55 protein-coding genes (1 of these 55 running past the window's edge) are annotated in these 57,671 nt (G+C 42.5%); 32 read left to right on the plus strand and 23 right to left on the minus strand.

Features of this window, described 5'->3' with window-relative positions; genetic code table 11:
• The first annotated feature begins 152 nt into the window (after positions 1–152).
• The 3 genes from BDE36_RS00005 to BDE36_RS00015 all read left to right on the plus strand — a co-directional run bounded on the left by BDE36_RS00005 (position 153) and on the right by BDE36_RS00015 (position 2,346).
• Positions 153–1,031 (plus strand): IS3 family transposase, encoded by an 879-nt coding sequence (locus BDE36_RS00005; protein ID WP_141813263.1) that lies wholly within the window; start codon positions 153–155, stop codon positions 1,029–1,031.
• 304 nt (positions 1,032–1,335) lie between these two features.
• The gene (locus BDE36_RS00010; RefSeq protein ID WP_141813264.1) at positions 1,336–1,977 is read left to right on the plus strand and encodes a DUF6266 family protein; all 642 of its coding nucleotides are present in this window, start codon (positions 1,336–1,338) and stop codon (positions 1,975–1,977) included.
• Positions 1,978–2,013: 36 nt separating this feature from the next.
• On the plus strand, positions 2,014–2,346 hold the full coding sequence (locus tag BDE36_RS00015; protein ID WP_141813265.1) for a phage holin family protein: 333 nt from the start codon (positions 2,014–2,016) through the stop codon (positions 2,344–2,346).
• 36 nt (positions 2,347–2,382) lie between these two features.
• On the opposite strand, the gene BDE36_RS00020 is transcribed toward BDE36_RS00015, so the two are convergent.
• The 6 genes from BDE36_RS00020 to panC all read right to left on the minus strand — a co-directional run bounded on the left by BDE36_RS00020 (position 2,383) and on the right by panC (position 7,847).
• Positions 2,383–3,798, minus strand: a complete 1,416-nt coding sequence (locus tag BDE36_RS00020) for a M1 family aminopeptidase (RefSeq protein ID WP_244939599.1) — start codon at positions 3,796–3,798, stop codon at positions 2,383–2,385.
• The gene (locus tag BDE36_RS24055; protein WP_244939600.1) at positions 3,762–4,499 is read right to left on the minus strand and encodes a M1 aminopeptidase family protein; all 738 of its coding nucleotides are present in this window, start codon (positions 4,497–4,499) and stop codon (positions 3,762–3,764) included. Before BDE36_RS24055 ends, BDE36_RS00020 begins: the two co-directional genes overlap by 37 nt.
• Before the next feature lie 28 nt (positions 4,500–4,527).
• Positions 4,528–5,796 carry a peroxiredoxin family protein gene (locus BDE36_RS00025; protein WP_141813266.1) on the minus strand — a complete coding sequence of 423 codons (1,269 nt, stop codon included), beginning with the start codon at positions 5,794–5,796 and terminating at the stop codon, positions 4,528–4,530.
• Between the two features lie 70 nt (positions 5,797–5,866).
• Positions 5,867–6,361 (minus strand): D-glycero-beta-D-manno-heptose 1-phosphate adenylyltransferase, encoded by a 495-nt coding sequence (rfaE2, locus tag BDE36_RS00030; RefSeq protein ID WP_141813267.1) that lies wholly within the window; start codon positions 6,359–6,361, stop codon positions 5,867–5,869.
• Positions 6,362–6,442: 81 nt separating this feature from the next.
• Complete coding sequence (panD, locus tag BDE36_RS00035; protein ID WP_128769875.1) at positions 6,443–6,793, minus strand: aspartate 1-decarboxylase; 351 nt, start codon at positions 6,791–6,793, stop codon at positions 6,443–6,445.
• Between the two features lie 214 nt (positions 6,794–7,007).
• Positions 7,008–7,847 (minus strand): pantoate--beta-alanine ligase, encoded by an 840-nt coding sequence (gene panC / locus BDE36_RS00040; RefSeq protein WP_141813268.1) that lies wholly within the window; start codon positions 7,845–7,847, stop codon positions 7,008–7,010.
• 289 nt (positions 7,848–8,136) lie between these two features.
• Here panC and BDE36_RS00045 point away from each other — a divergent pair, with 289 nt between their 5' ends.
• Positions 8,137–8,961, plus strand: a complete 825-nt coding sequence (locus BDE36_RS00045; protein ID WP_128769873.1) for a glycogen/starch synthase — start codon at positions 8,137–8,139, stop codon at positions 8,959–8,961.
• A 170-nt stretch (positions 8,962–9,131) separates the two neighbouring features.
• On the opposite strand, the gene BDE36_RS00050 is transcribed toward BDE36_RS00045, so the two are convergent.
• The 3 genes from BDE36_RS00050 to BDE36_RS00060 form a co-directional block, all read right to left on the minus strand.
• Complete coding sequence (locus tag BDE36_RS00050) at positions 9,132–10,667, minus strand: IS1182 family transposase (RefSeq protein WP_141813269.1); 1,536 nt, start codon at positions 10,665–10,667, stop codon at positions 9,132–9,134.
• Positions 10,668–10,842: 175 nt separating this feature from the next.
• A complete protein-coding gene (locus BDE36_RS00055) occupies positions 10,843–11,898 on the minus strand; it encodes a Kelch repeat-containing protein (RefSeq protein ID WP_141813270.1) in 1,056 nt (351 codons plus the stop codon).
• 4 nt (positions 11,899–11,902) lie between these two features.
• Positions 11,903–13,273: a DUF4270 family protein gene (locus BDE36_RS00060; protein WP_128769871.1), complete on the minus strand. Its 1,371-nt coding sequence runs from the start codon at positions 13,271–13,273 to the stop codon at positions 11,903–11,905.
• Positions 13,274–13,739: 466 nt separating this feature from the next.
• On the opposite strand from BDE36_RS00060, the gene BDE36_RS00065 reads away from it, so the two are divergent.
• The 5 genes from BDE36_RS00065 (at position 13,740) to BDE36_RS00085 (ending at position 20,568) form a co-directional block, all read left to right on the plus strand.
• Positions 13,740–14,873 (plus strand): sensor histidine kinase, encoded by a 1,134-nt coding sequence (locus BDE36_RS00065; RefSeq protein WP_141813271.1) that lies wholly within the window; start codon positions 13,740–13,742, stop codon positions 14,871–14,873.
• Positions 14,873–15,577 carry a LytR/AlgR family response regulator transcription factor gene (locus BDE36_RS00070; RefSeq protein ID WP_141813272.1) on the plus strand — a complete coding sequence of 235 codons (705 nt, stop codon included), beginning with the start codon at positions 14,873–14,875 and terminating at the stop codon, positions 15,575–15,577. Before BDE36_RS00065 ends, BDE36_RS00070 begins: the two co-directional genes overlap by 1 nt.
• Before the next feature lie 294 nt (positions 15,578–15,871).
• Entirely contained in the window at positions 15,872–17,236 is a 1,365-nt protein-coding gene (locus BDE36_RS00075; protein WP_141813273.1) for a DUF4270 domain-containing protein, read from the plus strand.
• Between the two features lie 184 nt (positions 17,237–17,420).
• Entirely contained in the window at positions 17,421–19,256 is a 1,836-nt protein-coding gene (glmS, locus tag BDE36_RS00080; RefSeq protein WP_141813274.1) for a glutamine--fructose-6-phosphate transaminase (isomerizing), read from the plus strand.
• Positions 19,257–19,623: 367 nt separating this feature from the next.
• Positions 19,624–20,568 (plus strand): hydrogen peroxide-inducible genes activator, encoded by a 945-nt coding sequence (locus tag BDE36_RS00085; RefSeq protein ID WP_128769866.1) that lies wholly within the window; start codon positions 19,624–19,626, stop codon positions 20,566–20,568.
• Between the two features lie 265 nt (positions 20,569–20,833).
• Here the strand turns inward: BDE36_RS00085 and BDE36_RS00090 are convergent, their stop codons facing one another.
• The 3 genes from BDE36_RS00090 to BDE36_RS00100 form a co-directional block, all read right to left on the minus strand.
• Positions 20,834–21,436: a superoxide dismutase gene (locus BDE36_RS00090; RefSeq protein ID WP_128769865.1), complete on the minus strand. Its 603-nt coding sequence runs from the start codon at positions 21,434–21,436 to the stop codon at positions 20,834–20,836.
• Between the two features lie 78 nt (positions 21,437–21,514).
• Positions 21,515–21,991 (minus strand): nucleoside deaminase, encoded by a 477-nt coding sequence (locus BDE36_RS00095; RefSeq protein WP_128769864.1) that lies wholly within the window; start codon positions 21,989–21,991, stop codon positions 21,515–21,517.
• Between the two features lie 4 nt (positions 21,992–21,995).
• Positions 21,996–22,331: a tRNA-binding protein gene (locus BDE36_RS00100; RefSeq protein WP_128769863.1), complete on the minus strand. Its 336-nt coding sequence runs from the start codon at positions 22,329–22,331 to the stop codon at positions 21,996–21,998.
• 72 nt (positions 22,332–22,403) lie between these two features.
• Here BDE36_RS00100 and BDE36_RS00105 point away from each other — a divergent pair, with 72 nt between their 5' ends.
• Positions 22,404–23,591, plus strand: a complete 1,188-nt coding sequence (locus BDE36_RS00105; RefSeq protein ID WP_141813275.1) for a class I SAM-dependent rRNA methyltransferase — start codon at positions 22,404–22,406, stop codon at positions 23,589–23,591.
• A 6-nt stretch (positions 23,592–23,597) separates the two neighbouring features.
• Here BDE36_RS00105 and BDE36_RS00110 read toward each other — a convergent pair whose 3' ends face one another.
• From BDE36_RS00110 to pnuC, 3 genes are all read right to left on the minus strand, one after another.
• Positions 23,598–24,401, minus strand: a complete 804-nt coding sequence (locus BDE36_RS00110) for a TerC family protein (protein ID WP_128769861.1) — start codon at positions 24,399–24,401, stop codon at positions 23,598–23,600.
• Positions 24,402–24,734: 333 nt separating this feature from the next.
• Entirely contained in the window at positions 24,735–25,268 is a 534-nt protein-coding gene (locus BDE36_RS00115) for an AAA family ATPase (protein WP_128769860.1), read from the minus strand.
• Positions 25,247–25,864 (minus strand): nicotinamide riboside transporter PnuC, encoded by a 618-nt coding sequence (gene pnuC / locus BDE36_RS00120; RefSeq protein WP_128769859.1) that lies wholly within the window; start codon positions 25,862–25,864, stop codon positions 25,247–25,249. Before pnuC ends, BDE36_RS00115 begins: the two co-directional genes overlap by 22 nt.
• A gap of 86 nt (positions 25,865–25,950) precedes the next feature.
• On the opposite strand from pnuC, the gene BDE36_RS24060 reads away from it, so the two are divergent.
• Together BDE36_RS24060 and carB are read left to right on the plus strand one after the other, a co-directional pair.
• Positions 25,951–26,928, plus strand: a complete 978-nt coding sequence (locus tag BDE36_RS24060; protein WP_235833118.1) for an energy transducer TonB — start codon at positions 25,951–25,953, stop codon at positions 26,926–26,928.
• Between the two features lie 207 nt (positions 26,929–27,135).
• A complete protein-coding gene (gene carB, locus BDE36_RS00130; protein ID WP_141813276.1) occupies positions 27,136–29,952 on the plus strand; it encodes a carbamoyl-phosphate synthase large subunit in 2,817 nt (938 codons plus the stop codon).
• Positions 29,953–30,033: 81 nt separating this feature from the next.
• Here the strand turns inward: carB and radA are convergent, their stop codons facing one another.
• The 4 genes from radA to BDE36_RS00150 form a co-directional block, all read right to left on the minus strand.
• Positions 30,034–31,413: a DNA repair protein RadA gene (radA, locus tag BDE36_RS00135; RefSeq protein WP_128769857.1), complete on the minus strand. Its 1,380-nt coding sequence runs from the start codon at positions 31,411–31,413 to the stop codon at positions 30,034–30,036.
• Positions 31,414–31,561: 148 nt separating this feature from the next.
• Complete coding sequence (locus tag BDE36_RS00140; protein ID WP_128769856.1) at positions 31,562–33,112, minus strand: Rne/Rng family ribonuclease; 1,551 nt, start codon at positions 33,110–33,112, stop codon at positions 31,562–31,564.
• A gap of 313 nt (positions 33,113–33,425) precedes the next feature.
• Complete coding sequence (locus BDE36_RS00145) at positions 33,426–34,271, minus strand: tetratricopeptide repeat protein (RefSeq protein ID WP_235904473.1); 846 nt, start codon at positions 34,269–34,271, stop codon at positions 33,426–33,428.
• 6 nt (positions 34,272–34,277) lie between these two features.
• Entirely contained in the window at positions 34,278–34,610 is a 333-nt protein-coding gene (locus BDE36_RS00150) for an HU family DNA-binding protein (protein ID WP_109415489.1), read from the minus strand.
• A 272-nt stretch (positions 34,611–34,882) separates the two neighbouring features.
• Here BDE36_RS00150 and mutY point away from each other — a divergent pair, with 272 nt between their 5' ends.
• From mutY to BDE36_RS00220, 14 genes are all read left to right on the plus strand, one after another.
• Positions 34,883–35,956 (plus strand): A/G-specific adenine glycosylase, encoded by a 1,074-nt coding sequence (mutY, locus tag BDE36_RS00155; RefSeq protein ID WP_141813277.1) that lies wholly within the window; start codon positions 34,883–34,885, stop codon positions 35,954–35,956.
• Between the two features lie 4 nt (positions 35,957–35,960).
• Positions 35,961–36,398, plus strand: a complete 438-nt coding sequence (locus BDE36_RS00160; RefSeq protein WP_141813278.1) for a single-stranded DNA-binding protein — start codon at positions 35,961–35,963, stop codon at positions 36,396–36,398.
• Between the two features lie 479 nt (positions 36,399–36,877).
• Positions 36,878–37,579, plus strand: coding sequence for a GNAT family N-acetyltransferase (locus BDE36_RS00165; RefSeq protein ID WP_141813279.1), 702 nt, complete (start codon positions 36,878–36,880; stop codon positions 37,577–37,579).
• A gap of 1 nt (position 37,580) precedes the next feature.
• Entirely contained in the window at positions 37,581–38,795 is a 1,215-nt protein-coding gene (gene argG / locus BDE36_RS00170; RefSeq protein WP_141813280.1) for an argininosuccinate synthase, read from the plus strand.
• 2 nt (positions 38,796–38,797) lie between these two features.
• Complete coding sequence (argC, locus tag BDE36_RS00175; RefSeq protein ID WP_141813281.1) at positions 38,798–39,832, plus strand: N-acetyl-gamma-glutamyl-phosphate reductase; 1,035 nt, start codon at positions 38,798–38,800, stop codon at positions 39,830–39,832.
• Between the two features lie 37 nt (positions 39,833–39,869).
• A complete protein-coding gene (locus BDE36_RS00180) occupies positions 39,870–40,223 on the plus strand; it encodes a four helix bundle protein (protein ID WP_141813282.1) in 354 nt (117 codons plus the stop codon).
• 27 nt (positions 40,224–40,250) lie between these two features.
• The gene (locus BDE36_RS00185) at positions 40,251–41,384 is read left to right on the plus strand and encodes an aspartate aminotransferase family protein (RefSeq protein ID WP_128769849.1); all 1,134 of its coding nucleotides are present in this window, start codon (positions 40,251–40,253) and stop codon (positions 41,382–41,384) included.
• A gap of 82 nt (positions 41,385–41,466) precedes the next feature.
• Complete coding sequence (locus BDE36_RS00190) at positions 41,467–42,426, plus strand: Rossmann-fold NAD(P)-binding domain-containing protein (RefSeq protein ID WP_128769848.1); 960 nt, start codon at positions 41,467–41,469, stop codon at positions 42,424–42,426.
• Positions 42,427–42,507: 81 nt separating this feature from the next.
• Positions 42,508–43,296: an acetylglutamate kinase gene (gene argB, locus BDE36_RS00195; RefSeq protein WP_141813283.1), complete on the plus strand. Its 789-nt coding sequence runs from the start codon at positions 42,508–42,510 to the stop codon at positions 43,294–43,296.
• Position 43,297: 1 nt separating this feature from the next.
• Entirely contained in the window at positions 43,298–44,119 is an 822-nt protein-coding gene (proC, locus tag BDE36_RS00200) for a pyrroline-5-carboxylate reductase (RefSeq protein ID WP_141813284.1), read from the plus strand.
• Between the two features lie 7 nt (positions 44,120–44,126).
• Positions 44,127–45,188, plus strand: a complete 1,062-nt coding sequence (locus BDE36_RS00205) for a M20 family metallo-hydrolase (protein WP_141813285.1) — start codon at positions 44,127–44,129, stop codon at positions 45,186–45,188.
• Positions 45,185–45,772, plus strand: coding sequence for a GNAT family N-acetyltransferase (locus BDE36_RS00210; protein WP_141813286.1), 588 nt, complete (start codon positions 45,185–45,187; stop codon positions 45,770–45,772). Before BDE36_RS00205 ends, BDE36_RS00210 begins: the two co-directional genes overlap by 4 nt.
• A 72-nt stretch (positions 45,773–45,844) precedes the next feature.
• Positions 45,845–47,179 (plus strand): argininosuccinate lyase, encoded by a 1,335-nt coding sequence (gene argH / locus BDE36_RS00215; RefSeq protein WP_141813287.1) that lies wholly within the window; start codon positions 45,845–45,847, stop codon positions 47,177–47,179.
• 53 nt (positions 47,180–47,232) lie between these two features.
• A complete protein-coding gene (locus BDE36_RS00220) occupies positions 47,233–48,489 on the plus strand; it encodes a pyridoxal phosphate-dependent aminotransferase (protein WP_141813288.1) in 1,257 nt (418 codons plus the stop codon).
• Between the two features lie 94 nt (positions 48,490–48,583).
• Here BDE36_RS00220 and BDE36_RS00225 read toward each other — a convergent pair whose 3' ends face one another.
• From BDE36_RS00225 to rsfS, 3 genes are all read right to left on the minus strand, one after another.
• On the minus strand, positions 48,584–49,219 hold the full coding sequence (locus tag BDE36_RS00225) for a LutC/YkgG family protein (RefSeq protein WP_128769841.1): 636 nt from the start codon (positions 49,217–49,219) through the stop codon (positions 48,584–48,586).
• 96 nt (positions 49,220–49,315) lie between these two features.
• Entirely contained in the window at positions 49,316–51,406 is a 2,091-nt protein-coding gene (ftsH, locus tag BDE36_RS00230; protein WP_128769840.1) for an ATP-dependent zinc metalloprotease FtsH, read from the minus strand.
• 28 nt (positions 51,407–51,434) lie between these two features.
• Positions 51,435–51,809 (minus strand): ribosome silencing factor, encoded by a 375-nt coding sequence (rsfS, locus tag BDE36_RS00235; protein ID WP_128769839.1) that lies wholly within the window; start codon positions 51,807–51,809, stop codon positions 51,435–51,437.
• 45 nt (positions 51,810–51,854) lie between these two features.
• Between rsfS and BDE36_RS00240 the strand changes: the two genes are divergently transcribed.
• From BDE36_RS00240 to lpcA, 3 genes are all read left to right on the plus strand, one after another.
• Positions 51,855–52,628, plus strand: a complete 774-nt coding sequence (locus BDE36_RS00240) for a biotin--[acetyl-CoA-carboxylase] ligase (RefSeq protein ID WP_141813289.1) — start codon at positions 51,855–51,857, stop codon at positions 52,626–52,628.
• 98 nt (positions 52,629–52,726) lie between these two features.
• Entirely contained in the window at positions 52,727–53,701 is a 975-nt protein-coding gene (gene pfkA / locus BDE36_RS00245) for a 6-phosphofructokinase (protein WP_141813290.1), read from the plus strand.
• A 257-nt stretch (positions 53,702–53,958) separates the two neighbouring features.
• A complete protein-coding gene (lpcA, locus tag BDE36_RS00250) occupies positions 53,959–54,525 on the plus strand; it encodes a D-sedoheptulose 7-phosphate isomerase (protein ID WP_141813291.1) in 567 nt (188 codons plus the stop codon).
• On the opposite strand, the gene BDE36_RS00255 is transcribed toward lpcA, so the two are convergent.
• On the minus strand, positions 54,485–55,870 hold the full coding sequence (locus BDE36_RS00255) for a PAS domain-containing protein (RefSeq protein WP_141813292.1): 1,386 nt from the start codon (positions 55,868–55,870) through the stop codon (positions 54,485–54,487). The two genes, lpcA and BDE36_RS00255, sit on opposite strands and share 41 nt — an antisense overlap.
• Before the next feature lie 370 nt (positions 55,871–56,240).
• Between BDE36_RS00255 and BDE36_RS00260 the strand changes: the two genes are divergently transcribed.
• From BDE36_RS00260 to trmD, 3 genes are all read left to right on the plus strand, one after another.
• Positions 56,241–56,780 (plus strand): 30S ribosomal protein S16, encoded by a 540-nt coding sequence (locus BDE36_RS00260; RefSeq protein WP_128769834.1) that lies wholly within the window; start codon positions 56,241–56,243, stop codon positions 56,778–56,780.
• Between the two features lie 103 nt (positions 56,781–56,883).
• A complete protein-coding gene (gene rimM, locus BDE36_RS00265; protein ID WP_128769833.1) occupies positions 56,884–57,414 on the plus strand; it encodes a ribosome maturation factor RimM in 531 nt (176 codons plus the stop codon).
• 121 nt (positions 57,415–57,535) lie between these two features.
• Positions 57,536–57,671, plus strand: the beginning of a protein-coding gene (trmD, locus tag BDE36_RS00270; RefSeq protein ID WP_128769832.1) for a tRNA (guanosine(37)-N1)-methyltransferase TrmD. 539 nt of this gene lie beyond the right edge of the window; 136 of the gene's 675 nt are visible here — the first part of the coding sequence; the start codon lies at positions 57,536–57,538; its stop codon lies off the right edge, out of view.

The following is a 57,671-nucleotide window of genomic DNA, read 5'->3' on the forward strand; positions in this document are numbered from 1 at the left end:
CACAGGAAGCTTCGTTTACTTCAAAGGAACTGGCTGCGCTTGAAAAGAAGCTATCCCTTGCAGAGATGAAGATCGCAGCCCTTGAAAAAAGTCATTGCTATGGCCAACGAAGAATACCGGACAGATCTTAAAAAAAAAGCTGTTACCAGGTGATGGCCGAACTGCGGGGAACACGCAAACATTATAGCTTAGCCAATCTTTGCGCGGCATTTGGTTATACCAGGCAGGCCTGGTATAACTATTTAAAAAGATCAGAACTTCAGATTTTTCAGGAGCATATTGTATTGCAGAAAATTAAAGAGATTAGAAAGGAACTGCCTAAAACCGGCTGTATCAAACTTTACAAAGAGCTCAATAATGGTTTTTTGCAGGACTTAGGGATAGCAATGGGCAGAGATGCTGTATTTGACCTGGTTAGAGAGAATGGGATGCTTGTCAAATCCAGCAAAAGGCATGTGTGTACTACCAATTCCTATCACAGGTATAGAATTCATCCTGATCTGGTGCAACGAAGGCATCCACAGCACGCTGAAGAAATATGGGTGAGTGACATTACTTACATTACCACCATGTCCGGATTCAACTACCTGTCTTTAGTAACAGATGCGTACTCAAGAAAAATAACAGGGTACTTTCTGTCAGTAAACCTCAAAGCTGAAGGATGTATAAAAGCACTCGATCAGGCACTAGCTGCAAGGATATATCCTGAAAACACATTAATACATCACTCGGACAGGGGCACGCAGTATTGTTGTGATGATTATGTGTCCAAACTCAGGCAAAGGGATATCCAGATCAGCATGACACAAACCGGCAGCCCCTATGACAATGCCATCGCAGAGCGTATTAACGGAATACTTAAAACAGAATTTGATCTTTATAAAACCTTCAAATCTCATAGCCAGGCAAACGCAGCAGTGGATAAGGCCATCTTTAATTATAACAACCTGAGGTTACATGCAAGTTGCAGCTACCAGACTCCGGAACATACCCATAATCAAGAAAAAACAAATCAAATCACCTTAAATTAAAGTTATGTAAACAAATAACAGAAAGAAAACTTAACATTGTAAACCCAACACAGTTATAATAACTTTTGCTGTAAACACAGAGTAGTAACAACATTTCTTATTGTAAACTTATTCCAGTATAGGACAGACAAGGCCCGCGTTTAAAATAGCGCGCACCTCTATCGCACCTTTCGCGCACTTTATTCGCACATCGTTCGCTCGGTAAGCGAATAAAGCGCGATTAAGAACCTTTCTAAATACGAAAAATGAGCTGTCTATTTCAGAAACGGTCCTTAACTTTATTATACTAAAACTTAATTCGCCAATGGCTCGTTTAGACAGAAAGGGCTCTTTCAGATTACATGGAAAGCTCGACACCTCCGTTTTCTGCACCTGGAGGGATATTGATTATATGAGACGCCTTCCCAACAAAACAAAAAGTGAACCGTCTCAGGCACAGATTGCCAACAGGGCTAAATTTGCGTTCGTTCATGACTGGCTCGAAAGCATCAATGACCTCATTAAAGTAACTTTTGACACCTATTCGCCCAAAATGACAGGAAGAATGGCAGCCCAATCTTACACCATGAGAAATGCCGTTAAAGGGGAGTATCCTGATTTTGAAATTGATTACCCTGCGGCCCTTATCAGCTGCGGACGTTTAGCCGGGGTAACCAATCCAAAGGTGTCGTTACCTGAGCCGGGTATTCTTCAAATCAATTGGGATAAAATTGTTGCCGACCGGGGCAAAAGCCATTGTAATGACATTTTGGTATTCGCGTTGGCTCCTGAATCAGAAAATGTTACGTTTACAGTTGGACAGGCAACCAGGGATAAGGGTACGTACTTATATAAAATCCCCAGGGAGTTTATCGGCAAGACTGCTTATGTTTATATTGCGTTTAAATCTTTTTCAAATAATGACGTTTCTACCAGTCAGTACCTTGGATCGATAATCCTTGAATAACAGCGAAGGGAGGAATAATATTTTTAACTTTGTGTTATGCGAATTATTATAGAAATACTTTTAACGGGCATAGCCGTGTCGGTTGCTGCTTTTCTTGTACCAGGTGTTTATGTTGACGGTTTTCTGAATGCTATTATTGCAGGCCTTCTTATCGCTTTGGTCAATGCGACTATCGGAACCCTGTTACGGCTTTTCACCCTGCCAATAAATATCCTTTCTTTAGGCCTAATGTCTTTCATTATTTCTGTGTTGATGGTGCTTCTGGTCGACAGCTTTATGAAAGGGTTTAATACATCGGGATTTCTTTCAGCCCTGATATTTGCTGCTGTCCTGTCTTTAATAAAAATGGTGTTTGGCGCGTTGAAGTAACAATTATTTCGATCGCTGTCTATACAGATAAGTACTTTATTTTTCCGCCAATGCATTCTGCACGCTTGGAGCTTTATCGCTTTGTACTTTTTCTAACACTGCCCTGTTGTCTCTGCTCTGAAAAACTTTCTTTAATATAGCTACAGCTCCCGCCCGAACATATGAACGCCCGTCATTCACTGCCATACTTTTTACTTTATCGTAAAGTCCGGCCTTTTCTTCGTCGTTTAATTTCGGGATAAAGTTAACAGCCCGTAACCGCAGTTCCCAGTTTTTATCGTCCAGTGCTTTTATCATAGTTTCTCTGGCTGCTTTTTCGGCAGGCATTTTTTCAAGCGCCTGCAAAGCTTCCAACCTGTCCATAAAAAGGGGAGCATGGGTATACTGGAAAATATTCTGCGATAAAGTCTTTGCTTCCTTCTTAGTGGCAAGCAGATATTTTTCGGCATCTACATTCACCAGCTCTGGTTCGGCTGGTACGTCAAAGCTAAAATTCTGAGATTGTTTGTCTGCCACAACTTCCTTACGCTCAGTATTACCGGATACATAAATATCTATGGCCATAGGCAAGCGATATAATGGAACTTTACTAAGGTCCTGCTGCTGAACTACGCTTACGATTACCTTCTTTGCTGCTGCATCGTACCGGGTATCGATCTTCAACACTGGATGCCCGGACGCCAGGAACCATTGGTTGAAAAACCAGTTAAGATCCTCGCCTGTCACTTCCTCAAAGGCCATCCTCAAATCATCTATTTCGGCAGTCTTATAGGCGTTCCTTGTCAAATAGAGGTGAAGGGATTTAAAAAAGGCTTCATCGCCCACTGTTTTACGTAACATGTGAAGAATGCGCCCACCCTTCTGATAGCTCACTGCATCAAACATCTGATCGCGATCGGCGTAATTAAAACGGATCACATCGGCATCTTTCCCCTGTGTAGAAGTAAGGTAAGTTTGCAAATCCTTCCAGCCATACTGGTCGGCATGGTCCCTCCCATACTTATGTTCATTCCAGAGATACTCACCGTATGTGGCAAACGATTCATTAAGCGGAAGGTTCGCCCATGATTCGGCAGTTACCAGGTCGCCGAACCAGTGGTGAAACAGCTCGTGTGAGATGATATCTTCATAACTCTCGTCCAGATACTGTTCTTTCGTCATATTCATCCTTTCAAACAGAACGGTTGCTGTAGTATTTTCCATCGCGCCGCCCTGAAAGTCGCGCACAACGATTTGGGAATATTTTTCCCATGGGTAAGGTACGCCCGTTTTATTTGAGAAGAACTCTATCATCCCGGGAGTTTTACCAAAGATGAGCCTCGCGTTTTTGGCGAAAGCTGGCTCCATGTAATAGCTTACTTCTTTACCCTTCCAGCTGTCCTTCACAATGTCGAATTTGCCTGCGGCAACCATGGTCAGGTATGTAGAATGGCGGTTTGCTCCTGGCGCCATGTGTCGGTGCGTGTACCGTCTCCATTGTCTGAGGAGAAATCCAGTATACCGTTTGAAAGAGTGACCATGCTGTCGGAACAGTGAGACTGATTTCCTGGGTCATCTTCTCGTTGCGGCCAATCGATTGTAGGAAACCAGGCTGAGTTCGACTCTGTTTCTCCCTGCGTCCAGAACTGCCTCGGTTTATCGGTTTCCTTCCCCCGGGGGTTAATAAAGTAAAACCCGCGGTCGCCCGATGAGTTAATGTCTTCGCCCACCTTTAGTTTATCGGGCATGGCTACATACTGGATATACAGCGTGTACTTTTCATCCCGGGTATACACTTTATCAAGAGATATCCTGAGCTTCTTGCGATCATAAGTATACTTCAGGGGCTTGAGACTTTCGTCCTTGAGAAGCAATGCTACCTGCTCTACTTTAAATCCTTTGGCATTTAATATTACCGAATCGGAGGAGTAAAACCATGGCTTCGCCTGTATAAAAGCCTTACCTTTAACATAGGCACTGTCCCAGTCGAACTTAAGGTCGAGCTTCGTGTGGATAATATCGGTTAATCTGGGGTAGCTGCCTCTATATATATTCGCGCCCGGAGCATTGGCACTTACAGTAACGGGATCCATCACCACCTTCTGTGTGGTTGAACACGATATTGAAAAAAATATGCACAGTGCTATGCAGCACCAATAATTCTGTATTTTCATTAAAAAGCTTGTCTTTTACCGGTATATATCAGGACTCCCGAAGCAAATCGTTTATCTGTTTTTCGAATTCCATAACAAAATCAGTGTAGTGTTTACCGGTACCCGGGCCACTGAAGCCGGTGTGAATACTTCTGACTTTCCCCCTCTTGTCGATAACAATCGTGGTGGGGAAGGCTTTAAACTCATTCAGGGCCGGCATACTTTTCAAAGCTTCTTTGTTGGTATACCCGGTGAGAAGAATCGGATAGGTTATATCAAGCCGGTCTCTCAGCTGCTGAAGACTCTTTTTTGAGCGTTCGGTATCTGTAGTTCTTTCATAAGCCAGTCCAACTACTTCCACTCCTTTGCTTTTATTCTTTTTATAAAAGGGGGCGAGGTATCCGGATTCATCCATGCAATTAGGGCACCATGAACCCAGGAACTGAACTATAACTACCTTGTTTTTAAACCGGGAACTGGAGAGAGAAACGTTATTGCCATTCAGGTCGGGGAAATTAAAATCTATTGTTGAATAGCCCGGCTTAAGCCTCGTCAGCGAGTAAGCATCGGGAAGCATCGCGTTAGGGTCTTTTTTTGCAGTCCAGTTATCTACTGATGAAAGACCCGCATAGAACTTCCCGTCTATAATCGTATTACCTTTAACCCTTCCGGTGAACAGGAATGCATGTGATCCGTCAAACGTAGACAGGAAAAGCTTATCGCCCGAAAGTGCCCCTTCCAGATAGCGGTAGTCGCCTGTAGTGGTTAAAAAAGTGCCTGTAACTTTTGTAGAATCCTGAGTAAACTCACCGACAGCAATAGTGGTATCCTTTCCGTCGGAACTTACAAATGTGGACGACCATCTTCCGGTAACATTCTGCCCTGATCCGTCACCTGAAACAAGGAACCTGCTTGTAACACCATGTTCTGCAGCAAACTCCATTGCTACCTCTTTACCAGGCAGATGCCTGATCCACTTCCCGTTCAGGCCCGAAGAGCTAAACTCAGCTTTTATTTCTGAGTCGAACAAGGGTAGCTTAATCGTAACAGAATCATTGCTTACACTGATATCGTCTACCCTGAACCGCTCGCCGGCATTTGTTATATAAATTACCTTTCGGCCGCTGGTATCGCTCACAATAAAATTAAAAGGAATCTCGGTTCCCGATTCAGTCTTCAGGGTAGCTCTCCAGGTGCCATTTTCCAAACCTTCTGATGATTTACCGCAACTGAAAAAAAGCGTTGCCGACCACAAAAGAGCAATTAGAAAAGAGTAGATTTTTAAATGATTTGCTTTACGTTTTATTTGATGAGGCATGTTCTTAATGTCTAATCCACAGTGAATTTCATGAATAGTGTAATCTAGCAGCCATCAGCAAAAATAAATATTACTTTGCTTCGCGTATTTTTCGTTCGATCGCTGTAGTAGAATAACCGTCTATATATGTAATAGTTTTTACTTCTCCGCCGTTTTGCATTACCACATCAGCGCCTACAATCGTGTCGATGGTATAGTCAGCACCCTTTACCAGGATGTCTGGCTTAATGGCCGTTATCAGATTCAGAGGAGTAGCTTCTCCGAACAATACTACTGCATCTACAAAGAAAAGTGAGGCAAGGATTAAAGTTCTGGAATGCTGATCGGTAATAGGCCGTGCCGCCCCTTTCAACTCGGATACGGACTGATCCGTATTTACGCCAATAATGAGTTTATTTCCCATGCTGGCTGCTTTCGCAAGATAATCTATATGGCCCAGATGCAGCAGATCGAAACAACCATTTGTAAAAACAATCTTGTTACCCTGAAACTTCCAGATGTTCACCATGGGCAGAAGCTGATCAAGACTTCTTACCTTGCTATTCACAACATCTAATTTATCCATTAGCGGCTCTCCTGTTTAATGAGTGCAATCTACACAAACATATATAAAATCCGGAGCAATATAGAGGTTAATGTACAACGTCTACCTGATCAGATGATTGTTATCATCTGGAAAAACGAGAATTGGCTGATACTTCCTTGCTTCGTCCATTGGAAGGGAACCATAAGACATAATGATCACGATATCGCCAACCTGCGCCAGCCTCGCACATGAACCATTAAGGCAAACTATGCCTGAGCCTCTTTCGCCTTTAATCACGTATGTTTCAAAACGGGCTCCGTTATTGTTGTTTACAACCTGAACTTTTTCATTGGGAATGATGTTCGCGGCGTCTATTAAGTCTTCGTCTATAGTGATACTTCCCACATAATTCAATTCAGCCTGCGTTACCTTCACCCGATGTATCTTCGACTTCAAAACCTGAATAATCATAAGGCAAAATTACTAAAAGTGTTACAAGTTATATGCTTCAAGTTGTAAGCGGGAGGTAATATTATTAGTATCAGGTATTTAGTATCAAGTATCAAGAGATACGGGTTGTAAGTTGCGGGTTGTGAGTTGTGGGAGGCAGTTAGCTTTCGGCGATCAGTTTACTGGACAAGTCCATAATTTATAACCCATAATTCATAACACAATAAGCCGACTGCTACTTCAGCAAGATGTTGTCAATAAGACGGGTTTCACCTACTTTTGCGGCTACAAGAGCAACGATACTGCCCACATCTTTCGATGTTGCGGGTTGCAGGGTTTCTGCGTCGTAAATTTCAAAGTAGTCGAGTTCCACTCCTTCGCTTGCTGATAAAAACGCGATAGCATCTGATTTAAGTTCATCAAGGCTCTTCACACTAAAGTGATCCTTTGCACTATTCAGCGATGCCGACAGAGCGAGGGCATTATGCCTTTCGCTGGAGGAAAGGTGGATATTGCGCGAACTGAGTGCCAGGCCATCCTCTTCCCGTTTTATCGGACACATCACTAGTTTAACCGGGATGTTCAGCATTTTAACCATGCTCCGGAGAATCAGAACCTGCTGAAAATCTTTCTGACCAAAAAACGCGACATCTGGTTTTACAATGTCAAAAAACTTCTTCACAACCTGCGTTACTCCCTGATAGTGGCCGGGCCTGATTTTTCCCTCAAGTACATTTTCCAGATATCCCAGATCGAGATGCCAGCTTTCTCCGGGTTCGTACATCTCTTCGACTGAAGGCAGAAATAAAATATCTACATCGGCACCTCTTAGCTTTTCAATATCTGCGTCTACAGGTCTAGGGTACTTCTCAAGATCGGCAGGATCATTAAACTGGGTAGGGTTTACAAAAATGCTGCAAACAATTACATCAGACTGTCGTCGTGCAATATCTATTAATGATAAATGCCCCTCGTGTAAGGCTCCCATAGTTGGAACGAAACCTATACTTTTTTTCTGCTCCCTCAACTCATTAAGGAATTTTGACAATGCTGACTTTGATGTAAATATTTTCAAATTAATAAAAGCTATCAGCCGTGGGCAATTAGCAATCAGCTCTGTGCCTACCACTGTTTTTATGATATTTCCGTTCAGCAAGCAGTTCCGGAAAACAGATCTGTCTGCTACTGCAAATTAAGCAATAAAAACACTTCGTGTTAGTGCCTTTTTGCTTTATGTTTCAGCCGGCAAAGGTGCTGATTACAAAAAAAATATGCAAGACTCTTGCGTAAATCGTTGATATATCATAATATAATGAGTATATTTGCAGTCCCAAATTCTATTCTTAAACATTTAACATTTGGAGATGGCAAAAACGAAGTTACTGTTTATTACCCACGAGATGTCGCCTTTCCTCGAGTTAACAAAAATTTCTGAAATTACCAGGCAACTGCCCCAGGCAATGCAGGACAAAGGATTCGAAATCCGGATTCTGATGCCGCGTTTCGGCAACATTAATGAGCGCCGCAACCGCCTTCACGAGGTCATCCGCCTTTCAGGAATGAATATCATCATAGATGATAATGATAACCCGCTGATTATTAAAGTCGCATCAATACCTTCAGCTCGTATGCAGGTATATTTTCTTGACAATGAAGAATATTTTCAGCGAAAGCAGGTTTTCAGAGACAACTCAAACAAGTTTTTTGAAGACAATGATGAGCGCACAATTTTCTTCTGCAAAGGGGCACTTGAAACTGTTAAGAAGTTAGGCTGGTCGCCCGATGTAGTTCATTGTCACGGCTGGATGACAGCCCTGGTACCTGTCTATTTAAAAACCACTTATAAGGACGACCCGACTTTTAAAAACGCGAAGGTTGTTTATTCGGTTTACAATAACTGCTTTACAGAAAAGTTCGACAGCGACTTTTCAAGGAAAGCAATTATGAATGGCATGAGTGCAAAGCATACAGACATGTTTAAAGACGGTGACTGTGATTCTTTGCACATCGGCGCTATTGCTTATTCCGACGCCGTAGTTTACGGAGGTCCGGAAATCAGTGAAGAGGTAGTAAGTTTTGTAAAGAATAGTGAAAAGCCGGTTCTGGAATATGAGAACACGCTTGACTATGAAAACTATTATGGCCTTTACGAAGAAATAGCGAACGAGGATCTTGTTTCGCTTGCCTAAAGGCAAGTATTAATTCAGGAGCGCAAGCGCTGAACAAAAAAAGAGGCCGTATCATAATTCAAATGATGCGGCCTCTGTATTTGTTGCCTATTAAGGTAGTGCAAGATGAATTTGGGCAAGCTGTGGATAATTTGCTTTTCGGGGTCGAAAACCAGTCAAAAAGCAGCTTTTCACCCTGCTTTTTTCCTTAAGTTTTGTGCAATTGCAATCAAACCCCATTCGATCTCCACTTTTTCCTTACCCCGAAGCATGAACCTTTTGAAACCATGGTTCTGTTTAATGTTTCCGAAAGTTGGTTCCACATCAAAGCATCGTTTCTTTCGCCGCTGTAGGCCTTCTTCACTGTTTAACAGTTCATGTGCCTTTTGCTTAAGCCGGTTCAGATTTACATTGACCTCAATGATCCTGTTGGCGCTTGATTTATGACAAGCACCGTTGAGCGGACAGTTAGCGCAATTGCCCGCCTGGTATCTTTTTACTGTTTGCTCAAAACCGGTGCTTGTTCGTTTTCTACTTGTCCCGATGAAATTCATCTGCCGGCCCATCGGACAGATGTAACAATCTTTCTCCTGGTTATAGAAAAGCTTGCTTGCTGCAAAAGGCTGTTTGTTATTGTAGTTTTCATTTTGCTCTTTATCGAACATCCCATACTTTACAAAGGCAATGGTTTGCTTTTGTTCCAGCAGCGTGTAGTTTTCTTCAGATCCGTACCCGGCATCCGCGGTGAGCTTTTCAGGTGCTTTGCCAAAGCTGGCTTCATGCTGCGTTAAATGAGCATTCAGCGTATTGGTGTCTGTTGTATTGGAATGAATGGTATAATTGACAATGAACTGGTTGGAGGTAGATATCTGAACATTATAGGCGGGTTTTAACTGACCATTTTTCATGTGGTCTTCTTTCATCCGCATGAAAGTAGCATCCGTATCGGTTTTACTAAAGCTGTTCCTTTGGCCCAGGATCTCTTCCTGATGCTCATATTTTTCTATATTCTGCGGGTAATGTTTAGTAATATACTTCAGTTTAGCCTTCACCTTTTTATCTGCATTATCTTTTGCGGCCAGCTTTTCGTTAAGCTGATCTACGGCAGCTTTTACTTTTTCGCTGTTAATTTCCGTAAAATCAGGCGGCTCAGGCATCTTGTCTTCTTCCGAGGCTACCTGTTGTGCATACTGCCATATCTCAGTCAGTTGCTTTTTCATCTTCTCTTTATTGGTCTGAATCGACTTCTTCCAAACGAAGGTGTACTTGTTGGCATTGGCTTCGATCTTCGTTCCATCCGTATTAATCTCCTCTATGCTCAGCAGCCCTTCTTCCGACAACAGCTTTACCACCTCTTCAAACACACTGCGCAGGGCATGTTTCAAGCGCACACCCCGGAAACGGTTGATCGTATTATGATCGGGATAGCTCATCGAACTTAACCACATGAAGTAAATACTTTCCTTACAGGCTGCCGCCAGTTTACGGCTGGAATAAAGGTTGGTAACGTACCCATAAACCACCACTTTAAGCAGCATTTGAGGGTGATAACTTGAACTTCCCCTAATGTGATAAGCTTTTAAAAGCGGCTCTATATTGAGCTTGTTAATGACCTCATTTACAACCCGGACCGGATGCCATAAAGGGATCAATTCTTCAAGGGTTGGTGGGAGTACCAGAATTTGTGCCTGATTATAGGGCTTGAAAACAGGTTGCTTTACCGCCATCTTTTATCTGATTATACACTAAATATATGAAAATCAGATTATTAAATCAAATAATCAATGGTAAAAATCCTGAAATATTAAAAATAAAAAGAGGCTGCACCATGATTTATGATACAGCCTCTTTTTTTGTTATTGTCAAATCATCTAAACAGAGGCAGTGATTCTTTTGGCTGCATTAATCATCGTCGGATGCATTGGGATCAAACATCCACAGATCGTCGGTACCACTTGTACTCGATCCACCGCCAGTGGTGATATATCCTTTTCCGTTTATGGCAAATCCCGTGGCTCCGTATCTTGAACTTCCCTCAAAGGTATCCACATCTTCCCATAGATCTCTGTCGGGGTTATACCTCCAGCTCGTGCTGGACGTTCCGCTTCCCATCCCGGTAGTTAAATAACCGTAATTTCCGATGGAGAATGCTACTGCCGAATACCGCTGCAGATTATAATTGTAGTCGTCGTTTTCCTTGATCTCCTTCGTTTCTTCATCATCCCCGTCAGGATAAAGAGAGATTTTGCGCGTCCATGTGTCTTTAGAGGGATCATAGGCATAAAAAGAAGGAACGAGTGCTCCGTTATTCTGTCCGCCGCCCACGTAAGCGATATTGCCGATTACGAAAGAAAATGCCATTACCCTCTTGGTTTTTATATTGGAGATTTTCTCCCATCCCGGAGTTGACTTAGATGGATCGTATTTATAAAAGTCCTGCTGATCATTATTCCCATCGGTGCCACTGCCGACGTAACCGATGTTATTGATGGAAAAAGACACAGCATAATAACGACCGCCAGCACCAGGGAAATCAGCTATCTTTGTCCATTTGTTAGTTCCCGGATCATATTCATAGAAATCCTTGTATTTCTCATCGGTCAGCGAATTACGACCTAAACCAACATATCCTTTTCCTCCTGCAGAAAAGGCAACCGCATCTGTTCTGGGAGCGCCAGGAAACGTTGCTATTGTATCCCAATTATCGCGCGCAGCGTCGTAAGACCAAAAATCGGCCAGATGTCTTTTATCTGTTGAACTGGCACCGTAATTATATCCCGTTCCTACATAGGCAATATCGTCGATAACAAAAGAAACAGCTCCCCGCCTTGAAACACCTCCAAAGTCGGACTTCCTGATCCAGTCACCCGCTAAATCATCGTCATCATCACTGCTGCTACATCCTGCAAAGAGGGTTAGCAAACAAAGGAAAAAAGCGCCCGTGAAAAGTTTATTCATAATCCTATAGTTTTAATTTTGTATATGTAACTCTTAATTTGATTTTTACGTCGGCATTGGCCTGAGATCCTACGATCAGGCGATTAAAGGTATTTTGCAGGTCTGCAACCGGCACAGTGAGCAGGAGCGAGGTATTATTGTATTTTGAATAATAGCTTGAAATATACTCAGTCAGAGGAAAACTATACGACGCCTTCCCTTCAACATAATCGCTGTACGTTAAGTATAGGGCTGACTGGCTAGTCTGCGGATCCGACAGTATCTGGGTGGGCCGATTGTTTTTATCGGCAACCAGAAGCACCAGTTGGGCCGGCCTTTCAAAAGGCAGATAATGAGGAGCCCCGGGTGTTTCAACCAGTAGCTCTGCTTTATTGATAACGATATCGCCACCTGAATTTAAAAACCGGATATAGGGTATTGATATCCGGGTAACCAGACCCGCCATCGCCTGAATATAGGTTTTGTCGGATGTAAGGTCAGAAGAAACAACTGTATTGGATAAGCCTATATCTTTTAACTTAGTAGCGCTCCTGTCGGCATCAAAGTGATTGAACTGGTAGTTGTTATCGTACAGACTGAACGCCATCTCCTGTTTTTTCTTATTCCCTTCGCCATCTACATAGGAGTAATAGATCTTTACACTAACGGAATCTCTGAAGCCAACAATAGCGTTTCCGACGCTGGTTCCGGGCTTAAGCACCATTCCCTTAAAATAATCGAGAAAAAGGTCGGTATTAGAGAGAAGAGTACTCTCCTCTTTTACCAGGTTGAAGAACGACTTCCCCATGTTATCTGGCAGGCGAAGCATCAAACTGTCGGAACCCGGTTTCGGATAATAGGAGAGAGTAGCCAGTGGAGCAGGATCATGCCTGAACTTTGAGCGGTTATAAAATGTGGCTGAACTTGAAAACACATTCTGCGCCTCCGATGAAAGGTAGTCGGACACTTTGGGCAGTACAAGGCGCTCCGAAAGCTGGTAAACTGATATGTCCTGCTTCTGCAGAGTGTCGCCATAATAATATCCCGAGTAATTTAGCCTGAGCCTGACCGAATCAAACACAGCGTCGGTGGGGAGTGAAGAAGTGTTAAGACCCGAGGGCGAAATCTGAAAATAACTGGATGAACTGATAATGCCGAGCTCAGGGTCATTGATCCTTCCTACCAGCAACACTCCTTTCCCAGCGGACGGAAGAGAATCGAGCAGCATCGTTGCTGTGCTTATTGTAACAGTATCGGTGATATTCGCAAACAATGTCTCATCCTCGCCAATTCCAATAGAGCTGTTCTTTTCGCAAGATGCAAGTACAACCACTAAGGTTAACAAACCAGCAAACCACTTTAACAATTGCATGCACCGTCTGATCGAATTATCCATTTTTACTCCCTTAAGAATTTTTGAATTGGTGTCAAATATGCGGTCCCGTTTTGTGCTTTAAATGAATTTTAACATAGTTTAACTCAGCAGCAGAATCGGAATCAAAACATTAACACTTTTTTACTATTTAGCAGGGAAAGCGACAATAATTCCATCCTTTCCTTAACAGGTTTCACATTTTCAAAATGAAACAGCCGGTCTTTGCATAAAAAACTCATAAGCGGCTAATCACTTTCATTTTTGACCACGAATTTATAGAGTATCAGATCCACGTTTTAAGAAATGCGATCTAGGACCGCATTTGCGAGACCATTATCAGAATTTTGGCGAGAATACAAGATCCTTTGGCAGTAGAACAACCTTAATAAAAAGCATAAATAGATGAAATCCGGAGATTAGTCGTTATAATAGAACCTTTAATCTTATTTATCCGTAAATAAGCCATTTAGTATCTATTTTAGCGTGGATGAATAAGATCAAGTTGCAGAACTGGCTACAGGAAGCTATCCCGCTGCTGCTCTGGCTGGGCTTCGTGTTGTTACCTTTTTTGATGCGTTCGGCGTCCATGCCCGCCTATGTACGCACTCATTTTCTGGAGAATATCTTCCTGACTAACCTACTGTTGCTAGCTGTGTTTTACCTTCATGCCTACGGAATTTACCCGCTTAGAAAAAGAAAGAACGGCATCTGGTTGTATGTACTTGCTTTGGCTGCTTGCATGGCTGCTTTTATGTTCGTTTCACAGCGAATATCTCCGGGCCCCCAACCGGCTGTTCTTGCGGAAAGGGAAAGGGCAAGAGCATTACCATACCCAGGCAGCTTTCAGCACAGGGATAGTTTGCCAGGGCCGGAACATTTTCCACGCCCCGGTGGCGAGCCTCCTATGAAGGTACGCCTTTTATTCCCGGGCTTCCGGATAACCCCTTTCTTCTTTGTCATCCTCTGCAGCTATTGCTACTGTATTCTTAGAGATACCACCAAGCGGGAAAGAGCTCTAAAAGAACATGAAAATGAAAATCTGAAAACGGAGCTTACCTTTTTACGTTCGCAGATCAGTCCTCACTTTATGTTCAACGTGCTTAACAGCATGGTTTCGCTGGCCCGCAAGCAATCTCCATTGCTCGAAGCTTCACTTATTAACATGTCGAACCTGATGCGTTATATGTTGTATGAAAGTAATGGCAAACTGGTTTCGCTAAATACAGAACTGGAATATCTAAGAAATTATATCGACCTGCAACTGTTGCGCTACGGCGATTCGGTAAGACTTAACTTATATATCAACGGACAAGCGGAGCATTATCATATAGAACCGATGCTTCTTATTCCTTTTGTGGAAAATGCTTTTAAACACGGTATTTCGATGATTAAGGATCCTCTTATTGATATATCTGTTTCTGTTAACAATGAAACAGGTGAATTGCTCTTTAACGTTGTAAATAACATTAGTCCCCAGGAAAACAAGGATGAAGGAGAAATTGGAATTGGCCTTGCTAACGTAAAGAGGAGGCTTGCGCTATTGTATCCTGAAAAGCATCATTTAAAAATTGAACGGGCTAGAAACCTTTTTAATGTCGAACTTCAAATTAAACTTACATAATGAACTGTCTGGTTGTTGATGACGAAAAGCTGGCACTTGAACTTTTGGAAGATAACGTCAAAAAGGTTCCCTTTCTCTCACTGTCATTTTCCTGCCGGAATTCAATGGAGGCATTAGAGGTTTTAAAGGAGAATAAAATAGATCTTATATTTCTGGACATCAAAATGCCGGGACTAACGGGACTCGAATTTATACAGACGCTTCAAAACCCACCTTTGATAATTCTTGTAACGGCTTTTGAACATCATGCACTTGAAGCTTTCAGTCTGAATGTAGTAGATTACCTGGTTAAGCCAGTTGCCTTTAACCGTTTCCTCCTGGCGGCTAATAAAGCTCACGACCTGTTTATGCTCAGACATCCACAACAAAGCGTTCCTTTACAGAATGACCATATTTTTGTGAATGCCGGCTATTCCCTTGTGAAAGTCCGATTGCAGGACATTATATACATTGAGGGTCTCAGGGATTATGTACGAATACATCTGATTAACGACAATGTGGTAACCACACGGATCAGCATGCGGAGCCTTGAAGAGAAACTAAATCAGCAGTTCTTTATGCGCGTTCATAAATCCTTCATTATCTCGCTCGATAAGATTGAATCGGTTCAAAAATACCGCCTGGTTATTCAGGGCCGTGAAATTCCGGTGGGAGAGTCCTACAGAAATACACTTCAGTCGTATATCACAACGCGCAATATATAGCGAACAATACGGATAGTCGTCCGGGACCTGAACCTTGCTTCTATTCGAATTGTCTTCGGCATCCGCAAGGCTATTTCTTTTTTTCTATTGACTGTGCATTCCAGGCACAACTGAATGGTCTCTGGCATTACCGGGCCATTTCGGGCCACTATGTTTGAAACATACCGACTACCTGTTCGTATGCCAGGCGTACATATCTTAACATTTTTGCTATGAACCACTTATTTGGTGCTACGAAATACTAATTTTAGTTATCTTAGCGCCAATAATTTAAAGAGACGATAACAAAGGCCAATGAAATATTTTGTACAGGGCTTATTAATCACATTAATAGGTCTTTTTGCTTTTAGCAGCTGTCAGAAATCTGACTTAATCGGACTGGATATAAATCCGCAGGATTCCATTAACGGAAAATATATAGCAAATTATAATGTAAATACTGTTACCGTAAGAGACGACAGTGTTAATACGTTTAATATAGGCCAGTATCCACTGGGTTCTTTAAGCGATCCGGACCTTGGCACCACTGAAGCTGGTATTGCCATGCAGTTAAGTTTACCTTCAAGCGGATTCACCTTCGGCACTGGTCCAATACTTGACTCTGCTGTATTGGTAATGCGTTATGGGAATGATTTTTATGGCGATTCGCTTAATACATCTTACAAAGTAGACGTGCATGAGCTAACTGAGAAATTTGGAGCGAATTATTACAGTAATAAAGTCTGGAGTATCGGTGAAAGCAAGGGATCTAAAGAGGGCATCAGGAATTTCGCCTGGAGAGACAGTATTCGGATCACGCAAATCGTAAAGGGCGGACCCGATACTTTGGTGAAAGTTGCGCCTCAGTTAAGGATTAAGGTAGATACTGCTTACATAAGGGCAAAGATCGTAAATGCCGGAACCTCGAACCTTGCAAATAATACTGCTTTTGTCAACCACCTAAAAGGCTTATACCTGAAGGTTAGCAAAGCTGCTGATGCAACAGGTGGTATTGCATTTCTGAACATGGCTGCTACTGATGTGGTCGCCAGGTTGGATGTTTTCTATAGAAACACCAATTCTTCCGGAGGAAAGGATACGCTTACAGCGTCGTTCAACGTAGCCGGAGAGGCGGCATCCATTAAGCATAATTACGAAGGAACAGCAGTAAAAGCACAGCTTGATGCTCCTTTGCAAACGTTCAGCACGGTGTACGTTCAGCCGATGGGCGGCTTGAAAACGAAAGTGACTTTTCCGGATCTTAAGAACTTAAAACAACTCGGCAATATCGCTATAAATAAAGCGGAGCTGGTAGTATATACGGGAACCAGCACCACCAGTATTCTGGAGCCGTCTCAGGCATTAACCTTGTATCAACCAGACATTGCGGGCCAGAGGCAGAGTTTGCCGGATCAGGTATCATATTGGGGCGGATCGTCTTATGACAGCACAAAAAAACGGTATATCTTTAACCTCAGCACTTACGTTCAGCATGTCCTTTCAGGAAAATCGGAACAATATCCGGTGTATATTATTCCATCTGACGTTAGATTTATATCTCAACAATCGAGGAATATCTCTACGATAGCGACAACGGCATCCAGGTCTATCCTGGCAGGTAAGGATCATCCCGAGTTTAAGATAAAGCTAAATATTTACTATACGCTTCCGCATCAATAGCTGCAAAAAAGGGCCATGCCTGCATTTTTGGCCGCTTAAGCGGTAGATTTACAACACTATAAATGCGTCTCACTATTTGTCGGGACGCATTTATAGTATGATCTCTATTCGCTACACTGATAATATACCTTTCACGCTTTATCTTTTTGATTAAATTAGCCCCCCTAAATCATTTAATAAAACCATGTGCGGAATTGTTGGATATATCGGCCATCGTGATGCATGGAGCATCATCGTTAAAGGCTTACACCGGTTAGAATACCGGGGATATGACAGTGCAGGCATTGCCTTATTAGACGGCAGCCTCAAAACTTATAAGAAAGCAGGAAAGGTAAGCGAACTTGAAGAGTTTGCTGCAGGAAAAGATAAAACTGGTACTATAGGCATGGGCCATACCCGTTGGGCGACCCATGGAGAACCTTCCGACCGGAATTCTCACCCTCACCAGTCAGGCGACGGAAGACTTTCTATCATTCATAACGGCATCATTGAGAATTATGCTACCTTAAAAGAAGCTTTACAGGCCAAGGGACACGTTTTCAACAGTGATACGGATACAGAAATTCTGGTACATCTGATTGAAGAGGTACAGAAGGCTGATAATCTTGACTTGGCAGAAGCGGTCAGGGTAGCATTAACAAAAGTTATCGGTGCCTACGCTATTGTTGTGATGAGCCAGGATGAGCCAGATCTGCTGATTGCTGCCAGAAAAGGAAGTCCTATGGTGATTGGAGTTGGTCAGAATGAATATTTCATAGCTTCAGATGCGTCGCCGATAGTAGAATACACCAAAAACGTGATCTACCTGAAGGACAACCAGATTGCCGCAGTGTCAAGGGATGAAATTATTGTTAAGAGTATCGATAATATCATTCAGACTCCGTCCATACAGGAACTGACGCTTAAGCTTGAAATGCTTGAAAAGGGCGGATTCGACCATTTTATGCTGAAAGAGATCTACGAGCAACCGCGTTCGATTAAAGATTGCATGAGAGGCCGCATCTATCCGAAAGAAGGAAAAGTACAGCTGGGCGGAATTAAGGACTATACCGAAAAGCTGAAAAATATTGACCGCATTGTCATTATAGCCTGCGGAACTTCCTGGCATGCCGGCCTCGTAGGAGAATACCTGATAGAAGAATACGCAAGGGTTCCGGTTGAAGTAGAATATGCGTCAGAATTCCGTTACCGTAATCCCATTATCTCTGAAAAGGATCTTGTTATTGCTATCTCGCAGTCTGGTGAAACGGCCGATACAATGGCTGCTATTGAATTAGCGAAAGAAAAGGGAGCCACCATATTTGGTATCTGCAATGTAGTTGGCTCATCCATTCCCCGTATCACCCATGCCGGAGTCTATACCCATGCAGGCCCTGAAATAGGCGTTGCTTCTACCAAGGCATTTACTGCACAGGTTACCGTGCTTACTCTTATGGCTTTATATATCGCACAACAGAGGGGCTCTATTCACCAGGGTGAGATGGTAAAGATGCTGACAGAGCTTGATGAGATCCCTTCGCTTGTTGAACAATGCCTTAAATCGAACGACACGGTTCTAGCCATATCCGAAAAGTTAAAAGATTCAAGGAACTGCCTTTTCCTCGGAAGAGGAAGCGGGTTTCCCGTTGCGCTCGAAGGAGCCTTGAAGCTGAAAGAAATATCCTATATACATGCCGAAGGTTATCCTGCGGCCGAAATGAAACACGGTCCGATAGCGCTGATCGACGAAGATATGCCTGTTATCTTTATTGCGACAAAGAATTCGTCGTATGAGAAAGTGATAAGCAATATCCAGGAAGTGAAGGCCCGTAAAGGGAAGGTTATCGCCATTGTTACCGAGGGCGATAAAGAGGTTAAGAAAATGGCTGATTATGTTATCGAAATACCAGACACTAACGAGGCTTATTTACCTCTTCTGGCAACTATCCCCTTACAGTTACTTTCATACCATATCGCCGTGCTAAGAGGCTGCAACGTAGACCAACCCAGAAATCTTGCTAAATCGGTGACGGTGGAGTAGAGATGTGGGTTGTGAGTTGAAGGTTGTGAGTTGTGGGGGCGAAAGGGATTGAAAGCTGAAAGGGAAAAGCAGAAATGTGAAAGCTACACAACAAATCTTTCACGTGAATTCAGGGTTTCCGATAAGAAAAAAGAGGCTTACAAATTTGTAAAGCCTCTTTGTAATTAAAAACCCCAATATTCAACATAAACATAATTTCTTCGAGCCCCGCTATGCATTCTCATCTGCATGAGCAGATTCCTTATAATCTATTTCTAAAAGAAGAGTGTCAAGCGTAAAACCGACTTAAGCGCCCTGCGATGCAAGTATCAGGATAAATAATTAATATATAAAATCGATAATTACTATCTTTGTATAGATAAATACTATGACACTTGTACAACTAGAATATATTGTGGCGGTCGATACCTATCGTAGTTTTGGTGTGGCCGCTGAGAAGTGCTTTGTTACACAGCCCACTTTGAGCATGCAGGTCCAGAAGCTCGAGGAAACATTAGGAGTAAAACTATTCGACAGAAGTAAGCAACCGGTTGTACCTACCGATATCGGGCAGGAAGTGATTGAACAGGCGCGTGTTGTTCTGGCCGAATCGTCAAACCTCGAAGAGATCATCAGTTCTTACAAAAAAGAACTCGCAGGTGAACTTAAGGTTGGTGTTATTCCTACCGTTGCGCCCTACCTTCTTCCGAAGATTATTTTAAACTTTTCGGATAAGTACCCCAAGGTTCATATTCAGATCTGGGAATATACAACAGACCAAATAGTCAAGAAATTAAAGACAGGGTTGCTTGATTGCGGCATACTTTCTACTCCTCTGGAAGATAAGAGCCTTACCGAAATTCCTCTGTTTTACGAGGATTTTGTTGCTTATACATCTCCTTTAAACAAACTGCTCGAAAAAAACGAGATTAAAGCCCGGGATATCAACCCCAGTGAACTCTGGCTGCTGAACGAAGGGCACTGTATGCGGAATCAGGTCCTGAACATCTGTACCCATCGGGAAATGGGCAATAAGCTGCGGGCTTTTGAGTACAATACCGGGAGTGTTGAAACGCTTAAAAGAATGGTAGACATTAATGCTGGTATCACGATCCTGCCAGAACTAAGCCTCACAGACTTTTCTGAAGAGCAGCTACAAAGGGTGAAGCGTTTCAGCAAACCTGTTCCTGCAAGGGAAATGAGCATTGTTACTCACCGTAACTTTCTAAAGAGGGGAATTATCACTGCTCTTGAAAAAGAAATTATTGAATCGATACCTCAACATATGCTGAGCAGAAACAAAAAAGAAGTAATGGAAACTTCAATAAATTGACAATGGACAATGGACGGTTGACAATGGACAGTTCATTTTTATCTTTTGAAGAAGCTGAGCATCCAGTAAATTAAAACCAAAACACCTATAACAACAAAAATACTAACGTAATAGCCTGCTTTAAAAATATCTGTTATTAGCTGGCATGAAGACAGTAAGCTTATTGCTGATAGTAACAGCGGCCCGGTTAAATATTTCAATTTTCTCTCCATAAAAAAAAGCAGTGTATTCGTAAATACACTGCTCCCTTAAAAGTTCTTTTAACTTACTTTTTAAAACGCTCTGCAACTGCATTCCAGTCAACTACATTCCAGAAAGCGGCAATGTAGTCGGGGCGCTTATTCTGATATTTAAGATAATAAGCATGCTCCCACACGTCCATTCCTAAAATCGGAGTACCCTTTACATCGGCAACATCCATTAAGGGATTGTCCTGGTTAGGAGTAGAAGAAACCTGCAATTTGCCGTCGGCAGCTACCGAAAGCCATGCCCAGCCGGATCCGAAGCGCGTAGCACCTGCTTCACTGAACTTCTTTTTGAAATCTTCAAATGAGCCAAAAGCTTCATTAATAGCCTCTGCAAGTTCGCCAGTAGGCTCGCCTCCGCCATCAGGAGACAGCACGGTCCAGAACAAGCTGTGATTATAGTGACCGCCGCCATTATTTCGCACGGCAGCAGGGAAGCTGGAAATGTTTGCCAGGATATCTTCAAGCGATTTGCTCTCAGCATCTGTTCCGGCCAGCGCTTTATTTAAGTTGTCAACATAAGCCTGATGGTGCTTACCATGGTGAATCTCCATAGTAGCTTTATCAATGTGCGGTTCAAGCGCGTCTGATGCGTATGGTAACGCAGGTAGTTCGAAAGCCATAATTTATATATTTAAAAGGTTAAACATTTAAGCCAGTACAAAGATAACTTATGCTTAAATTTTTTGTTCAGCAGTATGTCAACTTTTACTTCTTTTCCTTAAAAAGAAGTTTTTCATCAACGTAGCACAATCGTTTTCTTTTACCCCGCTAACTATTTCTGTCCGGGGATGAGTGATTTGCTGGTTGATGCGACTAAACCCCCGCTTCATATCGTGCGCTCCAAAAACAATACGGCTTATCTGAGTCCAGTATGAAGCTCCTGCACACATAATGCAAGGCTCAATAGTGACATATAACGTGCAATCTTTTAAATACTTCCCACCTAAATAATTAGCAGCGGCAGTAAAAGCCTGCATTTCTGCATGTGCTGTAACATCATTCAGGCGTTCGGTGAGATTATGGCCACGACCAATGATCTTACCATTACATACCACTACTGCTCCAATCGGCACCTCATCCAGATCTAAGGCAACTTTAGCCTCTTTAATTGCCTCGTTCATGTAAAATTCATCGGGAGCTATGGAAGGCTCATCTGTAAAACTGATATAACGCATTTCTCTAAATTAATTTTGAGCCGTTCGGGACCTGTCGTTCAATAGTAGAAAGTACAATATCACCGTTCATGTCTGCAAATCCTGTTACGAGAAACTCGGACATAAAGTTTGCAATTTGCTTAGGAGGAAAATTAACAACTCCTATGATTTGTTTTCCGTACAGCTCTTCTTTCTTATAATGTTTGGTTATTTGTGCACTGCTCCACTTGATTCCGTATTCACCAAAATCAACTTTCAGTTTATAAGCAGGCTTTTTCGCTTCAGGAAAATCCAATACTTCCAATACCGTTCCTGCCAGAAGCTCAACTTTTTCAAAGTCTCTCCAGGTTATGTGTTCCATCTTACCAAACTTAGTAAATTGCTTTTATTTGCAAAATATACAAACTGATAAACATAATCTTAGATTTGCAGCATGGCAGAGATTCGTTTAAAAAAGGGAAAAGATAAAGCAGTACGACAGTTGCATCCATGGGTTTTTTCGGGAGCTGTTGACAATGTGAAAGGAAGCCCTGACGATGGCGATATTGTAACGGTTACAGATCATTCAGGTACATTCCTGGCGAAAGGCTTTTTTAACAGCCAGTCGAGGGTTGCTGTCCGCCTCCTCGAATGGACGGAAAACACAGATATCAATGAACTCTGGTGGAGAAACAAAATACGTAAATCTCTTGAATCCAGACAGGGTCTTTTGGACTCTAAGGAGACAAATGCATACAGGCTGATTTTCAGCGAAGCTGATTTCCTCCCGGGCCTGATCGCTGATCGCTACGGCGATTATATTTCGGTACAAATTCTCACATCGGGGATTGAGAAAGTAAAAGGAGTATTGCTTGATGAGCTGCAACAGCAGCTGCGCCCAAAAGGGATATTCGACAGAAGTGATGCTTCTGCCCGTTCGCACGAGGGATTAGATGCTTCTTTTGGAAGCCTTTATGGGGAGGAGCCACCGGAATATGTTGAAGTGTCAGAAAATGGCATCAGGTATCTGATAAATATAGCAGAAGGTCAGAAGTCTGGTTTCTTCTGTGATCAGCGTGACAACCGCAGAGTGGTATCGGAGCATGCAAGCGGCAAGCGTGTGCTCGATTGCTTCTCTTATTCAGGCGGCTTTACATTGAACTGCTTAAAGAAAGGCGCTGCTGAAGTAATTAGCGTGGACAGCTCTCCGCTTGCCATTGAAACTCTTAAGCGCAACGTAAGTTTGAATGGCTTTGATGGTCTTAAACATCAGGCGATTCAGTCGGATGTGAATAAGCAATTACGCTTGTTTAAAGAACAGGATGAACGCTTTGACGTAATCGTGCTTGATCCACCGAAATATGCTCCCTCGCGATCATTGCTTGACAAGGCTTCGCGTGCATACAAAGATCTTAACAGGATCAGTATGGGTCTCCTTAACAGCGGCGGACTCCTGGCGACATTTTCATGCTCGGGGGCTGTAGACATAAATCACTTTAAGCAGATACTGGCATGGGCAGCATTAGATGCTGGAAAGGACGTACAGTTTATACATCAGTTCTCGCAACCTGAAGATCATCCTGTCAGAGCCTCTTTCCCCGAAGGAGAATACCTGAAGGGATTGTTGTGTAGGGTTATCTAAAAGAAATTATTTATTCTGTTCAGGCGCCGTATTACTCTCATCAGGCAGGTTCCTTAAATGGACCGGCTTGGCTGAGCTTGCTTTCATTTTCAGATTCAGCATCTCGACCAGAACAGAGAAAGCCATAGCAAAATAAATATATCCCTTGGGTATGTGCTGTTCAAAGCCTTCAGCCAGCAAAGACACGCCTATCAGCAACAGGAATGACAATGCGAGCATTTTAACCGTAGGATGATTATTTACAAACCGGCTGATGCCGCTGGCTGAAAGCATCATTACGCACACAGCAATTACAACAGCCGCGATCATTACCAATACTTCATCGGCCATTCCGACTGCTGTTATCACAGAATCAAGAGAGAACACAATATCAAGAAGCAGAATCTGAATAATTACTCCCGAGAAAGACTTCACGGTTTTTGACTCCTGCTGATGATCTTCTCCTTCGAGTTTCTCGTGAATTTCACTGGTACTCTTGTAAATTAGGAACAGACCTCCTATAATCAGGATCAAATCACGCCCCGAAATCGCCATCTTTTCCAGCCACTCTTCGTTTGCTATCCCAATCCATTCACCAACATTAAAAAGGGGCGTCGTTAGCTTCATGATCCAGGTTAATGATAACAACAACAACACACGGGTAATCATGGCAAGTGCTAAACCCAACTGCCGGGCTTTCTTTTGTTGATGCAAAGGAAGCTTACCTGAAAGAATCGATATAAAAATAATGTTATCAATTCCTAACACAATCTCAAGCACCGTAAGGGTGATGAGCGAAATCCATATTTCGGGGGTAGCTAATATTTCCATAAAATAAACTGTTCGAAGATAATGATCCGTTTTAAAATAAAAAAACCCTCCGCCTGGCGGAAGGTTTTAATCATTAATTTAAAAAGAACGTATACTTAGGAGAGCTAAGTCGAAGGATTAATAATGTGGCATTCAGAATACACCGATCAACCTTCTCTTTTCGTCCCGAATAACCTTTTGATTTAGAAGCGCTGCACGCTTTCTATTCTGTAGTTTCAGAAATCTATATACTAAAGACGCTACTTTATAATAAATGTTACAACCTCTATAAAACAGATAGACAAAATTAAAACAATCCCTGATATTAAACCGTTAAATTATGTTAAGCAATTATTAACAATGCAGATATTTATCCACAGCGGCGATGGCATTGTTAACACGGGTATCACTGCTGCCTGATACTACCACATAAGATGCATTTAATTCTCTAAGTTCTTTATGCCAAACGTCCATGAAGTATTCTCTAAGATGTGGAAAATCGCGCAGAGGATCGTCCATCCATGGCAAATCTATATCCATTAGCAGATAAAAATCGTAAGGATGACGCGGGAGCTTGTACAGCACTTCTTCCGGAGCCTTTCCGAACATATAATCACTCCAGATCTTTACGGTTATAAACGTAGTATCACAGATGAGGAGTTTATTTGCACTTCCTAGCAGTTGATTCTCAAGATCCAACTGCCCTCTGAACATATTGATTTCGTCCTGCCATGTGCACGGCTCTGTTAATTTGCTGCAATACTCACGGGCATACTCAGGTACCCAAACAGTATTATAATGGGCCGCGAGTTGGGCCGCGATGGTCGACTTGCCCGTCGATTCAGGGCCAACTATAGCTATCTTCTTTATATTTTCTGTGTTTTCCACGATCTTCTCCAGTCAATAAACCCTATTGTTGCAATAAACAGGAACAATAAATACAGAACGGCCGTTAAGGCAAGCTGCTTATATAAATATAAGGGAACGTAACAAGCATCCACAATAATCCAAAGGATCCAGTTCTGCATTACTTTCCGTGTCATTAAAAATTGCGCTACGAAACTAATGGCCGTGCAGGCTCCATCTATATAAGGAACGTCGCTGTTGGTATAGTGATCAAGGAAAAGGCCAAGAATATAAGAGAGTATTGCTATAGAAACCACCACCATTACATAACCTTCGGTATGAAGAGACACTACCGGTTTCTTATGCTGCTCCTTCCTTTTAATCCAGTAATACCATCCGTAAACGGCCGTGCTTAAGAAATACAACTGAAGGACAGCATCGCCATACAATCTATAATCGTAAAACAGGACGGCATAAGCCGCAACGCTGATTATAGAGACAGGCCAGTTCAATATGTGCTGCTTCGCCGCAAGATAAACACATAAAAAGCCGGTAATGGTACCCGTCCATTCGAGAGCAGATGTTTCGACCAGTTGATTCCAGAAAAGCCGCCAGAAAGTAGTTTCGCAGAGGATCACTTTGCAAAAGTATAAAAAGCAGGAGCGGGGGCAAGAAAAAGCTTCTTCAGGATAAAAAAAATAAATATTTTTACTGAAAATAGTATATGAAGAAAATCCTTATCCTCGGTTTGTTTATCAGCACCGCTGCCTTCGGCCAAAACAAACAAGAAACCTTTTTTCTAAAAGACAACGGTGAGCAAGTAAAGAAAAAAGAGAAGGCCGACTTTATACGGATCGTAGAAGAGCCTGATTCTGGCTCGGTGCTTTATAGTGTGAATGAATATTATCCGGATAATTCTAAGAAACGAACGGGACTTGCATCAAAGATTGATCCCTCACTTGTATTTGAAGGAGAGGTTACTTCGTATTACCGAAATGGTAAAAAGAAAGAGGTTACTAACTACCAAAACGGCCGCCGGGTAGGTAATGCGTCCTTCTATTATCAAAACGGCCAGTTACGGGAAGTCGTTGAAATCATTCCGGGAACGGGCAAGCCAGGGTCGACTAATGATTACACACGTGAAAGACAAAGGCTCATTAGTTTCTTCGATTCTACCGGTGCTCAATTAGTAAAAGATGGCACAGGCGCCATCAAACGTTTTAATGACAAGAATGAAGTAACTGAGGAAGGCAGCTACATTGAAGGAGAAAAAGATGGAATTTGGAAAGGGCGCGTCGGAAGGTCAACTTATGAGGAAACCTATGAAAAGGGCAAGTTCGTCCAGGGTGTATCAAAAGATGAACAAGGAATTACCAATCAATATAAAGAATTAGAAAAGATGCCTGATTATCCAGGAGGTATCAAAGAATTTTACTATTATGTCGGAAACAACTTTTCTTACCCAGCGGAAGCACGAAAGAAGGGGGTAAGCGGAAGACTTATAATGGGTTTTGTTGTAGAAAAAGATGGTAGGCTTTCTAATATTAAAATAATAAGGGATCTGGGAGCAGGCACCGGCTCTGAAGCCATAAGAATGCTGAGAAGTTCGCCAAAATGGCTTCCGGGCCAGCAGCATGGTATACCGGTCAGAGTACAATATACTCTACCTATCATGCTAAACCTGGAACCGTCGGGCCGCTAAATTAATATGTAATTTTCGCGACCACCTATTTACGTTGTATATGCAATGTGTTAAAAAATAATACATTTATTACATACAGAAACGCTTGAAATGCTTACCTTTGCATCCCGACAATCCAGTCGGGATTTTTGTTTTTATACATCACTAATCTCCCTGGCTGCTAAGTCTTTTTTGACTTGAATTTTAAAATTTGACTTTAATAACTCCATGCCAAAAGATTCTTCAATTAAATCAGTCCTGATCATTGGTTCAGGACCAATTATTATCGGCCAGGCCTGCGAATTTGACTATTCGGGCTCACAAGCTGCTCTGTCACTTAAAGAGGAAGGGATTGAAGTTTCTATCATCAATTCCAATCCGGCTACTATTATGACGGATAAGGTGATTGCCGACCATGTTTATCTTCGTCCTTTAAATTGCCAAAGCATTGAAACAATCCTTCAGGAACAGAAGATTGACGCTGTTCTTCCTACAATGGGGGGGCAAACGGCCCTGAACCTTTGCAAGGAGGCTGAGGAGCTGGGCATCTGGGAAAAGTATGGCGTAAAGGTGATCGGGGTCGACGTTGCGGCTATCGAGAAAACGGAAAACCGTGAGGAATTTCGCCAGCTGATGATCGATATTGGGGTAGGCATTGCGAACTCAAGAATCGCTAACTCCTTCCTTGAAGGAAAAGAAGCAGCACAGGAGATAGGATTCCCGCTTGTAATCCGTCCGTCTTACACCTTAGGTGGTACAGGCGGTGGTTTTGTTCACAAAAAAGAAGAGTTCGATGCAGCGTTGAGCCGTGGACTGCAGGCTTCGCCTACGCATGAGGTGCTGGTAGAACAGGCCGTGCTTGGCTGGAAAGAGTTCGAGCTTGAACTTTTGCGCGACAATAAAGACAATGTTATTATCATTTGTTCTATTGAGAACTTCGATCCTATGGGGATCCATACTGGCGATTCCATTACGGTAGCGCCAGCAATGACGCTTAGTGACCGCTGTTATCAGGAGATGCGAAATCAGGCTATCAAAATGATGCGCGCTATCGGCAACTTTGCGGGAGGCTGTAATGTTCAGTTCTCTGTTAACCCTGCCGACGAATCGATCATTGCTATTGAGATCAACCCCCGGGTATCTCGCTCGTCTGCCCTTGCATCGAAAGCAACGGGATATCCTATTGCCAAAATAGCTGCTAAACTGGCTATCGGCTTCAATCTCGATGAAATTGAGAATCAAATCACCAAAACCACTTCTGCATATTTCGAACCTACACTCGACTATGTAATCGTTAAAGTTCCGCGCTGGAACTTTGATAAGTTTAAGGGTGCCAATAAAGAACTTGGCCTTCAGATGAAATCGGTAGGCGAGGTGATGGCAATAGGCCGTACATTCATAGAAGCTCTTCAAAAAGCAACTCAAAGTCTCGAAATAGGCCGTGCGGGATTAGGGGCGGATGGCAGGCAGAATCGTAACCTTGAAGAAATAATGCACGGGCTGGAGCATCCAACATGGAACCGCGTGTTCCTCATCAAAGATGCAATGAGTCTTGGTGTTCCGATCGAGTCGATACGCAAAGTAACAAGAATAGATAAATGGTTCCTTGTACAGATCCAGGAGCTGGTAATTCTAGAGCAGGAGCTTAAGCGTTATTCTCTGAATAACATCCCTAAAGACTTTTTCCTGACACTGAAGCAAAAAGGTTTTTCAGACATACAGATAGCATGGCTCTTAGGTAATGTAACCGAAGATGAAGTATACGATCGGAGGAAAGAGCTCGGCATTAAACGGGTTTATAAGATGGTCGACACCTGCGCCGCTGAATTCCAGGCGCAAACTCCATACTATTACTCCACTTTCGAAGATGAGAACGAGTCGCAGGTAAGTGATAAAAAGAAGATCATCGTGCTTGGCTCAGGGCCTAACCGGATCGGACAAGGTATAGAATTCGATTATTCCTGCGTTCATGGCTTACTTGCGGCAAAAGAATCGGGTTACGAATCTATCATGATTAATTGTAACCCTGAAACAGTGTCAACAGACTTCAACATGGCTGATAAGCTGTATTTCGAGCCGGTTTTCTGGGAACACGTAAGAGAGATCATCGAGCATGAAAAACCCGAAGGCGTGATCGTTCAGCTGGGTGGTCAGACAGCTCTAAAAATGGCTGAAAAGCTTCATGAAAAGGGTATCAAGATCATCGGCACTACCTTCAATGATATGGACATTGCCGAGGACAGGGGTCGTTTTTCTGATCTGCTGAAAGATCTCGGCATTCCATACCCTAAATACGGTGTTGCCGAAAGTGCCGAAGAAGCTATTGAAGTGGCTCATCAGGTTGGCTACCCTGTGTTGGTAAGGCCTAGCTATGTCCTTGGAGGCCAGGGAATGAGCATTGTAATAAATGATGACGACCTTGAAAAAGCAGTAGTTAAACTATTAGGCGACCTTCCTGGAAACCGCGTACTGATTGATCATTTCCTTGACCGGGCGGAAGAAGCCGAATCAGACTCTATCTGCGATGGTGAGGATGTTCATATTATTGGTTTAATGGAACACATAGAGCCTGCGGGAATACACTCCGGCGACTCCAGCGCTGTTCTGCCTCCGTTCAACCTGTCGGAAAACGTGATCCGCCAAATGGAGGAATATACAGTTAAACTCGCAAAGTCGTTAAACGTACGCGGTCTGCTCAATATCCAGTTTGCTATAAAGCAGGAAAAAGTATATGTTATTGAGGCAAATCCACGCGCTTCGAGAACAGTACCTTTCATTGCGAAAGCATATGATGTTCCTTACATCAATATAGCTGCAAAGATCATGCTTGGAGTTAATAAACTTAAAGACTTCAACATCGAAAGGAAACTGGTAGGATATGCTATTAAAGAACCGGTGTTCTCTTTCGATAAATTCCCTGATGTAGACAAACAACTGGGTCCGGAAATGAAATCTACCGGCGAAGCTATCCGCTTTATAACGGGGGTCGATGATCCTTACTTTGTGAAGCTATACAAGGAAAAGTCGATGTACCTGAGTAAGTAGTTAAGAGTTAAATGTTTAGAGTTGAAAGTTAGAAGTGCAAAACTTTATACTTTCAACTCTAAACTCTCAACTCTTTCAGCTTTACCCAAATAAACTCCCAAACACCTCCTCTATCTTTGATACACTTTTAATCTCGATTGTATATCGCGAAGTGTCAAGTCCCTTTTGGTTGTACTTAGAAATATAGATTTGTTCGAAGCCCAGTTTCTGTGCTTCAGCGATACGCTGCTCGATGCGATTTACCGCCCTTATTTCTCCCGACAAGCCTACTTCGGATGCAAAACAGATTTTAGAAGACACGGGAATGTCTTCATGAGATGAGATAATGGCAACAATAATACCCAGATCTACTGCTGGATCTTCTACTCTTAACCCTCCGGCAATATTCAGAAAGACATCTTTAGCACTTAACCGAAAACCACAACGCTTTTCGAGTACTGCAAGCAGCATATTCATCCTTCTGGTATCAAAGCCTGTGGCAGAACGCTGAGGGGTACCATATGCAGATGAACTTACCAGGGCCTGGGTTTCGATGAGCATCGGCCTGGCGCCTTCAAGCATGGCCGATATTGTAATGCCACTCAGCTGCTCATCCCTTTGCGAAAGCAATATCTCCGAGGGGTTAGATACTTCACGTAAACCATTACCCTGCATCTCATAAATACCGAGTTCTGATGCCGATCCAAATCGATTCTTAACAGCGCGTAATATACGATATACATGATGCCTGTCGCCCTCAAACTGAAGAACGGTATCCACCATATGCTCCAGTATTTTAGGTCCGGCAATAGCGCCATCTTTAGTAATGTGGCCAATTAAAAAAACGGGAGTGGAAGTTTCCTTAGCAAAACGCAGAAGCTCGGCGGTACATTCACGGACCTGCGATACGCTGCCGGGAGTTGATTCTATATGAGCAGAATATAGGGTCTGGATGGAGTCAACTATCACAAGCTGCGGCTCAAGAGCTTCTATCTGTTTAAATATATTCTGAGTAGAGGTTTCTGTGAGTATATAGACATCGCCTCCTGCCGAACCAGACGACAGCCGCTCTGCGCGCATCTTTATCTGATGTTCGCTTTCTTCCCCAGAAACGTAAAGAACCCTTAAATTTGGCAGATTAAGGGTCAGTTGCAGCATCAGCGTCGATTTCCCTATGCCCGGCTCACCCCCTATTAATACCAGGGAGCCAGGAACGATTCCCCCGCCTAATACCCTGTTAAATTCACTATCAGGAGTAACAAGCCGGTTTTCTTCTGTATATACAATTTCATGTATCGCTGTAGGTCGTGTCACCCGGGAGCCTGAAGGACTGACTTTCCAGTCGGGAGCTGCATTTCCGGGCTTTTGAATCACTTCTTCAACAAAGGTATTCCACTGGTTGCAGGAAGGGCATTTTCCAAGCCACTTCGCCGACTCATATCCACAGCTTTGGCAAAAATATGCTGATTTCGTCTTGGCCAATTTGTTCTTCTTTTAATTTTTGATATATCCGGTAACGCTTAAAGCTAAGCGCCCGGGTTTGTCGGTAATAGTAAGCTAAACTACGTAAAATCATAATACCGAACTTACGATGTTTGTAAGTCCGGTATTATGGTTTATAAATAGCAAATTATAATTTGATCTCTTCCTCTTTGGAGTTGAGGAAGTGGAATTCAGTAAGGTAATACGATGGAATAGCTTTAACAGTGATCCATTTGCCAAAGTTAAAGAACCATTTCCACTGTCTGGAGATAAAGCCCTTCTTGATATAGGCTTCAATATAAGGATGTACACAAAGTGTCACACTCTTCTCATTCTGCTCATTCAGAATATAGGTGAGATTGCTCTCAATGTCGTCCATCAAAATGATGCTTGCCTTGATTTCTCCGGTACCGTTACAAGCAGGGCATTTTTCATTTGTTACTATGTTCATCTCAGGACGAACGCGTTGCCTTGTAATCTGTACAAGGCCGAATTTGCTCGGAGGCAATATTGTGTGCTTCGCACGATCAAGCGCCATTTGCTGCTTCAGATAATCGAAAAGCTCTTTGCGGTTATTAGGCTTATGCATATCGATAAAATCGACCACTACAATGCCCCCCATATCGCGCAAACGAAGTTGCCTGGCGATCTCCCTTGCTGCTTCCTTGTTTACCTGAAATGCATTTTCTTCCTGGTTTTCAGGATTAGCTGTTCTGTTACCACTGTTTACGTCAACGACGTGAAGAGCTTCGGTATGTTCAATAACCAGATAAGCCCCTCCTGCGAGGTTAACAGTACGACCAAAAGCTCCCTTTATTTGTTTCTCAACTCCAAAATGTTCAAATATGGGTTCCCGGTGCTTATAAAGTTTTACAATCTTCTCAAGTTCGGGAGAGATCCCCTGAACGTAAGAACGTATTTCTTCATAAATACTGGTATCATTAACATGAATATTCGTGAAATCGGCGTTAAGAAGATCCCGGAGAATAGTGGATGTTCTGCCCATTTCACCTAATACTATCTTCGAAGGCTCGGTTGTACTCAACCGTTTGGAAAAAGTTTCCCAGCGCGCTATCAGATCAAGGAGATCTTTTTGAAGCTCGGTGACACCTTTCCCTTCGGAAACAGTACGGATAATTACTCCGAAACTCTTCGGTTTAATACTTTCAACTATCTTTTTTAAGCGATTCCTTTCAGTGTTACTCTTAATCTTTTTTGATATGGATATAGAGTCGGAGAAAGGCACCAGAACAACAAACCTTCCCGCAATGGAAAGATCAGAGCTTAAGCGCGGGCCTTTAGTTGAAATTGGCTCTTTCGCGATCTGCACAGGCAACAGCATGTTGCGGTTCAGAACTTCAGAGATCTTGCCGGATTTATTGATATCTTCTTCCAGCTTAAAACTATTCAGCAGTTTATCTTTATAACTGCCATTCTTTACAATCTTGGTCAGCTTAATCAGCGACAATACCTGAGGCCCCAGGTCAAGATAGTGCAGGAAAGCGTCTTTTTCGTAGCCTACATCTACAAAAGCAGCATTTAACCCGGGCATAATTTTCTTTATCCGGCCCAGGTAAATATCTCCAACAGCATAGTTGTTGTTAATGTGCTCTGCGTGAAGTTCTACGAGTTGCTTGTCTTGCAGTAAAGCTATAGTCACCCCACTGGGGCTTGAATTGATTATTAATTCCTTTACCAACAGCTACTCTTTTAATGGCGGATTATTCCACCGCCAGCGTACAACACCAGAAATGATTTATAACACAAGAACCCCCGGCCGCGTGTGCGTGGAGGTCTTTAAGTGATAAGTCATAAGTAATAAATACTAAGCGATAATTCTATACCTTGGTATAACATCCACTGAGTACCCTTACCAGTGACTTAAATTTATTTTTTCTTGTGTCTGTTCTTTCTTAAACGCTTTTTGCGTTTGTGGGTAGCCATTTTATGTCTTTTTCTTTTCTTACCGCTTGGCATAATCTTAAATTTTTAAATGTTTTTATTGTTATTAATTAATTCTTTAATTCCTTGATCCTTTTGTCGATGTAAGCTGAAAAACCAGGATCTGCAGCAAGCTCCTTACTTTTCTCAAAAGCGGCGATAGCTTCGCTTTTTTCACCTAAGTTTTCATAGCAGGTAGCCAGGTAGAACCACGCATCAGGAATCTGTTGCTGAGCAATAACTGTCTTGAACCGATTAACGGCCTTATCGAATTGACCAGACTTGATTGAAAATAAACCAAGACTCATGTTGGCCTTGATATTTGAAGGATCCTCTTTCACTACCCCCAGCAGAAGCTGAATGCCTTGCATTGGGTTAGAGCTGTCGTTTACATACGCAACACCGAGGCCTGTCTTTGCTTCCAGACTAGCGGGCTGCAATTCTAACGCTTTCTGATATGATTCGATCGCTTTTGCTACAAGACCGGGTTGAATAAGGCTGTCCTGAGTAGTTTGGTAGGCATTTGTAAACAAGTCGCCTGACTTTAGCCATTCAGAATATTGATTACTGGCTTTAGCGAGTTGTTCGAAGTAAAATGCCGCGGGAGCAGGCTGATTCAGGTCATCCCATTTCTGAGCGAGCTGTTTTTGCAATTTCAGTTTCTCGGATTCTCCGGCATTTTTCAGTTGGCTTTCCAGCTCTGATATCTGACGGGAAAAATCAGGAGTGATCGACTGCTTGGCAGTATTTGACACACTTTCGAGAGAAACTACCGTCGCCTGAGAGGCACTAGTAGCAGCTTCTCCCGAATGCTGTCCTTCTTCTTTTACCAATCCTTTGATATCAAGAGAAAGCAAAAGGCCCATTAGTACTACTACTAATCCTATTACCGCTATTTGCTTTCTTTTGATCATCATTTAATACTATGCTTCTGTAGCTGTTTTTGCTTCTTCAGCCGCAGCTGCTAATTTTGTAACGTTTCCGTTTTTAACTTTTTCAACAAACACCTTGGCGGGTTTGAAGCTTGGAACAAAATGTTCGGGGATAATAATGGCTGTATTTTTTGAAATGTTACGAGCTGTCTTTGTTGCTCTTTTCTTTACAACAAAGCTCCCAAAACCGCGCACATATACGTTTTCACCATTAACCATTGAATTCTTTATCACTTTAAAAAACGCCTCTACCGCTTCCTGTACATCTAACTTTTCGATACCGGTTTTGCTGGAGATCTCTGCGATAATTTCTGCCTTAGTCATATCTTAATTTGATTAAACTTTTCGTAAACTCTTAATTGTTTTGGGGTTGCAAAAGTATTGGTTTAAATTGATAACCTAAAATAATTCCCGAAAAATTTATTCTAACTCCCGCGTTGACAGTTCGATACATTTTAAAATCGCCCGATTTTCAGGTTTTTCTAAACTTAATTACTATTAAGTACTCTAGATTATGCCCGGGGATAAATGGCTATAAGAAACTGGGTTTGATTTCCGACCGGCAGATTTTACCTTTGCAAATCTAGGGGGGAATTATGCGTTTTATCGATGAAGTAATTAACTGGTACGAACAAAACAAAAGGGATTTACCCTGGCGAAACACTCAAGACCCCTATCTCATATGGCTTTCGGAAATTATTTTGCAACAAACCCGTGTGGATCAGGGAATGCCCTACTTTTATCGTTTTTCGGAAAAATACCCTACTGTTTCTGATTTCGCCACAGCTTGTGAGGATGATATCTTAAACATGTGGCAGGGACTGGGATATTATTCGAGAGGAAGGAACATGCACCACACTGCCCGCATGGTTATGGAAGAGCATGGCGGATATTTCCCACAGAAATACGATGAACTTATTAAGCTGAAAGGTATCGGAGAGTATACTGCCGCAGCAATCTCCTCTTTCAGCTCAAATGAAGTAAGGGCAGTGGTAGATGGTAACGTGTTCCGGTTACTCTCCCGTTATTTCGGAATTGATGAGGCAATAAACAGCACGGAGGGTAAGAAAACGTTTTATTCGCTGGCAAACGAAACTATCGACAAGGACCGGCCGGGCCTGAGCAACCAGGCATTGATGGAATTTGGTTCTCTCCAATGCAAGCCTGTGAATCCCGACTGCGCTACCTGCCCGCTTAGACCCGGATGTGTCGCATTCAATAAGCAACTTATTGCTCTGTTACCGGTAAAGTTGAGGAAAGCCGCGGTCAAGGATCGCTTTTTCAACTACATCATTGCCGCGGACGATAACAGGATCCTCATGAATAAACGTACCGAAAAGGACATCTGGCAAAATCTTCATGAGTTTCCCTTGTTTGAAACGGAGCATCCGGTAGATCCGTCAGAACTAGTAAGCAGCGCTGATTTCATTGATCATTTTGGGACGCAGGTGCAGATACAGGCTGTATACGGACCGGTGAAACATCTTTTAAGTCATCAAAAGCTGCACGCCAGATATATCGTCATCAAGGGATTTAAAGATGGTTTTAAATCTAAAAAACCCTGGTTTTATGTCAATTACGACGAGCTCGAACATCTCGCGCAGCCCAAATTAATTTTTGCATTTCTGGAAATGTTTCCTACCTTGAAAACTGATTTACATTCTTATTAAACTCATGTCAGGCGTTAATAAAGTTATTCTAGTTGGGCATCTGGGCAAGGACCCGGAAGTCCGGCACCTCGAAGGAGGAGCCACTGTTGTCAACTTCACCTTAGCTACAACCGAAACATATACGCGCGATGGCCGTAAAGTCGAACAAACCGAATGGCATAATGTGGTTATGTGGCGGGGCTTAGCAGAAATCGCAGCAAAATACCTCCAAAAAGGAAAGCTGGTATATGTTGAAGGAAAGTTGAGAACCCGCTCTTATGACGACCGGGACGGCAACAAAAGATATGTTACCGAAATAGTTGCCGACAACTTTAACATGCTGGGCAGGAAAAGTGATAACGAAAATGGCACTAATCAGAGCACAGCAAGCCAAAACCCTTCGAAACCGGAAGATCAGATGATCGGGATGAACGATAACACCGAAGACGATCTGCCCTTCTGATGAAAACTAAACCTGGTTCATAGACAACGACATCGAATAATCCTGTTGTATAACTCTGTGAACCAGCATTACACCTCTACCCTACGCCTCTCAAAACGCAAAAAACCTCTTTCTTTACCTTTAGATGAATAAAATTTAAAATTACTCTTGTAATACTAAATTATTATTCGATAATTTTGCACTGTTTTTAAAAATTAAAACACTGTAAGTCAAAGCTAAAAAATGAACGTATCCATCATTACCCATACTACCGCAACGTCAGCCAAAACAGGTTATGCGTGCGCTATGGTACGTGAGAAACATAACAGTGAAAAATTAATTTTAAGACACCGACGACCATTCATGCCAAGAGTTTGATTCTGTTGGCAGCCCTACTCTCTCAAACCAGCCGGAAATCCCGGCACCGATATTGATAATAAATTTTCTTAAACTTAATAGACGAGGTATAGTCTTATCCGAATAATCGGATTATTACAATAATGGACAAAAACGAATTCTCTGTAGTAGTAGCATCTGAAGCGCATGCCGGGTATGCAGAACAGATATGTGATGAAATGGCAGAATCGGCAAAAGCAAGAGGTACAGGAATTGCCCGCAGAAGCCCTGATTATATAGTTAATAAAATGACCGAAGGGAAAGCTGTGATTGCTTTACACAAGGACGGTACATGGGCTGGTTTCTGTTATATTGAAACCTGGAGCCATGGGCAGTTCGTTGCAAACTCGGGATTAATTGTGAATCCCTTATACCGCAAATGCGGACTTGCAAAAGCCATCAAAAACAGGATCTTCGCCCTTTCACGAGAAAAATATCCTGATGCCAAAATCTTTGGTCTCACCACCGGATTAGCTGTTATGAAGATCAACTCCGAATTAGGCTATGAACCAGTTACTTATTCTGAACTTACTCAGGATGAAAATTTCTGGAGCGGATGCAAGAGCTGTGTAAATTTTGATATTCTAACAGCTAAAGGCAGAAAAAACTGCCTCTGCACAGCCATGCTTTACGATCCGGTGGAGAAACAGAAGGAAATTGAAGAAAAACAGAAGCAGCTTGAAGAGGAAATGAAAAAATCAAGCCGTAAAACTTCCTTGTTTGAACGGATTGAAGAAAAGCTGCGCGGCTCTGTGAAGGTCCTTTTCTCTTTTATATTACTCATCCCGAAACTTTTACACTTATAAAATGAAGAAGAAAGTTGTTTTAGCCTTTAGCGGAGGTCTTGATACCTCCTATTGTGCTATTTATCTTACCAAAGATCTTGGACTCGAAGTGCATTCCGTGATCGTAGATACCGGCGGTTTCAGCAAAGAAGAGCTGGAAAATATAGAGAAACGTGCTTATGCTTTGGGGGTAACATCTCACCATGCAGTAGATGCTGTAAAAGGATATTACGACAGCTCTATAAGATATCTTATTTATGGCAACGTACTTAAGAATAACACATATCCTCTTTCTGTTAGTGCTGAACGCGTCACACAGGCAACAGCTATTGCCGAATATGCAAGAGAGATCTCGGCTGACTATGTTGCACACGGCTCCACAGGCGCAGGGAACGACCAGGTGAGATTTGATATGATATTCAACATCCTGATTCCGAATGTGGGTGTTATTACTCCGATCCGGGACCTAAAGCTTAGCAGAGAGGCTGAAATAGACTACCTTAAGCAACATGGAGTTGAATACAACTTTGAAAAGGCCAAATATTCGATCAATAAAGGGATCTGGGGCACCTCTGTAGGCGGTAAAGAAACGCTTACATCCAATGAAATGCTGCCAGAAGAAGCCTGGCCGGTACAGGTTACAAAAGATGGAACTGAAAGGATAGAACTTGAGTTTGCAAAAGGAGAGCTGGTTGCACTGAACGGACAGAAATACGACCATCCTACCGAAGTCATCAAAGCTCTTCAGGCTATAGCTCAGCCTTATGGCATAGGCCGCGACGTTCACGTTGGTGATACCATTATCGGCATTAAGGGCCGTGTGGGCTTTGAAGCTGCTGCACCGATGGTAATCATAAAAGCACACCACACGCTCGAAAAACATACGCTTACAAAGTGGCAGCTTAGCTGGAAGGACCAGCTGGCAATGTTCTATGGCAACTGGCTGCATGAAGGACAGTTCCACGACCCGGTAATGCGCAACATAGAAGCTTTCCTCCGTGACACTCAAAAAACCGTGTCGGGCAAGGTTTTCGTTCAGTTGATGCCTTACCGCTTTCAGGTGATAGGTATTGAATCGGCTCACGACCTGATGTCTAGCAAATTTGGGAGCTATGGTGAAATGAATAACGCCTGGACAGGTGATGATGTTAAAGGGTTTTCCAAAATATTTGGTAACCAGGTAATGATCTATCACAAGGTTAATGCCAGCCTTTCAGAAAACGAAGTCAAATCCTGATTATGGAGAACGCACAATTAGTACCAGATCCTGCCGGTGCAGGGTTTGAGGGATTCAGGATAAGGGCGGGCATTGTTGGAGGAGCGGGGTATACGGGAGGTGAGCTACTGAGGATTTTGATTAATCATCCTTACGTAGACATAACGTTTATACATAGTAAAAGTAATGCCAACAACTTCATCCATGAAGTGCATGCTGATCTTTTAGGTGATACAAGTCTTAAATTTACCGATACCCTCAGCCAGGACATTGACGTCCTTTTCCTTTGTGTAGGCCATGGCGATGCCAGGAAGTTTCTGGATGCAAATGAAATAGAAGAACGTATTAAGATTATAGATTTAAGTCAGGACTTCCGCTTAACTACAAACCAAACGCATAAAGCTAAAAGCTTTATTTACGGTTTGCCAGAGCTGCAAAGAGAAGAGATCCGTACTGCTCGTAATATAGCAAATCCGGGCTGCTTCGCCACCTGTATTCAGCTGGCTTTGCTTCCCCTGGCCAAAGCGGGACTGCTTAACAAGGAGGTTCACATCTCGGCGACCACAGGATCTACGGGGGCGGGACAAAGTCTTTCTGCAACCTCGCATTTCAGTTGGAGAAATAATAACGTCTCAGTATATAAAGCGTTCGGACATCAGCATCTTAAAGAAATAACAGAGTCACTCAATAGCCTAGGCTCCTTAATCAAAGCTGACGAGTTAAGTTTTATACCCTACCGCGGCGATTTCACACGAGGCATTATGGCATCCCTTTATACCGAATGTGACCTGAGCGGAGAAGAAGCTGAAAAGCTCTATACTGATTACTATGCAGAGCATCCTTTTACCCATGTCTCTGCCAAAAATATCGATCTGAAGCAGGTTGTGAACACAAATAAATGCCTGCTGCACGTTGAAAAACACGGCAGCAAGCTGTTGATCCTGAGCATTGTGGACAACCTGCTTAAAGGAGCATCAGGGCAAGCAGTGCAAAATATGAATTTATTGTTCGGACTTGACGAAAAGGAGGGGCTACGGCTGAAGGCGACAGCGTTTTGATGAAGTTGAAAGTAAAAGGTCAAAAGTTAAAAGACTTATGCAGGACTATAAAGAGCTTAACGTTTGGAAGAAGTCACACCAGTTTGTGATTGAAATCTATAAGAATATAATCTCTTTTCCAAAAGAAGAAACTTTTAATCTTGTAAATCAATTAAAACGTGCTTCAGGCTCTATCCCTGCTAATATAGCTGAAGGTTGTGGCAGATATACGCAAAAGGATTTTGCATCATTCTTACAAAATGCGCTGGGCTCAGCACATGAAGTAGAATATTTGCTTCTATTATCTAAGGACCTCAAGTTTATTTCCTCTGATCAGTACGAGCTGCTCAATGAGCAAATTTGTGAAATAAAAGCAATGTTAATTGCTCTTATTAAAAAAGTAAGACTTTAAACTTTCTACTTTCAACTCTTAACTCAAATGAAATTATTCGACGTTTATCCGCTTAACCCAATAGAAATCACAAAAGGCCAGGGAAGCCTGGTATGGGACAATAAAGGACAGGAGTATCTTGATCTGTATGGAGGGCATGCTGTTATTTCCATCGGACATACTCATCCGCACTATGTTCAGCGGCTTACAGATCAGCTGCACAAGATTGGGTTTTATTCTAATTCGGTAGAGATACCTCTGCAATCTCAGCTGGCGGAATTACTTGGTAAAGTATCAGGGAAGGCTGATAACCAACTTTTCCTATGTAATTCGGGAGCAGAAGCAAACGAAAATGCGCTAAAGCTTGCTTCGTTTTACAACGGAAGGAAGAAGGTTATCGCCTTTAAGGGTGCTTTTCATGGCCGTACCTCATTAGCTGTATCCTGTACAGATAATCCTAAAATAGTAGCTCCTGTTAACCAGACTGAAAACATCATCTTTTTGCCTCATAATGATGAAACTGCGTTGGAAAGGATATTTTCTGAATCTGGAAATGAAATATCGGCAGTAATTATCGAGGGGATACAGGGTGTTGGAGGTATCAGGGTCGCCACTGAAAGCTTTCTTCAGAAATTACGTTCGCTTTGTGATCAGTATAATGCGGTTTATATTGCCGACTCCGTGCAATGCGGATACGGCCGGTCGGGAAAATTCTACTCCCATGACTTTGCCGGCGTAGAGGCCGATATTTACACCATGGCTAAAGGAATGGGAAACGGCTTCCCTGTGGCAGGGATTTCTATTGCGCCTAAATTCAAGCCGTGGCACGGAATGCTGGGAACTACTTTTGGCGGAAACCATCTCGCCTGCGCTGCTGCTGTAGCTGTCCTCGAAGTTATTGAGAATGACAAGCTGATGGAAAATGCCCGGACTATCGGCTCCTATCTTATTGAAGAATTAAGCAAGCTTGATAAAATTTGCGAAGTTCGCGGAAGAGGACTGATGATAGGGATTGATCTTCCCGAGGAACTCTCTCATGTAAAAAAAGATCTGTTATTCAAACACCATATTTTTACCGGCGAGTCGAAGCCGAACGTGCTCCGACTACTTCCGGCATTAAATTTAAAAAGGGAGCATGCCGACAGGTTCCTTGACGCCCTTAACAAAACGTTGAATCAGTAATCCCTTACAGGAGGAGGAGCAATGATACGGCATACAAAATATATTGGATACCATTTTGTCATCTGACAAATATTAAAGAATTATGAGACTATTTACTTCAGTTAGAGATGTTACCAGCGTAAAAACATTGGTGCAGGAAGCCCTGGCATTAAAAAGCAATCCCTACGCCTTTCAGGAACTGGGAAAGAACAAAACTTTAGGTGTGATTTTCCTGAACCCGAGCCTCCGTACCCGCCTCAGCACCCAAAAAGCAGCCGCAAATCTGGGGATGAGCGTAATGGTAATGAACATAGATAAAGAAGGATGGGCCCTCGAAACACGCGATGGCGTGGTGATGGACGGAACCACCGTAGAACATATCCGTGAAGCAGCGAGAGTATTTGGTCAGTATTGTGATATCCTTGCCATCCGTGCTTTTCCTGGATTGAAAAACAGGGACGAGGATTATAATGAAGAGATCTTCAATAAGTTCATTGAATTCAGCGGAGTTCCGGTAGTAAGTCTGGAAAGCGCTACCCTGCACCCCTTACAAAGCTTCGCAGATCTGATCACTATTGAAGAACATAAAAAAACTCAAAAACCGAAGGTCGTATTGACATGGGCGCCTCATGTTAAACCTCTGCCTCAGTCGGTGCCAAATGCATTTGCCGAATGGATGTGTAAAGCACAGCAGGAAGGCCTGCTTGATTTTGTGATCACTCACCCTGAAGGCTATGAACTTGCCGGGAAATTTACAGAAGGCGCCACAATAATCCACAATCAGGACGAAGCCATAAAAGGCGCTGACTTCATATATCCTAAAAACTGGTCCGGCTATCACGATTATGGAAAAATACTTCATAATGGCGAAGGATGGATGCTAGACCTGGAGAGATTAAAAATAACTAACGGAGCGAAAGTGCTGCACTGCCTGCCTGTAAGGAGGGATTTGGAGCTTGGATCAGATATACTCGACAGCGATTCGTCGCTTGTGATCGAAGAAGCCGGAAACCGTGTCTGGGCAGCACAAACAGTATTAAAGCGGATGCTTGAGGAGTTGTAGACGATAAAAGCGGTATATAAGGCCGGAAAGAATTGAAGTAAAATAAAACAGGTTCCTTATATTCGTTCAAACTATACATTGATGGACAATCTCTATGTTATTAAAATAGGCGGAAATGTTATCGATAATTCGGAGAACCTGCATTATTTCCTAAATGACTTCGCCTCGCTGAAGGGGTATAAAGTGCTCGTGCATGGCGGAGGGAAAATCGCAACAGACCTCTCGCATACATTAGGTGTTGAACCTAAAATGGTGGAAGGACGAAGGATAACGGATATTGAAACTCTCCGGGTGGTAACGATGGTGTACGCAGGCCTGATCAATAAAAACATAGTGGCGCAGTTGCAGCGCTATCAATGCAATGCAATTGGCCTTACCGGTGCCGATGCCAATCTCATCAGAGCTACCAAACGTCCCGTAAAGGAAATCGATTATGGCTTTGTGGGCGATCTATCAGAAACCTCTGTAGAAAAGAATACTCTAAGCAAATTGCTGGAAACCGGACTTATTCCTGTATTCCCTGCTATAACTCACGATGGTGAAGGGCAGCTCCTTAATACAAATGCAGATACCATTGCATCGGCGATAGCCGTAGCCCTTTCGCACTTGTACAAGGTAAGCTTAGTATATTGCTTTGAGAAAAAAGGAGTATTAAAAGATGTGGACGATGAAGCCTCTGTAATCTCGAGTATAAGCTCTTCCGGATTCGAAACGTTAAAAGGTGATGGCATCATCGCCGGCGGGATGCTTCCCAAACTTCACAATGCCTTCCAGGCCATCAAAAGCGGGGTAAACGAAGTTTATATAGGCAAGTCAGATGAGCTGCCCCTCCTTAACGATCATTTATTTGGCACACGATTATTTGCATAAGATGGAAAATAAAAAAGGTACAATAGCTATTCTCGGAAGCGGTAATATCGGACTTTCTCTTGCTAACGGCTTAGTAAAATCGGAATACTGCACAGCAGATAACATCATTCTTACCAGAAGATCAATCCATCTTCTGAATGCAAAAGCAAAAGAAGGATTCAGGGTCACGGCCGACAATGCAGAGGCCGTTTCAGCCGCATCGGTTATTATTCTGGCAGTTCTTCCTCAGCAATTAAACGGTATGCTATCAGAAATCCAGCCCGTTATAGATCATGAAAAGCACCTCGTAATTTCTGTTATCTCAGGTGTCAGCTGTAAAGATATTAAAGCCAAGTTGGGAGAAAACGTTCAGGTAGTAAGGGTAATGCCCAATACAGCAATATCTATCGGTCAGTCTATGACCTGTATTGCATCTGACAATGCAGGCTACCTCAATATGGAAATCGTTACCGAAATGTTCGAAACTGTAGGCTCTGTAGTTCAGATCAACGAAGAATTAATGACCTCCGCCACTGCTCTTTGTGCCTGCGGGATAGCTTTCTTTCTCAGAGCGATCAGGGCAGCCTCGCAGGGAGGCGTTGAGATTGGCTTTCATGCAGAAGATGCGTTGAAAATGGCAGTACAAACGGCGAAAGGGGCAGCAGATCTCTTACTCCAGCACCATAGCCATCCAGAGCATGAAATCGATAAAGTAACCTCTCCTAAAGGCTGCACAATAGCCGGATTGAACGAAATGGAACATAACGGATTCAGCTCGTCGCTCATTAAAGGAATCAAGCTTTCCTCCATAAAAGCAGGTGGCCTCTACACTGAAGACAAATAGATTTGCTATGAAGGATGTAGTTTTGGATAAGTTTACCGGATTACTGAAGAATCTCATTGCCACTCCGTCTTTCAGCAGGGAAGAGGATAAAACGGCCGGCATACTTGATGCCTTTCTGCAGGAACACGGAATAGCTACCAGCAGGAATCACAATAACGTATGGGCAAGGAATAAACACTTTGATGCCTCCAAACCTACTATCCTTCTTAACTCCCATCATGACACGGTAAAACCGAATGCTGGATATACCCGCGATCCTTTCTATCCCCATATTGAAGATGGCAAGTTATTCGGACTTGGCAGTAATGATGCAGGAGGATGCCTGGTCGCGCTTATAGCGGCCTTCATGTACTTTTACGAGAGGAACGATCTAACGTATAATCTATGCCTTGCCGCTACGGCGGAGGAGGAGATTTCCGGAAAAAACGGCCTGGAACTCTTAGTCCCCGACCTTGGTCCTCTTGAGTTTGCTATTGTAGGCGAGCCTACGCTAACAAATCTGGCTATAGCCGAAAGAGGGTTGTTAGTGCTCGACTGTACTGTGCATGGAAAAGCTGGTCATGCCGCCCGGGAGGAAGGTGAAAATGCCATATACAAAGCAATAAAAGATATTGAATGGTTCAGAACGTTCAGGTTTCCCAAAGAATCTGAAATGTTCGGGCCCTTAAAAATGTCAGTAACCGTTATAAATGCCGGCTCTCAGCATAACGTGGTACCTGCAATATGCAACTTTACAGTTGATGTTCGGGTAACAGATACCTACAAGAATGAAGAGGTGCTGGATATTATCAGGCAGCATGTCGCCTGCGAGGTGACAGCCCGGTCTACCAGACTAAAGCCCTCCTCTATTGATAAGGATCATCCGATTGTACGGGCTGGTGTAGCGCTTGGGAAAACTACTTACGGATCTCCAACTACCAGCGACCAGGCCTTGCTGAGTATCCCCTCGGTAAAGATAGGGCCAGGCGATTCGGCGCGTTCGCATACTGCTGACGAATTTATTTATGTGAACGAAATAAAGGAAGGTATTGAAGTGTATATTAAATTATTGGAAGAAGTGATATTATGAGGCCTTTGTTAAAGTCTGCTCTCACTAATGCTAAAGTAATTCTCCGACCTCTCGACGCAAAAGATGAGCCCCTGCTAAGACCCATAGCCGCTGAAAAAGAGCTTTGGGAGTATGGTCTTTCCGATCTCTCGCTGCCAGGAAAACTTAGGCGTTATATTGAGAAAGCGCTTCAAGCAAGAGATGAAGGCACCTGTGCGGTATGGACGATCATAGATAGATCATCCGGGAATGTCGCAGGCTGTACAAGACTCGGAGAGATTTCCTGGGATGACGAGCGCGGACAGATAGGATGGACCTGGATAGGAAAAGACTTCCAGGGAACAGGGCTTAATAGGGCCGCTAAATATGAGATCCTCCGATTCGGGTTTGAAGTGCTGCGGCTAAACCGCATTGAACTAAAAGCCGACGAACGGAATATACGCTCCCGTAAAGCCATTCTTAACATCGGCGCTATTGAAGAAGGGACTTTAAGACAACATATGAAAACACATGACGGATTTCTGCGAAACACCGTATTTTACAGTATTTTGCGCTCTGAATGGCAGCATGTGAAAGAGGAGTTCTTCGGCGATCTAGATCTCTGAAGTAATCATTATTCTTAAGACATAAATAATACACGACTTGCGGTGGCCCTGCATGTCCAATCATAAATCAAAATGAAGCTTTGGCAAAAAGATAAAGAAGTATCGAAATCGGTAGAGCAGTTTACAGTAGGTCACGACAGGGAACTTGATCTGTTCCTTGCCGCTGCAGACGTGCTTGGTTCTCTGGCACACACAAAAATGCTGGCTAGCATCAATTTACTGGAAGAATCAGACCTTGTTCTGATCCAGAAAGAACTTAAGGTGATTTACAGGGATATTGAGGCTGGAAAGTTTTCGATTGAGGATGGGGTAGAAGATGTTCATTCCCAGGTGGAGCTGCTCCTTACCCAGCGTATCGGCGAGGCGGGCAAGAAGATCCATAGCGGCCGCTCGCGTAATGACCAGGTTCTTGTAGACCTCAAACTCTTTTTCCGGTCGGAGATAAAACATCTGACTGATAATATCGAAGTACTTTTTAAGCAGTTAATTAATCAGAGTGAAGAGCATAAAGATAAATTGCTTCCTGGTTATACACATCTTCAGATTGCCATGCCATCATCCTTTGGCCTTTGGTTTGGTGCCTATGCCGAAAGCCTGGCTGATGATATGGAATTACTACTGGCTGCCTGGAAAATTTGCAATAAAAACCCGCTGGGTTCAGCCGCCGGTTATGGCTCGTCCTTCCCTTTAAACCGTACAATGACAACGGAATTATTAGGCTTCGACAGCCTGAATTATAACGTGGTATATGCACAAATGGGAAGAGGAAAGACGGAAAGGATAATAGCTCAGGCCATGTCGTCGGTAGCAGCAACCCTTGCAAAACTTGCTATGGATGCGTGCCTGTTTATTAATCAGAACTTCGGCTTTATAAGCTTCCCCGACGAACTTACAACGGGGTCGAGTATAATGCCTCATAAGAAGAATCCCGATGTATTTGAACTGATACGTTCGAGATGCAATAAGATACAGGCACTTCCTACGGAAATAGCGATGATGACGGTTAATTTGCCTTCTGGCTACCATCGGGACCTACAGCTGTTGAAAGAAAACCTCTTCCCGGCGTTCCTCTCTCTAAATGAGTGCCTTGAAATGACCGCATATATGCTGCAGAATATCCGGATAAAAGAAGACATCCTCAAAGATCCAAAGTATGCCTACCTTTTCAGTGTAGAGGCTGTAAATGAGGAGGTGCTTAAAGGAATGCCTTTCAGGGAAGCATATAAGAAAATAGGGGCGGAAATCGAACGCGGCGAGTTTAAGGCCCCTGCTTCTGTACGTCATACCCATGAAGGAAGCGTCGGAAATCTTTGTAACCATGAGATTAGCTCAGCCTTCCAAAATACACTGTCGGCGTTCAATTTTAAAAAAGTAGAAGATGCCCTGAATAGTCTGGTTTCCGGGTAGCGGAACACCGGTATATATCAAAGTTTTATTAAGTTTGACAAAAAGAAAATAGAATGAGCGTTTCACGTCTGGCAAAAAATTTAAAAGGTTCTGAAATTATTAAGATCGCAGGAGAGATTAATGAGTTAAAAAAGCAGGGGCAAAAAATTGCAAATCTAACGATCGGCGATTTTGACTCAACGATATTTCCAATACCTTCCGAGCTAAAAGAAGGTATAAAAAAAGCATACGACGAATATCAAACCAATTATCCGCCTGCCGACGGAATACCTGCGCTCAGGGAGAGCGTAAGCCTCTTTTTGAAAAACCGGTATTCATTAACTATCGACACAAAGGAAATTCAGATTTCAAGCGGCTCGAGGCCATTGATTTATGCAACGTATCTTGCACTGGTTGACCCGGGAGATAAAGTAATATATCCGGCGCCTTCCTGGAATAATAACCATTATTGTGATCTTACCGGTGCGGAAGGTGTTGCTGTTGCTACCACCGCTGAAAATAATTTCATGCCTACGGCAGACGACCTGCGGCCTCATATAAGCGACGCCACCCTGCTGGCACTTTGTTCGCCCCTAAACCCAACAGGAACGATGTTCTCAAAAAACGACCTTGAGGGTATCTGCGACCTTGTACTGGAGGAGAACAAAAGAAGAGGCACCGATCAGAAACCACTTTATATCCTTTACGACCAGATCTATTCGATGCTTACTTTCGGTAAGCACGAACACTATAATCCGGTTACGTTACGCCCTGAAATCAAGGACTATGTCATTTACATTGATGGTGCCTCAAAATGCTTCGCGTCAACCGGCGTAAGGGTTGGATGGGGATTCGGTCCTGAAAAGGTGATAGACAAAATGCGAACAGTGATCATGCACATGGGTGCCTGGGCGCCTAAGCCCGAACAGGTTGCAATGGCTGCTTTCATCAGGGATAACACTGCAGTTGATAATTATCTTTCTGCATTCAAACAGAGAATTCAGGAAAGCCTCACAACGCTTTATGATTCATTTAAGCAGCTTAAGGCTGAAGGCTTTAATGTCGATGCCATAGAACCTATGGGCGCTATTTATCTGACTGTTAAGATTGATTATACTGGAAAAACAACGCCGGATGGACGCCTGCTAAAAAACAGTGATGATATTAACTTCTACCTGATAAACGAAGCAAAAGCGGCCTTTGTGCCATTTTCTGCGTTCGGAACGGACAATTCAGTAAACTGGTTCAGGGCCTCCGTAGGAGGTTGCTCACTTGAAGATATAAAAAGTATGCTGCCCAGGATTAAAGAGGCGCTAACGAAATTGAGTTAAGTATTGAGAGTTGAAAGTTTAGAGTTGAAAGTTAAAGGTTTAAAGTAACTTTGAACCCTCAACTTTCAACTTTGAACCCTCAACTTTCAGCTCCTCATCCTTCCAATAAAAACACGATCAGTTCTTTAGGGCCATGGGCTCCGAGAACGAGCGTTTTTTCAATATCAGCAGTCCTGCTAGGTCCTGTTACTATCGACACCATAGAAGGAATATCTGAGCTATATCTGGCTTTTAACTGTTTAATTGCATCTTTAACGTCGAGCACCAATTGCGATGTATAAGCAACCACAATATGATGGGGGGGATAAATGCTTAAACGGCGGCCGGCGGCGTTACCATTCGAAAGCATGATACTTCCGTTTCGGGCTATCAGTGACTCACATAATGTAATACCAACCTCTGCCTGCATAAAATCGGTATTCGTACTGTAAAACGGAAACTCAAAATGAGAGAGTAATTCCTGGAGCGGCGGCTCCCAGCAATATATCTTCCGCCAGGCTTTCTCGTCGGCCAAAGTAAGCAGGTTCTCTATAAACTGGATTTCATCCTCGCAAAAAACAAACTTTCCCGCAACAAGACTAAGCTGCTCCGCAAACAGCACTTCCAGATACCCGTCGTACTCTTCGTATAAAGGAGCTTCTTCAAGATTTGGATACGGACTGTCGCGCTTTTCAAGCAGCGCTTTCCGTATTTTTTTAAGCATTTTTTCTTTTGAAGTAGTATCTTTCATTTTTAGCTCCTGATTGCAAAAATCGTATATAAGAAATACAGTTCAAAGAAAAAGCCCCGGTTTTCGGGGCTTTTTACTTTAAATATTATCTAACTCTTATTCTTCCTGTGGTTCTCCGCTGCGCAAAGGCTCTGTTGAGTCACCTACAGGCTCGGGATGAAGGTTTTCAGCCACTACAGTTTGATTTCCGCTATCGTCGCCGTTAACGAATTCATCGTAAGTAGTACGCTGATTAAACGGCCGTTTTCCAAGGATTTCCTCAAGATCACTCTGGAAAAGAATTTCCTTTTCGAGCAGTTTATTAGCCAATTTCTCCAGGCCTTCACGTTTATCAATAAGCAATTGCTTTGTACGGTCGTAAACCGAACCAATTAACGTGCGGACTTCAACATCAATAAGCTCAGCGGTTTTTTCCGAGTAAGGCTTATTGAACTGGTCCTGTTGATCATTGAACGAGATATTTCCAACCTTAGGATTCATTCCGTACATGGTGATCATTGCGTATGATAGCTTAGTAATACGTTCCAGGTCATTCTGTGCTCCGGTAGAAATCTTACTGAAAACAATGTCTTCCGCAACGCGACCGCCCATTGTCATACACATACCGTCAATAAGCTGTTCCGTAGTATAAAGGAACTGCTCCTTAGGTAAATATTGAGCATAGCCTAAAGCGGCCACACCACGCGGTATAATGGAAACTTTTACCAAAGGATCGGCATGTTCCAAAAACCAGCCGGCAATAGCATGTCCTGCCTCGTGATAGGCAACAATCCGCTTTTCCTCCGGTGATATAATCTTGTTCTTTTTCTCCAAACCTCCGATCACACGGTCGATAGCATCCTGAAAGTCATGCATATCTACCGATTCTTTATTCCTTCTGGCAGCAATCAGGGCCGCTTCATTACACACGTTTGCAATCTCGGCGCCTGCAAAACCAGGAGTCTGAGCAGAAAGCTTTTTAGGATCTACTTCTTCCGCAAGTTTTATCGGCTTAAGGTGAACCTTAAATATTTGCTCGCGGCCAATTAAGTCTGGCTTATCAATAGAAATTTGCCTGTCAAAACGTCCGGGACGTAATAACGCCGTGTCAAGAACGTCGGGGCGGTTTGTTGCGGCAAGAATAATAATCCCCGAATCAGTACCAAACCCATCCATCTCAACCAACAGCTGATTTAGAGTATTCTCGCGTTCATCGTTACCTCCTACAATGTTATTCTTACCTCTGGCACGGCCAATGGCATCTATCTCGTCAATAAAGATGATACATGGAGCTTTGTCCTTTGCCTGACGGAATAAATCCCTCACTCTTGAGGCACCTACACCGACGAACATCTCAACGAAATCAGATCCTGACAATGAGAAGAAAGGAACCTGTGCTTCACCTGCAACCGCTTTCGCGAGCAAAGTTTTACCAGTACCCGGAGACCCAACCAGCAATGCTCCTTTAGGTATCTTACCGCCGAGATTGGTATATTTCTTAGGATTCTTCAGGAAATCTACAATTTCCATTACTTCCTGTTTTGCCTCCTCAAGTCCGGCTACATCATTAAAGGTTACCGACACCTGCGATTCTTTATCAAAAAGAGTAGCCTTCGATTTTCCTATATTGAAGATCTGTCCGCCGGCTCCACCACCAGCTCCGCCACCCATCCGGCGCATAATAAATATCCAGAACCCGATCAGCAGAAGTACTGGCAGAATAATAGACATAAACCAGCTCGCCCAGAAATTCTCTCTGGTATCAGGAATCACCGGGGTTCTCTGGTTAGGCGGCAAGTCCTTTTCTGCCTCTCGTAATTTAGCCTCAAGAGCATCGAACGACCCGTCAGTAAACTTATACTGTGGACCATTTGCCGGCGACATACTGAAGTTATCGGGAGTACGAACATCCTTATATTTAGGATCTTTTAATCTATCCTTTTTAATGTACACCTCCGCTACAATCAAATCATTGCTCTTGTAAGCTACAATCTTTTCGACATCGCGTGGTCTTAACATTTCAGTTTCAAACTTCTGATAACTGATCTGCGTTATGTTCGAACTGTTAAACAGATACTGAACCGCAAATAATCCTATGATAATTGCAGCATAAAGCCACATAATATTGAAGCGCGGAGGCTTAGGAACTATTTTTTTTCCGGTCTTCTTTCTGTAATTCTTTTTATTCTCGGTATCTATATCTTTCATTTTTTATCTTGATCATTAAACCTGCTTATCAGGCACTCTGATAATATTTCATTTCGGCATCACCCCACAACTCTTCTATTCCATAGAACTGGCGTTTATCTGTCTTGAAAACATGTACTACCACATCAACATAGTCAAGGAGTATCCATTCTGCATGTTCCTGCCCCTCAATCCGGAAAGGCCATTGACCCGCCGCTTTGTAGACTTCCTCTTCCACACTTCGTGCTATTGCTTTAACCTGAGTTGCTGATTCGGCATGGCAAACTACAAAATAATCTGCAACCGAACTATGTATATTTCTTAAATCGAGTCGTACGATTTCATTTCCTTTCTTTTCTTGAATTCCGTGTATTACAAGTTCAGAAATGTAGGTAGATTCATTAATAACTTTGTTTTTTACCATTAAAAAAAATTAGTTTTGGATGAAATTAATTAGTATCCTTCTATTTTGCAAAATAACACTTTTTCGAGATTATTTGCCGGGCAAAAAATAATTGCCTTACAGCGGGTTGATTCAACTAATAATTATTTAAAGAACTTATTGTCAAAATCCAAGCCATTAACTGAAGGTACTGTAATAATGGCAGAAGAACAATTTGACGGACGGGGCCAGTTTAATAATAAATGGCTTAGTGAACCGGGTAAAAACTTAACGTTTAGTCTTCTTTTATATCCTTCTTTCATTAGTCCCAATAGTCAATTCCTCCTTAACATAGCTGTAAGTATAGCTATTAACGATGTATTAACCGGAATTATTGGGCAAGAGTGCAAAATTAAATGGCCAAACGACATTATCTTTGGAAACAACAAGCTGGGAGGTGTTTTAATAGAAAACATTTTAAGCGGCAAGCAATGGAAGTATGCCGTTATAGGAATTGGGATTAATGTTAATCAAACGAGTTTCTCCGAATCTATCAAAAATGTTACCTCGCTCAAAAAAATCACTGGTGCCTCTTATCCGCTAAACAACCTCCTGGCAGAATTATGTGCAGCAATAGAAACAAGATACCGGGAGCTTAGGGATAATCAATGTGCACAACACTACGGCAGGTATGTTTCAAATCTTTACCGTTTAAATGAACCTCATAAATTTATAACAGGCGAATCTGAAGTAATTGGTAAAATAACGGGCGTCGACCAGGGTGGCCGCCTGTTAGTAAAAGTGGGTGATGATATACATTCTTATGGACTAAAGGAAATCAGCTATGTGCAGGAACCTTAGCAGAAAGTTAAAAATGATATTTGAAACCATTTTTAACATAACATATTTATATAAACTGAATAAACAGCCGTATATTATTGCGTTTTAAAAAATCAATTATGAATAAAATTAAAACTATAGGTGTTTTCACATCGGGCGGCGATGCTCCCGGAATGAATGCTGCTATCAGGGCTATTGTAAGAACGGCATTATATTATAATATCAACGTAACCGGAATTATGAGGGGTTATGAGGGCATGATCAGCGGTGAGTTTATTCCAATGAGCCGAAAGTCTGTTGCTAATATTATCCAACGAGGCGGTACTATTTTAAAAACGGCCAGAAGTGAGGCTTTCAGAACAAAAGAGGGCCGAAAAGAAGCATTCGAACAGTTAAAACAGCACAATATAGATGCCCTGGTAGCGATCGGCGGCGAAGGCACTTTCACCGGTGCTAATCTTTTCATAAAAGAGTTTAATATCCCTGTCATCGGACTGCCGGGAACCATTGATAACGACCTTTTAGGAACGGACTTTACCATAGGCTATGATACCGCTATAAATACTGTAATTGATGCTGTTGATAAAATAAGAGATACTGCAGAGTCGCACGACCGTCTGTTTATCGTAGAAGTAATGGGGAGAGATTCCGGCCTTATAGCCCTGCGAAGCGGCATTGGGGTGGGAGCTGAAGCAATACTGATACCTGAATCGAAGACAGATATAGACGCTTTATTCAAACGTCTGGAGGAAAGTCGCTCAGATAAATCTTCAAAAATTATTATCGTTGCAGAAGGAGATGAGATCGGGGGTTTTGAAATCACAGAAATGATTAAAGAAAAATTTCCAAAATACGATACCCGTTTGTCTATCCTCGGTCATATTCAAAGAGGTGGGAAGCCGAGCTGCATGGACAGGGTTTTAGCGAGCCGGCTTGGAGTGGCCGCCGTGGAAGCACTTTTAAACGGACGAAAGGGGGCAATGGTGGGCTTAATTAATAACAACATTCACTATACTCCTTTTTACAATGCTATTAAACACTTGTCGGAAGCCGATCCCAATCTGTTGAAAATTGTCAATATATTATCTTTGTAACGGGTGCAGACTTGCTGCTTAAAAGGAATTGTCCGTCACTTACTTATAGTTACCGGACTGCTCATATTAAGCAATAAAAAGAAGGCAAATTTTTGAAAGAAATCATGCGGCCTGGCGCAGGTAAAGACCGAATTCGGTATTAAAAGAGAAGAAAGATTCAGAACGATTGGCAAGACCATCCCGATATCTTTCGCCAACGGTGCAAAGCTTAAAGAATAAAATAAGGGTTGCAATACACCCTTTCAGAATCAATATAAATGGAATCAATTAAACAGCATTTTTTAGAAGCACAGAGTGTTATTAATAAGTTTTTGTCCGACGACGAAAATTTCAGGAAAATAGAAGAAGCAGGAAGGATTTTAACTGAATCGATAAAAAAAGGCAATAAAATTATATCATGCGGAAATGGAGGATCAATGTGCGATGCAATGCATTTTGCTGAAGAACTCTCGGGCCGTTACAGAAACGACCGCAGAGCACTTGCAGCCATCTCCATTTCAGATCCATCTCATATTTCGTGCGTTGGAAATGACTACGGATACCCTTACATTTTTTCAAGAATGGTTGAAGCCATTGGACAGCCCGGGGATGTTTTGTTTGGAATAAGCACCAGCGGCAACTCAGAAAATGTACTAAACGCCATTGAAGCCGCTAAGAATAAAGGAATGAAAGTGATAGGGCTAACAGGAAAAGATGGAGGCAAAATGGCATCACTTTGCGACGTCGAAGTACGCGCACCCAAGTCTGCCTATGCCGACCGCGCACAGGAAATCCACATAAAAGTTATTCATAGTCTGATAGATTTTGTGGAGAGGAATATATAGCCTCATTATCAACCTGTATGGAATAGCTTTTCTCGACTATTTTATGAATGACTGTATCTAATTCATTGGTAACTTTCTGAATAAGGCTAATCACATCACTGTTAAAGGGATCTGACAAATTATCCTTGTTAAAAAGATTCACGAGGCCTGTCAAAGAAGTGACGGGCCCTCGTATTTCATGAGAAGCCAACGAGACAATTTCCTTTAATTCGGTGTTCTGCAATATCATTCTTTTCTCCGCATCGAGTCGTTTTTGGATATCCCGTCCTACGCAAACTACCCCTATAACTTTATCTTCGTTAACAATAGGACGCATTCTTATTTCAAAAGTACTCCCCTTAACCGCAGACGACACATTGATAAAAACAACGCTCTCTCCTCTCAGCACCCTGCTGTAATAACCCTTCCATTTATCAATTGACTCGTCACCTGATCTGGGTTGAAGAACCGACTCTCCGGGCATTAATTTCCGGTTAAAGGCCATAGTTGTAAGTCTCTCAAAAGACGCATTTGCAGATATTAGCCTATAATCCTGATCAACCGACCAGATAAGATCGTTTATATTATTAATTAAAGTATCAAGGTTCCTCTTCGCTATAATTATCTCTTCCTTGTTTTTCACTTCCGCAGTAACATCATGTATCATTACCAGCTCTGCTTTCTTCCCCTCGTATTCTATCCCGTGTCCCGAAATATTCACGTACATAATCTTTCCGGCCCTGTTGATATGTCTCCAGCCTTCAGACTGATAAAACCGGTTTTTCACTTTTTTTACTTCGGAAACAAGTTTCGAAACATCCTCCCGTGGCCGGATATCTGCTATAGTCATTTTAAGAAATTCTTCTTCAGAATATCCGTATTTTTCAATGGTAGCATGATTAACAGCGAGAAACTTTAAAGTCTTGATATCATATATCCATAAAGGATTGGGGTTATTGACAAAAAAGTACCTGTAAATATATTCAGAGCGAGCCATCTCCAGCTCTTTTTCCTTTCTGGTTGTAATATCCGATGTGATTCCAACAATCATAGTCACATTCTGATTGTCATCCAGAACCGGCGTTTTCTTATCAGAAAGCCATTTAGTTATGCCGTTAACAATTATGCGGAATTCTATTTCCACACTCTCACCATTATATACTTTTTCAGTTTCCCTCTTTACAAGATAATAATCATCCGGATGCACAAGCCTTCTCCATGCAAAAGGAGCTCTCTCCAGTTCGTCAAGCGAAAGTTCATATAGGTTAGCAAAACGCTCGTTAAGATACTCGAACTTTTGATTCGCGACATCAAAACTCCATATGGCGTCTTTTACATAAGCGAGGGTCTTACATTGGTTTTTCATGATTATTCAATTTCCACTTATCGGTTCTAAAGGCCAAAATAGATGTTTAGGCTTATAATTCTATTATTAATTTCTAAAAAGAATCATTATTAACAAAGCTTATCTAAAATTGCTTCGGTACAATTTAAAATAAAAATCTTCAAAGTCACAAGAAAATCGAAAGGCGACGTTTTTGACACCGCAATCTTCCAGATGAAAGGCTCTTGAAACAATCCACCCAACCTCAATTATCTCTAAAAACACCAATACATTTACGCATGAACTACTAATTAACAGATTATTATAATCTTATAATCATAATTACTATCTTTGCAGCCCCGCAGAAGGAGACTCCGGGAACTATGTTGAATACATAAATTTAAAAATTAAAATGGCAACTAAAATTAGATTGCAAAGACACGGTAAAAAGGGAAAACCTTTTTATTACGTAGTGGTGGCAGATTCACGTGCTCCGAGAGATGGTCGTTTCATTGAGCGTTTAGGTTCTTACAATCCTAACACGAACCCTGCAACAATAGAAATCAATTTCGAAAAAGCATTAGACTGGATGAACAAAGGTGCACAGCCTACTGACACCTGCCGCGCTATCCTTTCTTACAAAGGTATTCTTTACAAAAAGCATCTTGAAGGTGGTGTAAAGAAAGGTGCACTTACAGAAGAACAGGCAGAAGCCAAGTTCAATGAATGGGTACAAAGCAAAGAAGCAAAAGTTCAGGGCAAAAAAGAAGGATTAACTTCTTCTAAAGAAGAAGCCCGTAAAGCCGCCTTAGCTGCTGAAGCTAAGAAGAAGGCTGACAGAGCTGCTGCTATCGCCGCAAAAAATACTCCTCCGGCAGAAGAAGTAGCTGCTGAAGAAGAAGCTCCTGAAGCCGCTGCAGAAGATGCTCCGGCAGCAGAAAACGCTGAATAAACTTATTTAAATCGCTTCTATGTCATCCCGGCAGATGTAAAAGGTATTCTTACAGATACTTTTACGCTAACAGGGATGACATTTTTATTTGACGTAATTTTCTATGGGCATTGAAGATAGCTTTTATATCGGGTACATTACCAAAACCAAAGGTCTTAAGGGTGAAGTACAGGTTTATTTCGAATTTAAGGATTTTGAAGACCTGGAATTTGATTCTGTGCTGTTAGAGATCAGCGGAAAACTTATTCCTTTCTTTATCTCATCGTACAAACTTCAATCAAATAGTACCGGTTATTTTTTCTTTGAAGATGTAGATTCAATTGAAAAAGCCGAAAAGCTCGTCAGAAAGAAAATTTATCTTCCGAACTCTAAAAAGCCAGAACGTGCAGATGATGAATTCTTTTACACCGATCTGGTGGGCTTCATTGTTCACGATGAAAAGCTGGGAGAGTTAGGTGAGATAACCGACGTACATGAATACCCCCAGCAGTTCATAGCGGTAGTGCCCTATAAATTCCGCGAAATCATGTTTCCCCTGAATGAAGATATCATTCTGGCCATTGATGAAGAGGAAGGAGTACTGGAGGTTAGGCTTCCCGAGGGTTTAGTAGACATATATACATCAGATCTCTGATTCTAATTTTTGACCCCGGCTCTTTTTTGTAGTTCCTATTTCTTGATACTTGTATCTTGATTCTTGACACTTGATTGCACGTTAATTCTTGATTCTTAATTCAGTGCTCTATCTTTGACCGATGCGATTTGACATTATAACTGTACTTCCAGGTCTGCTTGAGAGCCCTTTTGCTCACTCCATTTTACAGAGAGCGCAAAAAAAAGGTCTTTCCGAAATAGTAGTTCATAACCTTAGAGATTATTCGCTCAATAAGC

Source organism: Arcticibacter tournemirensis (assembly GCF_006716645.1).
Lineage (GTDB): Bacteria > Bacteroidota > Bacteroidia > Sphingobacteriales > Sphingobacteriaceae > Arcticibacter > Arcticibacter tournemirensis.

Excerpts from the sequence above, each read along its gene's own strand:
- argH (WP_141813287.1), top strand. The coding sequence starts at position 45,845 with ATGAAGCTTTGGCAAAAAGATAAAGAAGTATCGAAATCGGTAGAGCAG.
- BDE36_RS00090 (WP_128769865.1), bottom strand. The coding sequence starts at position 21,436 with ATGGCTTTCGAACTACCTGCGTTACCATACGCATCAGACGCGCTTGAA.
- BDE36_RS00060 (WP_128769871.1), bottom strand. The coding sequence starts at position 13,273 with ATGGATAATTCGATCAGACGGTGCATGCAATTGTTAAAGTGGTTTGCT.
- BDE36_RS00015 (WP_141813265.1), top strand. The coding sequence starts at position 2,014 with ATGCGAATTATTATAGAAATACTTTTAACGGGCATAGCCGTGTCGGTT.
- BDE36_RS00110 (WP_128769861.1), bottom strand. The coding sequence starts at position 24,401 with ATGGAAATATTAGCTACCCCCGAAATATGGATTTCGCTCATCACCCTT.
- argC (WP_141813281.1), top strand. The coding sequence starts at position 38,798 with ATGGAGAACGCACAATTAGTACCAGATCCTGCCGGTGCAGGGTTTGAG.
- BDE36_RS00260 (WP_128769834.1), top strand. The coding sequence starts at position 56,241 with ATGGCAACTAAAATTAGATTGCAAAGACACGGTAAAAAGGGAAAACCT.
- BDE36_RS00045 (WP_128769873.1), top strand. The coding sequence starts at position 8,137 with ATGGCAAAAACGAAGTTACTGTTTATTACCCACGAGATGTCGCCTTTC.
- lpcA (WP_141813291.1), top strand. The coding sequence starts at position 53,959 with ATGGAATCAATTAAACAGCATTTTTTAGAAGCACAGAGTGTTATTAAT.
- BDE36_RS00010 (WP_141813264.1), top strand. The coding sequence starts at position 1,336 with ATGGCTCGTTTAGACAGAAAGGGCTCTTTCAGATTACATGGAAAGCTC.
- BDE36_RS00020 (WP_244939599.1), bottom strand. The coding sequence starts at position 3,798 with ATGGCGCCAGGAGCAAACCGCCATTCTACATACCTGACCATGGTTGCC.
- BDE36_RS00185 (WP_128769849.1), top strand. The coding sequence starts at position 40,251 with ATGAAATTATTCGACGTTTATCCGCTTAACCCAATAGAAATCACAAAA.
- BDE36_RS00205 (WP_141813285.1), top strand. The coding sequence starts at position 44,127 with ATGAAGGATGTAGTTTTGGATAAGTTTACCGGATTACTGAAGAATCTC.
- argB (WP_141813283.1), top strand. The coding sequence starts at position 42,508 with ATGGACAATCTCTATGTTATTAAAATAGGCGGAAATGTTATCGATAAT.
- BDE36_RS00150 (WP_109415489.1), bottom strand. The coding sequence starts at position 34,610 with ATGACTAAGGCAGAAATTATCGCAGAGATCTCCAGCAAAACCGGTATC.
- BDE36_RS24055 (WP_244939600.1), bottom strand. The coding sequence starts at position 4,499 with ATGAAAATACAGAATTATTGGTGCTGCATAGCACTGTGCATATTTTTT.
- BDE36_RS00055 (WP_141813270.1), bottom strand. The coding sequence starts at position 11,898 with ATGAATAAACTTTTCACGGGCGCTTTTTTCCTTTGTTTGCTAACCCTC.
- ftsH (WP_128769840.1), bottom strand. The coding sequence starts at position 51,406 with ATGAAAGATATAGATACCGAGAATAAAAAGAATTACAGAAAGAAGACC.
- BDE36_RS00025 (WP_141813266.1), bottom strand. The coding sequence starts at position 5,796 with ATGCCTCATCAAATAAAACGTAAAGCAAATCATTTAAAAATCTACTCT.
- BDE36_RS00065 (WP_141813271.1), top strand. The coding sequence starts at position 13,740 with ATGAATAAGATCAAGTTGCAGAACTGGCTACAGGAAGCTATCCCGCTG.
- carB (WP_141813276.1), top strand. The coding sequence starts at position 27,136 with ATGCCAAAAGATTCTTCAATTAAATCAGTCCTGATCATTGGTTCAGGA.
- rsfS (WP_128769839.1), bottom strand. The coding sequence starts at position 51,809 with ATGGTAAAAAACAAAGTTATTAATGAATCTACCTACATTTCTGAACTT.
- BDE36_RS00085 (WP_128769866.1), top strand. The coding sequence starts at position 19,624 with ATGACACTTGTACAACTAGAATATATTGTGGCGGTCGATACCTATCGT.
- mutY (WP_141813277.1), top strand. The coding sequence starts at position 34,883 with ATGCGTTTTATCGATGAAGTAATTAACTGGTACGAACAAAACAAAAGG.
- glmS (WP_141813274.1), top strand. The coding sequence starts at position 17,421 with ATGTGCGGAATTGTTGGATATATCGGCCATCGTGATGCATGGAGCATC.
- BDE36_RS00145 (WP_235904473.1), bottom strand. The coding sequence starts at position 34,271 with ATGATGATCAAAAGAAAGCAAATAGCGGTAATAGGATTAGTAGTAGTA.
- BDE36_RS00005 (WP_141813263.1), top strand. The coding sequence starts at position 153 with ATGGCCGAACTGCGGGGAACACGCAAACATTATAGCTTAGCCAATCTT.
- pfkA (WP_141813290.1), top strand. The coding sequence starts at position 52,727 with ATGAATAAAATTAAAACTATAGGTGTTTTCACATCGGGCGGCGATGCT.
- BDE36_RS00070 (WP_141813272.1), top strand. The coding sequence starts at position 14,873 with ATGAACTGTCTGGTTGTTGATGACGAAAAGCTGGCACTTGAACTTTTG.
- BDE36_RS00160 (WP_141813278.1), top strand. The coding sequence starts at position 35,961 with ATGTCAGGCGTTAATAAAGTTATTCTAGTTGGGCATCTGGGCAAGGAC.
- BDE36_RS00180 (WP_141813282.1), top strand. The coding sequence starts at position 39,870 with ATGCAGGACTATAAAGAGCTTAACGTTTGGAAGAAGTCACACCAGTTT.
- BDE36_RS00220 (WP_141813288.1), top strand. The coding sequence starts at position 47,233 with ATGAGCGTTTCACGTCTGGCAAAAAATTTAAAAGGTTCTGAAATTATT.
- BDE36_RS00210 (WP_141813286.1), top strand. The coding sequence starts at position 45,185 with ATGAGGCCTTTGTTAAAGTCTGCTCTCACTAATGCTAAAGTAATTCTC.
- rfaE2 (WP_141813267.1), bottom strand. The coding sequence starts at position 6,361 with ATGGATAAATTAGATGTTGTGAATAGCAAGGTAAGAAGTCTTGATCAG.
- BDE36_RS00225 (WP_128769841.1), bottom strand. The coding sequence starts at position 49,219 with ATGAAAGATACTACTTCAAAAGAAAAAATGCTTAAAAAAATACGGAAA.
- BDE36_RS00255 (WP_141813292.1), bottom strand. The coding sequence starts at position 55,870 with ATGAAAAACCAATGTAAGACCCTCGCTTATGTAAAAGACGCCATATGG.
- BDE36_RS24060 (WP_235833118.1), top strand. The coding sequence starts at position 25,951 with ATGAAGAAAATCCTTATCCTCGGTTTGTTTATCAGCACCGCTGCCTTC.
- BDE36_RS00050 (WP_141813269.1), bottom strand. The coding sequence starts at position 10,667 with ATGGCGGTAAAGCAACCTGTTTTCAAGCCCTATAATCAGGCACAAATT.
- argG (WP_141813280.1), top strand. The coding sequence starts at position 37,581 with ATGAAGAAGAAAGTTGTTTTAGCCTTTAGCGGAGGTCTTGATACCTCC.
- rimM (WP_128769833.1), top strand. The coding sequence starts at position 56,884 with ATGGGCATTGAAGATAGCTTTTATATCGGGTACATTACCAAAACCAAA.
- BDE36_RS00095 (WP_128769864.1), bottom strand. The coding sequence starts at position 21,991 with ATGCGTTATATCAGTTTTACAGATGAGCCTTCCATAGCTCCCGATGAA.
- BDE36_RS00190 (WP_128769848.1), top strand. The coding sequence starts at position 41,467 with ATGAGACTATTTACTTCAGTTAGAGATGTTACCAGCGTAAAAACATTG.
- BDE36_RS00100 (WP_128769863.1), bottom strand. The coding sequence starts at position 22,331 with ATGGAACACATAACCTGGAGAGACTTTGAAAAAGTTGAGCTTCTGGCA.
- proC (WP_141813284.1), top strand. The coding sequence starts at position 43,298 with ATGGAAAATAAAAAAGGTACAATAGCTATTCTCGGAAGCGGTAATATC.
- BDE36_RS00105 (WP_141813275.1), top strand. The coding sequence starts at position 22,404 with ATGGCAGAGATTCGTTTAAAAAAGGGAAAAGATAAAGCAGTACGACAG.
- BDE36_RS00165 (WP_141813279.1), top strand. The coding sequence starts at position 36,878 with ATGGACAAAAACGAATTCTCTGTAGTAGTAGCATCTGAAGCGCATGCC.
- BDE36_RS00075 (WP_141813273.1), top strand. The coding sequence starts at position 15,872 with ATGAAATATTTTGTACAGGGCTTATTAATCACATTAATAGGTCTTTTT.
- panD (WP_128769875.1), bottom strand. The coding sequence starts at position 6,793 with ATGATTATTCAGGTTTTGAAGTCGAAGATACATCGGGTGAAGGTAACG.